We start from the raw sequence: 56,461 nt of genomic DNA on the forward strand, positions 1-56,461 counted from the left end.
ATTCGGGGTCAGCCTGGAAGTTGTCGCCGGCCTTGTCCTTGGCCTGCTTGCGCGCCTTGGAGGCAGCCTGCAGCGCGGAAATGTCCGGGCAGATCATCTTCTTGCTGGTGTCGCCGCAGGCTTTTTCGGCCCGGTCCTTCTCACCCGAGCATTGGCTGATGCCATCGGCGAAGGCCATGCGGTCCGCGTAGGTCCAGGGCATGGTGTTACCTGGCGGTGAAGCGTGGTTGTGGGTGGTCAGATCGAGGTGTCTGACCACGTTTTCCGCTTCGAATTTCACGTTCATCGACCAGGACGTGAAATACACCTTGCCCTTGATCTTGCTGGTGACAATACCCTTCTTGGGCGCGCAGCCGGCTTCGTCGCCATAGCTGGTCTTGAAGTAGCTCTTGTCCTTGAGCATGGCCTCCTTGCCGGTGATCTTGATCGTCCGGGTCCCGTTGGTGGTGTCACTGGCCATGCCGGTGTTGGGGTAGGGGATGGGGACGCCCGTTGGGGTGGGAGGCGCCTGGGGAGGCGTGAAGCACACATCCGGGAAGCAGGCGATGGATTTACCGTTCGCCGCCTTGCAGGAGACTTCCATGTTGTTGGCATAGACCTGGTTGCTCATCAGGTGGCCCTCACGTGCTGATAGGTGAGCAGTGCTACGGCGCGTTGACCGGCATCGTTGCCCAATTGGCAGCAGATGTTCGGGCCTTCGCCGTAGCCTTTGCGGCTGGCTGCAAGGGCTACGGCCAGCATGGCCGGCCCGATCGCTGCACCGCATTCACCGATGCAATCGGCAGGGTGCCAGAGGTGGAAGAACTCCTTGCGCACGCGCAGGGTCCGGCTCAATGCCAGCGAGGCTTCCTTGAAGTAGTACTGCTCGCCGGAGAGGTCGGTAAGGCGGTAGTCCATGCTCTCCAGGCCACATCCGGCCTCTGCCAGCGCAGTCTTGAGTGCCTGTGTCAGCCCATCCGCCCGCAGCTTCTTCCCCTCCGTCTCCACGGTCACTGGCTCGACGCCGAAGCCCAGGGCGATGCAGGCCAGGTGGGGCTCTTCGCTCTGCACGGGGGCGCTCAGGGTGACTGCCGCGGCGCCTTCGCCGGGGATGAAACCGTTGGAGTTCTGGCTGGTGAGCAGGCGATCACGCTTCTCGAATGCGCTCAGGGTGGCGCCATTGAGGAAGGAGTCGACCCCCGCGACCAGCACGTGGCGATGGCCCTGCTCATGAACCAGCTTGCGTGCGTTGAGCAAGGCTACGGCGCCGCTGACACGGCCACGGGGGATGAGGCTGGAGGCTTCATGAAAGTGCAGGCCCAGTTCCTGCTCGATCTCACGCAGCAGGCTGCGGTCGAGGTTGGGCAGGCGGCCTGGGCGCTCCTCCTCGGCGACGCAGAGCAGCAGCGGGGTTTTCTGAGGATCGACGCCCGGTGTGCTGGCCAGGGCCTCGGCGATGGCTCGTGCGGCCATCTTCACCAGCTTGATGCGACCTCGCCAGGGTTGCTCGAAGGGCACGCTGGCGCCCAGCAGCCATTCGCCGGCCTGATCGACGAAGCGGGTTTCCTGGAAGTTGTCGATGGCGCAGCGGATGGCTGCGCAAGTGGAGGGGGCGTCCAGGCCTACGGCGCTGACCATACCGGTGCCGACGATGCACAGTGCACTCATCGAAGGGCATCCTCACGGGCACGCTTGGCGCGGCTCAAGGCCTCCAGCGAGGTGTAGTAGTCCTTGCCCAGTTCCCTGGCCCGCCACCAGGCGCGTGGCATTTCGCCAACCAGGATCTGCAGAATCTCGAACATGTCCTTCTTGAGGATGCGGCTGGTACGCCAGGTGATTTCCACCTGCCTGGCATCGGTGTCGATGACCAGGGTGTCGATCACCGCGTGAACCCGCTCATGACGGTTCTTCTTCAGGAAGAACGTCACCGGCACCTGCATCCTCGGCACCTTGAAGCCGGCCCTTTCCTGTTGGGTGAGGTTGAGCAGCAGCACGTCCTCGCCGCCCTGCAGGTACTCGGTCTGCTGGTCCGGCGGGGCGGCCTGGTAGTAGCGGGTGTCGAAGTCCGGCGGCAGGAAGGGGAAGTGGTCCGCCAGCCAGGCGTCGTCATAGGTGCCGGCGTGGCCGATGCGCGGCGGCCAGTGGCGGCCGATGGGGCCGAGGGCCATGGGGGTGAAGTCGCCGTGGGGGCTGTCGATGGGTTGGCCGAGGGCTTCGGTGTTGGGCATGGGCATGCCGACGATGTCGGCGGTGCTGGCGCTCCTCGGGTACCAGCCGCGGCCGGCCGGGTTGGCCAGGTAGCTGTCGGCGAAGTCGGGGCGGTCGGCCATGGCGTGGCTGCCGCCGAACGCGTGGGCGTAGCCGATGTCCTGCTCGATGAAGGGCTGCGGGGCACCCGGGGCCGCACCGAGGGCGCCGGGCACCCACTGGCGGGGGCCGAGCACGCTGAAGGCCTTGCTGACCCGGCCGACGCGGATGCCGGCGGTGATCTGCGTGGCGGGGCGCCCGTTGGGTGCATGGGCCTTGCCCATCACCAGCACGTCGCAGAAGGGTTTGACCGGGGCGAAGTCCATTTCCTGGCGGGGTGCCGAGAGGCCGGGTTCGCCGACGTATTCGTCGGCCATCAGCAGCGGGCGCTGGACCTCCGCCAGGCTCGCCTCGCGGCCGTCCAGGGGCAGGTCGAAGGTGCCCTTGGCGACCACCACCAGGGATTCCCGGCCATCCGGGGCCAGGCCCTGGGTATAGGCAGCCATCAGGCGTGTGGCGTTGAGCAATTCCATGGGCGCGGCTCTGTCAGTTGATCTGCACCGAACCGCCCTTGATGCGGTTGACGCCCGAGGAGCGGCTGGAGAGGTAGGCGCCCTTGATCAGCACCTTGCCTTCACGAGTCAGGGTGATGCTGGCCTTGCCGCAGCGCAGGACGATCTCGCGCTCGGCGGAGAACTCCAGGCGTTCGCCGTCGATGTGGGCCACCGCCGGCGCCTGGCGGGCTTCCGGCAGGCGCTGGATGCGGCCGATGACCAGCGGGCGGGACGGGTCGCCGCCGACGAACATCAGCGCCACCTGGGTGCCGATGTCTTCGCGGGCGAGCACGGTGGTGGTGGTCGCGGCGATGCCGGTTTCCGATGGGCAGCCGGGGAAGGCCACCACGGGGCTGGACGCTTCGGGGACATCGAGGAGGACGCCGATCACCACGCCGTCGAGGCGGGTGGCGGCCGGGGTGTGGGTGTGGACTGTCATGTGCTACTCCCTGGCCGCAGGGCCTAGTTCTGCAGGATCTTCTGGCCTTTCACCACGACGTTCTTGCTGGCCTTGACGTTGATCGCACCGGAGCCGTCGATGGTGATGTTCTTGCCGCTGATGACGATGGTGCCGTCCTTCTTCATGGTGATGCTGGCGGAGCCGGTGACCAGGGTGATGGAGTCGCCGGCGTTCAGCGAGAAGTGCTTGCCCACGTCCAGGCTGTCGCTCTGGCCCACGCTGGTGCTGCGGTTCTGGCCGACGCTGCGGGACTCGTTCTTGCCGATGCTGGTGGTCTGGTTGGCACCGATGTCCACGCTCTCGTTGCTGCCCACGCTTTCGGTGCGGTTGCTGCCGATGGTGATGTTCTCGTTGCTGCCGACCTGCTCGGTGCGGTTGGCACCGATGGTGATGCGCTCGTCGGCGCCGACGCTCTCGGTGCGGTTGCTGCCGATGGTGATGTTCTCGTTGCTGCCGACCTGCTCGGTGCGGTTGGCGCCGATGGTGATGCTCTCGTTGCTGCCGACCTTCTCGGTGCGGTTGACGCCGATGGTGATGGTCTCGTTGTTGCCGACCTGCTCGGTGCGGTCGACACCGATGGTGATGGTTTCGTTGTTGTCCACTGTCTCGGTGCGGTCGTGCTTCACGTGCACCGTTTCGTCGTGGTCGATGGTCTTGGTGCGGTCGTGGCCGACCCAGTGGGTCTCGTCGTTCTCAACCTCGATGTCCTGGTTCTTCTCCGCGTGGATGAAGAGCTGCTCTTCGCCCTTCTTGTCCTCCATGCGGATCTCGTTGAAATTCGCCGGCGTGCCGCCCTTGCTGGAGCGGCTCTTGACCCCGCTCTGGGTGGCGTTGGCGGGCAGGTCGTAGGGCACGGTCTGCTCGGCGTTGTACACGCGGCCGGTGATGATCGGGCGGTCCGGGTCGCCTTCGAGGAAGCTGACGATCACCTCCTGGCCGATGCGCGGAATCTGGATGTGGCCCCAGTTCTTGCCGGCCCAGGCCTGGGATACGCGGATCCAGCAGGAGCTGTTCTCGTTGGACTGGTCGTGCCGGTCCCAATAGAAATGCACCTTCACCCGGCCGTACTGGTCGGTCCAGATTTCCTCGCCCTTGGGCCCCACCACCATGGCCGTCTGCGGACCCTGGACGATGGGCTTGATGGTGGTCGGCATCGGCCGGAAGGCCTGCCCGGCGTCGATGCATTCCAGGTCGCTTTCATACTGCAGGCCGCCACCGGAGCCGGTCTCGTAGGCCTCCTGGCTGACCGCGTAGCGGGCACCAATGATCAGGTACTCGCGGTTCTGGTCGTCCCGGGGGTAGCCGGTCATCTTGAACAGGTGGCCGGCTCCAAGACCACGCGCGTTGGTGCGCAGCTGCACGCGCTCGTACTGGGTCTGGATGGCCTCGATGCGGTTGCGTGCGTACTGCTCGCCATCGCTGGTCTGCACGTATTCGCCGGGGTAGTCGTAGAGCGGATGGTCGGCGTTGCTGTGGCTGCGGCTGACGCTGGAGCGCACCTCCAGGCGTGCGCTGGGACGCTTGAAGTCGTAGTCGTTGAGGGCCAGGGAGCCGGGCTGCACTTCCTGCGCCAGGTGCCAGTCGTAGACGTGGTCACGCTCGCGCATCTGGTCTTCGAGGGGGTAGAAGGGCACCGATGCGTAGCCGGGGGCCGGGCTGTGGGCCCCATAGGCATCGGAGAGCACCAGCACATGGCGCGATTGCTCGTGGCGGAAGTAGTAGTAGATCCCCTCCTGCTCCATGAGCCGGCTGACGAACTCGAAGCTGGTCTCGCGGTACTGAACGCAGTATTCCCACTCGTGGTAGCTGCGGGTGAGGGCGTCTTCGAAGTCGGAGAAGCCGAGGTCGCGGAACACCTGTTTGATGATGTCCGGCACCGTCTTGTTCTGGAAGATGCGGCAGTCGGAGGTGCGCGACAGCAGCCACAGCCAGGGCCGCAGGGTGACGCGGTAGCCCGCGAACTGGCCGGTGCCGGAGGACTGGCTGCAGCGTGCGGCGATGCCGTGGAAGTAGCGCTTGCTACCGTCGGGCAGCTCCACCGAGAGCCCCATGGGCTTGCCCAGCAACGCGTCGAGCTTGATGGCAGGGTTTTCTGAAACCAGACTCAGTTCGTAGTCGAACAGGCGACCCAGCTGTTCGTGGCCGTCCAGCCGTTCCAGCACCAGGACGTTGGCGCCCAGGGGGCTGCTGACTTTCGCCATGCGGGTCGATTGAGTGATTTGCATCGCCTTCCTTGCCTCGTATGCCACCGCCGGGGCGTGGTTCCGCGTCAGCGGCCCGTCGCCAGGAAATCGACTTGCCCGGCGAGCCGGGAGGGCGGGAAAACCCTGGGTCGAAGTTGTAGCAGACGAGGCCGTTGCCGAGCGCTTTTTCCGATATCCGCGAATCCTTGCGTAACCCCGACCGCACGGCGGCGGGCAGGGCCGGCGAACTTTTTAGAACAGTCGCCGGAGGCTGTCCATCGGTTGCCGTCAAGGCTGCGTGGCGTGTCTCAGTTCCGGCACGGCAGGTTTCAGGCTGCTAACCTCCGCGCCCTTCACAGAGGAGCCCAAGGAATGAATACCCCACTGGAAACCGCCATTGCCCTGGCTTGCCGTGTCCATGCCGGTCAACGGGACAAGGCCGGTCGGGCCTATGTGCTGCACCCCCTGCGGTTGATGCTGCGCTTCGAGGATCCCGAGGCGCAGATGGCGGCCGTGCTGCACGACGTGGTCGAGGACGGCGACGTCAAGCTCGAGGACCTGCGCATCCTCGGCATCCCCGAGTCCGTGGTGCAGGCCGTCGACTGCCTCAGTCGACGTGAAGGCGAGACCTACGAAGCCTTCATCGAGCGCATCCGGCCCAACGTCCTGGCCCGGCGGGTCAAGCGCGAGGACATCCGCGACAACCTCGATGTCACCCGCCTGCCCGAACTGGGCGAGGCCGACCTGGCCCGCGTTGCCCGCTACCACCGCGCCCTGGTCGCCCTGGAGCGCCCCGAGTGAGTTGGCGTGACGTGGTGTTCAGCCCCCGGCACCGGTTCGCCCTGGGGGTCGAAGAAGGTGGCGACCGTTACTACCTGTCCATCCCGGTGAGCAATGGCCTGGTCGATTACGAAGAGCGCTACGCCATCACCCGTGAATCCTTCGAGCGCTACCGCCGCGACCTGGAAAGCGCGCTGCCCATGGTCCGCGCCTGCCGCGCCCGTACCCTGGACCACCTGTTGCTGGAGCCTGTCGGAACGCAGCGGGGCGAGCCGACGTGAGCCTGGCAGAGTGCTGAACCAGGTGCTGGCCCGCGACGCCCTGGGTGCCTTCCTGCTTGGCGAGCCGCCGTATTTCCACGAGGCTCGCGCCGAGCATGAGGAACCACAGAACTTCGGTGCCGCGTTCGAGACGCTGCTGCTGCCGTACTGGCGCGAGACCGCTGACCCGGAACTGGGGGAGCGCCTGACGCGTGCCTGCCTGGCGCTGCTCGCTGGGCATCCCGATCACAACCGCGCGATCTATTGCGTCCACGCCTGGATCTGGGAGTACCGCTATGCCCAGGTGGGGAAGGGCCTCCCGGTGTTCGACTGGAGGCTGGAGCCCGTCGCCGTGATGCTCAAGGCGTGCATCGAGCGGGCACGCACGGCTCTGTTGGCCGATACCCGCTGGGCCGGCGCCTCCTGGAACGGCGCCGACGGGATCTGGGGAGCACTGCTGCGTGCCTCGCTGCACCTGCGTGACCGGCTGAGCGGGCCGGACCTGGTGCCCAGCGAATCGGAATGAGCGCGGCGCGGCCAATCAGGCTTTGATCGCCACTGCCTTCCAGCTGGCCGTGCGCTTCTTGCCGGCCCAGTCCGCCAGCTTCTCTGGCGTAGGCCGCCCGGTGCGGGGATAGCTCATGGGCACCAGCAGCAACAGCGTTACCTCGCCTTCGGTCGCGCCCTCGGTGGCGGGCGGAAAGCGGTAGTCCACCGCCACCATGGCATCGACACCCTCCGGCCAGGACAGGTCGTGGAAGCGTTCATCTCCGCGTTCGGCCAGCCAACCCTCTTGGATCGCCTCGCCTTCGAGGCGTACCTGCGCTGCACGCCAGAGCAGCTGGGCGGGGAATGCGCAAGGCAGGTCGGAGGTGATGGCTGCCTGGTTCAACGGCCAGTCGTAGGGCAGTGCGACCATCAGCTCGATGCGCGGCTGGGAGAGGTGTACCCCCAGAGTGAACAGCAGTTTGTGGGCCCGGCCGTTGCCGACCAGTGCCGTCCGCAGGTCGATGTCCTGCCCGCACAGCCTCTGGCTGGGGCAGGGCGTGAGGATGAAACCGACCCGCTCGAAGATGTGCTCGAAGATCCCGCTGCCACGTACTCGGGTGTAGTCCATCTGTTCTTGTGCGCAGTGCCCGCCCTGTTCAGCCAGCCACTCCGCCAGTGCCGCATGACCCCAGACCAGCGCCGTATCGCGAGCGGTCTGGTTGAAGCGCAGGTGCAGGCGGTCGAGGTCGGCACCGTGCTGCACCAGCAGCTCAGCCACCTCACTGTGGCCGCCCATGGCCGCGGCGATGAGCGGCGTGAGGATGCCCCTGCAATCGCCATCCACCGCCGCGCCGTTGTCCAGCAACCAGCGCACCGTCGCGAGGTGACCCGCGCCCGCTGCGTCGACCAGCGGCGTGCCGTAGCTGCCATCGAGAAGCCCTGTGTCGAGCCCCTTCTTCACCAGGTAATCGACGATCTCCAGGCAGCCATGGCGAGCCGCCAGGTGCAGCAGCGTCCCCTGGCTGGCCAGGCCGAAGAGGGGCACGGCCAGCCACTGTGGGTGAGCCTCCAGGGCGGCGCGCACGGCCTTCAGGTCGGCCTCTTCGACGTGCGTGTAGAGCGCGGCGAGGGCGGGTGCGTTGTCGTCGTAGAGGGTGTTTGGCGCGGTCGTCATGGGGTGTTTGTCCGAAAGCGGGTGGGGCGTTCTGCGGCAAAGGTAGAGCTGCACGCCGTGAGGTGTCCTTGAAGGTGATCCCGTTTCCACCGCTCCAGGCCAAGAAGCGAGACCAAGCGCAAGCCCTGAGCATCGCGCGGGGGGTTGTCCTTGATTGTTGGGCCCGGTTGCCGGAAGATTTTCGCCCGCCGGGCGTAGGATGATGTGCCGTGGTCAATAAGGCAGTTCCTACGCAGAGCCCATCACCTAGGGAAGGCCTTCAGTACAGTGACTCTCTACCGACTCAACGAGGCGGACCTGGACGTCCCCGATGCCTGGCAGGACCAGAGCATCAACATCTTCAAGCTGCCCGCCACCGGCAGCGCCAAGGAAGCCAGCTTCGTCATCAGCCGCGACCCCAGCCAGGGCGACATGCCCTTCGCCGACTACATCGCCCAGCAGCTCGCCAATGCGCGCCAGCAGTTGCCCGGGTTCACCCTGGTCAAGCAGTGGGACATCAACCTGAACGGTGCCCCTGCGGTGCTGCTGGACTACACCTGGCAGCGCGATGGCCGGGTGCTGATGCTTCGCCAGGTGTTCATCGAGCGCAAGCCGGCGGTGCTGATCACCACGCTGACCACCACGCCCCAGGACCTGCCGTTCCACGAGCCCGCCTGGAAGCAGGCGATGCAGACCCTCAAGCCGCTGCCTCCGGCAGTCTGACCGGGGCCGCCGACGGCCCGAGCAAGGAAGTGAAGTACCTCGATGGATGCGCAGGCAGCAGCACGGCTAGGGGATGAGATCGCCCACGGTTTCGGCCTGGCGGCCATGGTCGCCGGGGCGGTGGCGGGGGCGCTGATCGGTGCGGCGGTGATCGCCGCCACGGCCGCCACGGGTGGTGTCGCATTGGCGGTGATGGCCGGCTCCATCGCTGCCGGCGGCCTGTCCATGTTCCAGGTGGTCAAGGGACTCAGCACCATCTTCAACCTGCCGGAGCCGACAACCGGGGCGCTCATACGTGGCAGCCCCAACGTCTTCGTCAACGCCCGCAACGCGATGCGCGCGGGTGAGGACGCCGCGTCCTCCTGCAGCGGGCTGCCCTGCAACCACCCCTACTGGCCGTTCGAAGTGGTCATCGCCGAAGGCAGCGCCACGGTCTACATCAACGGCAAGCCGGCGGCCCGGCTGACCAGCAAGATGAGCTGCGGTGCGCACATCAAGACCGGCAGCGAGAACACCTTCATCGGCGGCCCGACGGAGCGCGTGGCCTTCGTGCTGGACATCGAGGGCTGGGTGCACAGCGGCCTGGAGATCCTCGGCCTGGCAGCACTGGGCGTCGGCCTGGTGATGGCGGCCATGGCAGGGCTCGCGGTGTTGGCAGCGACCGTTGTCGTGGGCGGCGCCATCTACGGCGGCATGGAGCTGCTCGGCCAACTGGGTGATCGCCTGGGGCCTGGCTACCGCGACCTCCTTCAAGGCGTCGCCGGCCTGGCGCTGCTCGGTATGGGGCCGAAGCTGGCCGGACGCAAGCCGACCGCTGCCGTGACCTCGGAGGCGGCGCAACGACGCGCGTACCTGAACAAGAAGTTCGGGCGCAGTGGTGATCTCGACCACGACATCAACTATCGCGGTAACCGCGAGGTGGCGAGCAACTTCTTCAAGTCCAAGGGGTACTCGAAGAGCGATGCCGAGTCGTACATGAACGGCCTGGATTTCAACCATCCCGTGCGCGTCGAGACCCTGGCCCCGAACAAGGCCCTCTGGCAGTACCAGTCCCCCGGGGCGCCCCAGGGCAACTGGTATACAATCAGCCCCAAAGTCCAGCCGACCGAACTGGGTATCAACCCCATGGGCACCAACCGGGCGGCGAACACCATCGAGCCGAAGGTCCTCAACTCCTACAAGACCACGCAGAAGGTGGAGGTGCTGCGTAGTACTGCAGCGCCCACCACGGACTTCTGGTCGGTCAAGGGCCAGAACTACGATGCCAAGGGTGGAGCGACGCAGTTGTTCTCCAACCAGAAGGACGCATTTGGAATTATCTCCCCAGGTGGACCATGACTCCCGTTGAATACATAGATCGCGCGCTGGCGCTGGTGATCCAGCGTGCCGCCGCGCTTCCCGGGCAAGAAGTGCTGGTGTCCGCAGAACGGCAACTGAGGTACGTCAGGGCTGTGCTGCTGGACAAGGGCCTGGATCGCTCGATGCTCCACCAGATCACCCTTGGCAGCATTGCCGTGAAGGAGTTCGACGAAACCGACCCTGATCTTGCCAGGGCCCTTAAGGACGCCCACTACGTGGCGGTGCAGACCGGGCGTGGCCTCAAGGTCGACCTGCCCTGAATACCGATTGACCGCGCCATGACCGGAGCCGCCTTGCGCGGCGCCGGTTTCCAAGTGGCCCACTACCCGAGAGAAAAAAGGGCCGTCCCTGGCCCATTAACCGGTTAGCGCAGCCTAGGCCGCACGTTTGTCGAGCGCCTGGGCGATGTATTCCGCCTGGCGGATCGCCAGGCTGACGATGGTCAGCGTGGGGTTCTCCGCCGCGCTGGTGGTGAACAGGCTGCCATCGGAGATGAACAGGTTGGGCACCTCGTGGCTTTGGCCGTAGCCGTTGCAGACGCCGTCGGCCGCCTTCTCGCTCATGCGGCAGGTGCCCAGGTTGTGGGTAGAGGGGTAGGGCGGGACGCGGTGGGTCTTCAGCGCGCCGACTGCCTCGTAGAGGGCCTGGCCCTGGCGGTAGCCGTGCTCGCGCATGGCGATGTCGTTGGGGTGGTCGTCGTAATGCACGTTCGCCACGGGGATGCCGAAGCGGTCCTTCACCGTATCGCTGAGGGTCACGCGGTTGCTCTCCCGAGGCATGTCCTCGCCCACCAGCCACATCCCCGCCAGGTGGGTGTAGCGGTCCATCACACGGGTGAAGTCCCGTCCCCAGGCACCCGGGTCGAAGAAGGCCGCCATGAAGGAGGGGCCGAGGGAGATCGTCTCCATCTCGTAGCCGCCGACGAAGCCCCGGTCCGGGTCGAAGCGTGATTCGTCACTGACGATGCCCGCCATGATGGTGCCGCGGTAGAAGTGCACCGGATCGGCGAATTCGGCGAAGACCGAGCCCGTGGTGTGGCGCATGTAGTGCTTGCCCACCATGCCGGAGCCATTGCCCAGCCCATGGGGAAACAGCGTGCTGCTGGAGTGCAGCAGCAGGCGTGGGGTCTCGATGGCGTTGCCGGCCACGGCGACCGCCCGCGCACGCTGCCGGTGGAGCTGCCCCTTGGCGTCGGCATAGACCACGGCGCTGGCGCGGCCACGGGCGTCATGCTCGATCAGCACCGCCTGGGATTGCGGGCGCAGGTCCAGCCGCCCGGTCGCCTCGGCCTGGGGAATCTCGGTGTACAGCGTCGACCACTTCGCGCCCATCTTGCAGCCCTGGAAGCAGAAGCCCAGCTGCATGCATTGCGCCCGGCCGTCCCGTGCCCGGCTGTTGATCGCCATGTGGCCGGTGGAGCACTGGGTGTAGCCCAGCTTGCGGGCGCCGTTGTACATCACCTGGAAGTTGTTGTTGCCCGGCAGGCCGGGCAGCCCGTGGGTGCGGGTCACCCCCATGCGCGCTTCCGCCTTCGCGTAATAGGGTTCAAGCGTTTCCAGGCTCAGCGGCCAGTCCAGCAGGTTGGCGCCGGGCAGGTTGCCGTAGGTCTGCCGGGCGCGGAACTCATGGGCCTGGAACCGCAGGCTGGCGCCGGCCCAGTGGGTGGTGGTGCCGCCGACGGTCTTGCAGATCCACGCGGGCAGGTCGGGGAAGTCCCGTGCCACCTGCCAACTGCCGGAGGTGGTGCGCGGGTCGCTCCAGGCGAGTTGTTCGAAGGAGGGCCATTCATCGTTGATGAAGGTCGCCGGGGATTCGCGCTTGCCCGCCTCCAGCAGCACCACGGGAAGCCCCCGCCGGCACAGCTCGTTGGCCAGCGTGCCGCCGCCGGCACCGGAACCGATGATCACGATGACCGAGTCATCATTCAGGCTGAACGTCGTCATGGGAGTACCTCGTCAGGTGGCGGAGGGGCTGGCATCGGCGGGTGCAGCGGGCAGCCAGCGCAGGTCGTTGAAGCCCCGCATCAGGTAGCCGCCCTTGCCGAAGGAGGCGCCCTCGTAGCCGAAGTGGCGGTAGGCCAGCTCGTTGCTGTACAGCGCCCGTGACGCCTGGGCGCGTACTTGTCTGAAGAACGCCGTGTGCTGGATGGCGCGCAGGAGCGCCTCCTGTTCGGCCTCGCTGCGCGAGGACCAGTCTCCCCCCGCATCCCGGTCGAGGGCGTCGAGTCCGTCCCGCAGCAGGCCGCCCAGGGCGGGGTCCTGCCCGGCCTGCCTGTCCAGCGCCTGCACGGCGAAGGCGTAGACCGCGTCCTCCATGCCGTCGTGGGGGTAGAGGCGCTTCACCACGGCCATCAGCCTGAGCGCCAGGGCACTGTCGAGGTGGTGCAGGTCCAGGGCCCAGGTGAGTGACGGGGCGACCAGGGCGATGGGGCCGGAGGTGAACAGCAGGGTGCCGAGGAGGGCACCGCTGCTGCCCTTGAGGAAGTGGCGTCGATTGAGGGGCGCGTCGAACATGCGGATCTCCTTGTTGTTGTCGTCGGATCAGCAGGGGGACGGAGCGGGAGCGGCTGGCTACTGGTAATGGCCCCCGCGCTGCAGGACTTCGATCTTGTAGCCGTCCGGGTCCTGCACGAAGAAGAAGCGGGCCAGCAGCTCGCCGTCGCGCTCGAAGGCCTTGATGGGGGCCGGCGCGTAGCCGATACCCCGCAGCCGCTCGAAGTGGGCCTCCAGGTCGTCCACCACGAAGGCCACATGGCCGTAGCCGCTGCCGTGGGTGTACTGCGCCTGGCCCTTGTTCCAGGTCAGCTCGATCTCGGCGCCGCTGTTGGCGTCGCGCAGGTAGACGAGGGTGAAATCCTCGAACTCCAGGCGGTGGCTTTCGGCCAGGTCGAAACCCTGCTGGTAGAACGCCAGGGAGGCGGCGAGATCACCGACCCGGATCATGGTGTGGATGAGCTTGGGCATTGCGTGCTCCGTGTTGGGAAGGGAGCGCGCAGCTTGGCCGCGAAGCGGCAGGCGGGGGTAATAGGGGACTACTACAGGCCCTTCGCACGGGTGGCTGTAGGCCGGCGCCGGAAGGCCGAAGGCGAGGCCGGGTGCGGGTTTGACGAGCAGGAAGGGCAAAGGCCGGCGTGGGCGCCTTCGCGCTTGCCTACGGCTGCATGGGGCTTTGCTTCGGGCCGGCGCGGCGTGTCGAGCCCGGAAAGACCGGGGCTGCCTTGCGCAGCCCCGGCGGATTTCAGCTCTTGGGTGGCGGCGGGAAGAGGGCGTTGACCTTGCCGTCGATGGCGCCCTTGTCGCCTTCGCCATTGGTGGGCACGGCGCTGGCCACGCCGGAGTTCAGGTCCAGCCGGCCGCCGGTGTCGATGGCGGTGTTGCCGGCGGTGAACAGGTTGAAGGCGGTGCCGGAGATGTTGATCACGCCGTCGGCGTTGAATTCCACCACGCTCTGCCCGCACACCAGGCGGATCTGCGCACCGGCCTCGATCAGGTAGCGGGTGCTCACGCTGTCGCTCTTCGCGCCGCCCACCACCAGGGTGTCGTGGCGCTTGGCGGCGCGCAGGCGGTCCTGGCCGATGCGGGCGGTCTCGTCGTTGCCGATGCTCTTGGTGCGGTTGTGGCCCACGGAGTGGGTCTCGTCGTTCTCCACGACGATGTCCTGGTTGCGCTCGGCATGGATGTAGAGCTGCTCGGCGCCCTTCTTGTCCTCCATGCGGATCTCGTTGAAGTTCGCCGGCGTGCCGCCCTTGCTGGAGCGGCTCTTGACCCCGCTCTGGGTGGCGTTGGCGGGCAGGTCGTAGGGCACGGTCTGCTCGGCGTTGTACACGCGGCCGGTGATGATCGGGCGGTCCGGGTCACCTTCGAGGAAGCTGACGATCACCTCCTGGCCGATGCGCGGGATCTGGATGTGGCCCCAGTTCTTGCCGGCCCAGGCCTGGGACACGCGGATCCAGCAGGAGCTGTTCTCGTTGGACTGGTCATGCCGGTCCCAATAGAAGTGCACCTTCACCCGTCCGTACTGGTCGGTCCAGATCTCCTCACCCTTGGGCCCCACTACCATGGCGGTCTGCGGGCCCTGGACGATGGGCTTGATGGTGGTCGGCATGGGACGGAACGGCTGGCGTGCCTCGATGCACTCCAGGCTGCTGTCGAACTGCAGCGTGCCGCCGGCCGAGCCGCTTTCGTAGGCTTCCTGGCTGACCGCATAGCGGGCACCGATGATCAGGTACTCGCGGTTCTGGTCGGCGCGGGGGTAGCCGGTCATCTTGAACAGGTGCCCCGAGGCCAGGCCACGGGCGTTGGTGCGCAGCTGCACGCGCTCGTACTGGGTCTGGATGGCCTCGATGCGGTTGCGCGCGTACTGCTCGCCGTCGCCGGTCTGCACGTATTCGCCGGGGTAGTCGTAGAGCGGGTGCTCGGCGTTGCTGTGGCCCCGGCTGATGGTGGAGCGCACCTCCAGGCGCGCGCTGGGGCGCTGGAAATCGTAATCGTTGAGCGCCAGGGAGCCCGGTTGCACCTCGCGGGCCATGTGCCAGTCGTAGACGTGGTCACGTTCGCGCATCTGGTCTTCGAGGGGGTAGTAGGGCACCGAACCATAGCCGGGGGCGGTGGTGTGGGCGCCGTAGGCATCGGAGAGCACCAGCACGTGGCGTGACTGCTCGTGGCGGAAGTAGTAGTAGATGCCCTCCTGCTCCATGAGCCGGCTGACGAATTCGAAGCTGGTCTCGCGGTACTGCACGCAGTACTCCCACTCGCGGTAGCTGCGGGTGAGGGCGTCTTCGAAGTCGGAGAAGCCGAGGTCGCGGAACACCTGCTTGACGATGTCCGGCACCGTCTTGTTCTGGAAGATGCGGCAGTCGGAGGTGCGCGACAGCAGCCACAGCCAGGGCCGCAGGGTGACGTGGTAGCCGGCGAACTGGCCCGTGCCGGAGGACTGGCTGCAGCGTGCGGCGATGCCGTGGAAGTGGCGCTGGCTGCCGTCCGACAGCTCCACCGAGACGCCCATGGGCTTGCCCAGCAGGGCGTCGAGTTGCAGGTTGTGGTCTTCGGAGACCAGTTCCAGTTCGTAGTCGAACAGCCGGCCCAGCTCGTCGTGGCCGTCCAGTCGGTCGAGCAGCAGCACATCGCCGCCCAGCGGGCTGCTGACCTTGGCCATGCGTGCCCGTTGCGAAATCGCCATCCCACACTTCCTTAGCGCTGTACGCGTCACTGCCGGGTTCCGACGCGCCGGAACCTTTCACATTCAGGCGGCGCACCCCGTGGCGGGGCGCGCCGCATCGCTTCACTCGAAGCGGTAGGTGAACTCGCCGTTCTCGGCGCTCACCTGCACCTTCTCCACCTTGCGGCCTTCCAGCATGCGGTTGAGGAACTCGCGGCTGAGGTCCGGCAGCATGCTGTTGGTGAGGATGGCGTCGATCTGGCGACCCCCGCTCTCGGTCTCGGTGCAACGGGAGACCACCAGGTCCACCACCTTGTCGTCGAACTCGAACGGCACCTTGTGGCCCGACTCGACGCGCTTCTTGACCCGACCCAGTTGCAGGCGGGTGATGCTCTTGAGCATCTCGTCGCTCAGCGGGTAGTAGGGGATGGTCACCAGACGGCCCAGCAGCGCCGGCGGGAAGATCTTCAGCAGCGGCTCGCGCAGCGCCTTGGCGATGCCCTCGGGTTCGGGCATCAGCTCGGGGTCGTTGCACAGGCTGGCGATCAGGTCGGTGCCGGCGTTGGTGGTGAGCAGGATCAGGGTGTTCTTGAAGTCGATCACCCGGCCTTCGCCGTCTTCCATCACGCCCTTGTCGAACACCTGGAAGAAGATCTCGTGCACGTCCGGGTGGGCTTTCTCCACCTCGTCCAGCAGCACCACGCTGTAGGGCTTGCGACGCACCGCCTCGGTGAGCACGCCGCCTTCGCCGTAGCCGATGTAGCCGGGCGGGGCACCCTTGAGGGTGGAGACGGTGTGGGCTTCCTGGAACTCGCTCATGTTGATGGTGATGACGTTCTGCTCACCGCCGTACATGGCTTCGGCCAGGGCCAGCGCGGTCTCGGTCTTGCCCACGCCGGAGGTGCCCGCGAGCATGAACACGCCGATCGGCTTGCTGGGGTTGTCGAGCCCCGCGCGGGAGGTCTGGATGCGCTTGGCGATCATCTCCAGGGCATGGTCCTGGCCGATGATGCGCTTCTTCAGGTGCTCGCCCAGGTTGAGCACGGTCTCGATCTCGTTGCGCGCCATGCGCCCGACCGGGATGCCGGTCCAGTCGGCCACCACCGAGGCCACGGCCTGGTAGTCCACGGTCGGCAGGATCAGCGGGTCCTCGCCCTGCAGCGTGCTCAGGCGCGCCTGCAGGTCGGTGAGCTGGGCACGCAGCGCGTCCAGTTCCTCGGGGGCCAGCGGCGGGGTGTCGGCGCCGCCTTCGCGGCTGGTGCCGTCCACCGGCTCGGCGGCGGCACGCAGGCGGGCGCGGGTGGCCAGCAGCTCGTCCACCAGGGCCTTCTCTTCGGCCCAGCGGGCCTCCAGTTCGCCCAGGCGGGCGCGCTCGGCCTCCAGGGCGGCCTGGGTGTCCACCTGGCGGCTGCCGATGGCCACGCCGATGGCGTGTTCGCGGCCGATGATGGCCAGCTCGGTCTCCAGCGCCTCGATGCGACGGCGGCTGTCGTCCACTTCCGCCGGCACGGCGTGCAGGCTGATGGCCACGCGGGCGCAGGCGGTGTCCAGCAGGCTCACGGACTTGTCCGGCAGCTGGCGCGCGGGGATGTAGCGGTGGGACAGCTTGACCGCCGCCTCCAGTGCCTCGTCGAGGATCTGCACCTGGTGGTGCTGCTCCATGGTCGAGGCCACGCCGCGCATCATCAGGATGGCGCGGTGCTCGGAGGGCTCGTCCACCTGCACCACCTGGAAGCGGCGGGTGAGGGCGGGGTCCTTCTCGATGTGCTTCTTGTACTCGGCCCAGGTGGTGGCCGCCACGGTGCGCAGGGTGCCGCGCGCCAGGGCCGGCTTGAGCAGGTTGGCCGCGTCACCGGTGCCGGCGGCGCCACCGGCACCGACCAGGGTGTGGGCTTCGTCGATGAACAGGATGACCGGCTTCTCGGAGCTCTGGACGTCCTCGATCACCTGGCGCAGGCGCTGTTCGAACTCGCCTTTCATGCTGGCACCGGCCTGCAGCAGGCCGACGTCCAGGGCGCGCAGCTCCACGTCCTTCAGCGAGGGCGGCACGTCGCCGGCGACGATGCGATGGGCGAAGCCCTCGACCACCGCCGTCTTGCCCACGCCGGCCTCGCCGGTGAGGATCGGGTTGTTCTGCCGGCGGCGCATGAGGATGTCCACCAGCTGGCGGATCTCGTCGTCACGGCCGACGATCGGGTCCAGCTTGCCGCTGCGGGCCTGCTCGGTGAGGTCCACGGTGAAGCGCTTCAGGGCTTCCTGCTTGCCCATGGCCGCCGGGGCCATGGCGCCGCTGGCTTCGCCCGGGGCGCCGGCGTTGAAGCCGTCGGTGGCGGTCAGGGCGTTCTCGGGGGAGGCACCGACCACTTCGTCGAAGCGCTCGGTGAGGGTGTCCACCTTCAGCTTCTCGAACTCGCGGGAGATGGACAGCAGCGCATTGCGCAGGCTCGGGGTCTTGAGGATGCCCACCACCAGGTAGCCGGTGCGCACCTGGCTCTCGCCGAACATCAGGCTGCCGTACACCCAGCCGCGCTCCACCGCTTCCTCGACGTGGGAGGACAGGTCGGTGATGGAGGTGGAGCCGCGCGGCAGGCGGTCCAAGGCCTCGGTGATGTCCTTGGCCAGGCGTGCCGGCTCGATGCTGAACTGGCGGATGATCTGGTGCAGGTCCGAGTCCTGCAGCTGCAGGATCTGGTGGAACCAGTGCACCAGCTCCACATAGGGGTTGCCCCGCAGCTTGCAGAACACCGTGGCGGCTTCGATGGCCTTGTAGGCCAGGCTGTTCAGCTTGCCGAACAGCGCGGCGCGACTGATTTCTCCCATTTTCACTCTCCTCGATCCGGGTATTGGCGCGGCGTGGCGTCGGCGTAGTGGCGTGCCAGCAGCAGGTCCTTTGCGTCCTGGTCGGGGGTGCCGAGCCAGGTGTTGAAGCCGAGTCGGTCCCCGCCGGACAGCGTCAGCGGCGGAACGTCCTCACGTTTGAGGACCAGGTTGGCGTCCCAGTCCAGTTCTTCTCCCAGGTATTCGGCCACCCAGGCGGCCAGTTCGTGGAACAGTTCGCCGCCCGGCAGGAAGCGCTGGTACTGCGACAGGTCCAGCGGGCCGATGCAGATGCGGAACTTGTGCTGGCGGTCCCACACGTGGGTGCCCAGGCACAGGTCCATCCCCAGGGTGCTGGCAGCGGCGCCCAGGCGGCTGCGCTCGGGCAGCTCCAGCCACTGGCCGACGTATTCCTCGATGGCCACCGGCACACCGAAGAACTCCGCGAGGATGGTGCGCAGGCCGTCCGGGTAGCGCGTCTGCGCCGCCAGGTGGCCGGTGTAGTAGTAGCGCGCGGCGTCGTCGATGGGCCCCTGGCCGAGCAGGCTTTCCATGCCCCGGCCGGAGAGCGCGCCCAGGCGCGGCGACCAGTAGTCCTGGTCGGGGCGGTCCATGCTCACCGTCGGCCGGGCTTCGGCCCAGGAGCGGTAGAACAGCGTCAGCAGGCGGTGCGTGAAAACGTCGAGGAAGCGCTTGAAGGTGGCGTCGGCGCTGTTGCGCTGGCGCTCCCGGGCGTACTCGGTCAAGTGCAGCGGCAACGGCCCGTTGGGCCCGGTGAGGCCGAAGAAGTACTGCTCGATGCGCGGTGTGCCGTCGGGGTTGTGCTCGACGCTGGCCAGGGTCGCGGGGGCGAAGCCGCAATCGGGCTTCTGGCCCAGGCGCAACGGGTCGTCGGCCAGGCGCAGGGAATGGCCCAGGCGCGGCCGGTCGGGGTATTCGCACTCGATGCGGCGCAGCGCCTGGAAGAAGTCGTAGTTCCAGGGCGCGGCTTCCATTTCCGCGAGGGTGTCTACAGATTCGGACGACGTCCGGGCTTCGCCCGCCATCGCATCACCTCGCCCCGTTCAGTGGTCCGCAACACCGTTTCGGTGAAGCTGTTGATCGACACGTAGCGTGTCAGGAAACGTTCCAGCACCGAGGCCAGCACGAACACGCCGGTGCCGCGGAAGGCGTTCTCGTCGAACTCCAGGTCGATCTCCAGGCCGCGCCCGAAGACGATGGGCCCCGGCATCGGCAGACGCCGGGTGCAGGGTTTGCTGGCGACCTTGCGCAGCCCTTCGATCTGCATCTGCAGGGCCTGGTCGTTGGACTCGCCGTACAGCCGCAGCATCTCGCGCAGGGCGGCAGCGCCCTGGCCGTCCTGGCTCAGCGACAGGTAGTTGAGCGACAGCTGGCTGATCAGCCGCCAGGCGCTGGCGTCATGGGCGCGGCTGGCCTTGGGCCGGCTCGGGCCCGCCAGGCAGCGCACGGCCTGCACCGGGGCGCTGTCTTCCAGGGTGAAGTCGCTGCGCCCGGTGCCCACCGGCATGAACAGCGGCAGGTCACGGTTGGTGCACAGCGCGCCGATGCCCAGCTGGCGCAGGTCGTGGCGGTGGGGCGCCTGCTTGGCGTCCACCAGGGAAATGAAGGTCTCGCTGCCGATGTAGGTGGAGCGCGGCCCCTTGCGGCGCTGGTTGCTGGAGAGCACGCGGGGTTCGCGGCGCACCGTGTACCAGGCCTGTTCACGGCCGTAGCGCGAGGGGTCGCGCACGGCATAGAAGGGCTGGAAGGGCTGCTCCGGGCCGGCGCCGTGGCCGGTCACCTCGGTGAGGCTGTGCACTTCGAAGTCCAGCGGGCGGGTGCGGTCGACGATCACGTGGTGCTCGTTGACCCGCTCGTTCACGTGGATGCGGTCCGCCCGGCGCGGGAACAGGTTCACCGCCGGGGTGCAGAACAGGCGGAACAGGTCGGCGCCGATGCTGCCTTCCAGGGTGCTGTCCAGGCGGTTGAACAGCACGATGATCTCCAGCTCCTGGCCGGCGCAGCGCTTCACGGGACGGCGCAGGTTGGCCAGGTCGACGAACAGGAAGCGGTTGGGCAGGGCGAAGTATTCCTGCAGCAGGCGGTAGCCCTGGAAGGCGCGGGGCACCACCGGCAGCACCGCGTCCTCGTCGTCGAAGCCGCGCGAGCGCAGGCTGTCCGGCGGCAGGCGCTCCACCCACTCGCCGCCGGGGGCCTGGGCGAACACCGCGCAGGCGTTGGCCATCAGCTGCTCGTAGAGGCGGAAGGGCTGCTCGTCGGCGCCGTGGAGGAAGAAGGTCAGGTCTTCCAGCGACAGGCTGTTGAACGGCAGGCCCGCCCCGGTACGCAGGCGCAGGCGCAGCCCGGCCTTGGCGGTGGGCTCGCTGGCGGCCAGGCGGCCGAGGGCGGCGGCGGGGTTACCGAAGTATTCGGCCTTGGTCACTTCCAGCGGCCACAGGCTGACCGGCTGGGCGGTGCGGTATTCGCAGGCGGTCTGCGCGTCGGCGCCCAGGCTGGCCCGCAGCGAGGCGTTGCGCGGCACCACGAAGCCGCTGGCCAGCGACCCTTCGTTGGGATCGGCCTGCAGCTGCACCACGGTCATCGACGGGGTCGGCGCCAGGTAGTGCGGGTAGGCGATCTCCAGCAGGTTGTGGGTGAAGGTCGGGTACTCGGCGTCGAGCTTGAGCTGCACGCGGGCGGTGAGGTAGGCGAAGCCTTCCAGCAGGCGCTCGACGTAGGGGTCGGCGCAGTCGATGCCGGAGAGCGTCAGGCGCCCGGCGATCTTCGGGTACTCGCTGGCGAACTCGGCGGCACTCTCGCGGATGTGCTGCAGCTCTTGGTTGTAGTACTCCAGCAGGCGCGGGTTCATTTGCGCCTCCTGACCTGTTCGGCGGGCACCACGCGGACGTGGCCGGTCTCCAGGTCGAGGTCGGTGGTGAGCAGCATGCGCAAGGGCACGGGCTCGGCCCACAGGTCGCCCTCGATCTCGAAGGACAAAGCGTTGTGGTTCATCTGGTCGGCTGCCAGCTGGGCGCGTACGCGCAGGGTGGAGCGGATGATGCGCGGCTCGTAGCCGGCGATGGTCTCGGTGAGCAGGGCCTCGATGGCCTGCACGTCGACGCTGGAGGCGGTGTGCCCGGCCAGCGGCGGCAACCCGTAGTTGACCACCGAGCTGCCGGCCTGGATCTCGCCGGAGGTGTCGCTGTCGAGCGGCGCAATGGTGTTGAACAGCCAGGCCAGGTCACGCAGGACCGAGGCCTTGAGCTGGGTGAGGGAGAGCACGCGCTTGTCGGCGCTCTCCTTCGGGTTGCCCGGATCGTCGTCGGTGAGGCGATCGAGCAGGGACGGTTGCAGGCGTTCCTGCAGCGTCAGGTCGGCCATGTTCAGGCGCTCGGCTGCTCGAAGGCGAGGGTGCGCACCTCGAACAGGGCGACGTCGCCTTCATCGGTGACGAACAGGCGCTGGCCCAGGGGCAGGCCGCTGTCCAGCCAGTCGGTCTTGCGCGCCAGGCGGATGGCGCCGTCGGCGTCGTCCTGGCTGCCCGGGTAGCGGCTGGGGATCAGGCCCACGGTGGTGCCGCCGTTGACCAGGGTGATCTCCACCGGCAGCCACACCAGGTCGCGCAGGTCGGTGGGGGCTTCGATGGCCAGGTGCTGGATGTTGTGCATCGGCAGCCACACGTAGCGGCCGTTGACGATCAGCTCCAGCACCGGGCCCAGGCGCGGGTCGGCGTCGGCCAGCCACTGGAAGGGCTGCTCGTTGACTTGCCCGGCCACCGCCGGTGCGGCGTCGAAGGCAGCATCACGCAGGGCCTGGGCGGCTTCGGGCTGGCCGTCGGCGTCGTGCTTGAGGGCCTGGATCAGCGGGGCCACCCAGTCAGCGGGCTCGCCCAGTACCACCGGGGTGAGGCGGCCGGCGAACACTTCGGCACGCAGGGCCTCGCATTCCAGGGCGGTGCGGTAGGTCTGCACCATGGCCAGGGCGCCGGCATCCAGCTCGCCGGCCACCTTCAGCTGGTTGTTGGCGCGGCTCCACTGGCCGAGCACGGCCAGCAGCTGGAACAGGAAGACGCGCAGCTCGGCATTGGCCGGCTGGGTGCGGACCTGGTCCTGGAGGGCCTTGAGGGCGTCGTCGACGCGGCCGGCGCGCAAGAGTTCTTCAGCGTTCATGGTCGTCCTGTCTGCAGCGTGGCTGCATTGAATGGGGCTCTTGGGGAATCCGGGTCACCAGTCGAAAGGTCCGGTGAACAGTTTCTGGTCCCATGGCCCGCGCGGGCAGCTGGCGTTGGTCATGGGGGCCGAGGCCTGCAGCGTGCCCTGGCGCAGGCGCACGGCCTGCAGGCGGGTCACGCAGCCCTGGCCGGGGGGCGCCTCCGGCTGGCTGTGCTGCACCAGCAGGATGGGCACCGCGCCCTGGTGTTCGATGCGCGGCGCGCCCTCGGCGTTGCGGTGGAACTCGCAGGGCGAGGGCATGGCCAGTTCAAGGCGGCCGGCGGGGTGCACCAGGGTGCAGCGGCCGGCCTGGTCTTCGAGGTGCAGGGCCTGGTCGCCCAGCATGGCCTGCTCGGGCGCGGCCGGTCCGGGCGGGGTGGCGGCGCAGGCGTTCAGGCAGGGGAGCAGGGCACAGGCGAGGAGCAGGGTGGGGCGGGTCATGCCAGCTCCCAGAACCAGACCTGGGCGGCGCGATTGGCCGGGTCGTCGTAGGTCTTGGTCAGGCCACGGTTCCACAGGTCGATGTGGTCGCCGGTGGCGCGGGTCTCGCCGCTGCGGGTGAAGCAGTCCTTGAAGAAGATGATGCCGGTGCGCTCGTTGAGCGTGCGCTTGGCGGCGGCACCGTCAGTGAAGATCTGCGGACGTCCCAGGTGGTTTCGCCACAGCCAGTTGGCCAGCGACTCGGCTCCACGGGCGTGGCCGTGTGCGCACTTGGGTTCCGGGTAGGTGTTGCGGTCGATGGTGATGGACCGTTCGGCGTTGAGCGTGAGGCTCATGCGGATCGCGCACTGGTTGTCCCAGCCGCCGTCGCACGGGTGCTGCTCGGTGGGGTAGTTGTTCCAGAGGTTGATGAACGCAGGCTTTGCCATGGGGGTTCGCCTCGCCGGGAGGAGGGTGGAGCAACAACGGTCCCGGCAGGGCCGGGACCGTTGGCGAAGACATCAGATCTTCACGTTCTCGCGGATGTTCCAGCCGTACTTGACCGGGCCGCCGTCCTTCGCGCCATCCGCTTTCTGCGGCTGGTAGTCCACCTGGACCTGGGCGAAGTTGAGGCTGATGTTCTCGGTCAGACGGTCTTCACCGCCGCTGCCACCGGTGCTCACGGAGGAAATCAGGACTTCCTTCATGGTGATGATCACGTACTCCACCGGGTTCTCGCCGCCGGCCTTGCGGATGGTCAGCTTGGCTTCCGGGAAGTGCTTGCCGTTGGAGCAGGCCATCATCAGGTTGGGGCTGGACTTGTCGATGTACTTGGTCAGGGACAGGTCCTGGACGCTCACCTTGCCGGCGCCTCCACCACCACCCTGGTGCATGTTGCCGGACTGGGACATGCCCCAGCTCCAGGCCAGTACGTCGATTTCCTTGGCGTGCACCTTATCGGCGGACTCACCCTCGATGTCCCCGATCTTGATGAACATATCAACAGCCATCTATTCCTCCTTCGTGGCTTTCGCCACCTTGTCAGACGCGCCCGCCACCTGGCAGGCGCTTAAAGTGACGCGCCTCAGGCCCCCTTGGCCGAAGGCAGCTTGGATACCAGGCGCAGCGACACGGTCAGCCCTTCGAGCTGGTAGTGCGGACGCAGGTAGAACTTGGAGCTGTAGTAGCCCGGGTTGCCTTCCACTTCCTCGACCACCACCTCGGCGGCGGCCAGCGGGTGCTGGGCCTTGGTGGTTTCGGTGGAGTGCGCCGGGTCACCGTCGACGTAGTTGAGGATCCAGTCCTGCAGCCAGCGCTGCATGTCGTCCTTCTCCTTGAACGAGCCGATCTTGTCGCGAACGATGCACTTCAGGTAATGCGCGAAGCGGCAGGTGGCGAACAGGTACGGCAGGCGCGCGGCCAGGTTGGCGTTGGCGGTGGCGTCCGGGTCGTCGTACTCGGCCGGCTTCTGCAGCGACTGGGCGCCGATGAAGGCCGCCAGGTCGGTGTTCTTCTTGTGCAGCAGGGGCATGAAGCCGTTCTTCGCCAGCTCGGCCTCGCGGCGGTCGGAGATGGCGATCTCGGTCGGGCACTTCATGTCCACGCCACCGTCGTCGGTGGGGAAGGTGTGCGCCGGCAGGTTCGGCACTTCGCCACCGGACTCCACGCCACGGATGCGCGAGCACCAGCCGTAGAGCTTGAACGAGCGGTTGATGTTCACCGCCATGGCGTAGGCCGAGTTGGCCCAGGTGTACTTGCTGCTGTCGGCGCCGGCGGTGTCTTCCTCGAAGGCGAACGCCTCCACCGGGTCGGTCTTGGCACCGTAGGGCAGGCGGGCCAGGAAGCGCGGCATGGTCAGGCCGATGTAGCGCGCATCCTCGGACTCGCGCAGCGAGCGCCAGCCGGCGTATTCCGGGGTGGTGAAGATCTTGGTCAGGTCACGCGGGTTGGACAGCTCCTGCCAGGAACCCATGCCCATCACGGTGGGGGAGGCGGCGGAGATGAACGGCGCGTGCATGGCGGCGGAGACCTTGGCGATCTCGCCCAGCAGCTCCACGTCCGGCGGGGACTGGTCGAAGTAGTAGTCGCCCACCAGGCAGCCGTAGGGCTCGCCGCCGAACTGGCCGTATTCCTCTTCGTAGAGCTTCTTGAAGATCGGGCTCTGGTCCCAGGCGGTGCCCTTGAACTTCTTCAGGGTCTTGTGCAGCTCGCCCTTGGAGATGTTCAGCACGCGGATCTTCAGCTGCTCGTCGGTCTCGGTGTTGTTCACCAGGTAGTGCAGGCCGCGCCAGGCGCTTTCCAGCTGCTGGAAATCGGCGTGGTGCATGATCAGGTTGACCTGATCGGTGAGCTTGGCGTCGATCGCGGCAATGATCGATTCGATCGACTTGATCGCGTCATTGGAAATCAGGTTGGTCTGCTGCAGCGCATGCTCGGCCAGGGTGCGCACGGCGGTTTCCACCGCCTCGCGGGCCCGGTCGGTCTTGGGCTTGAATTCCTGCAGCAGCAGCGAGGCGAACTCGCTGGTCTGCTCGGTGGTCTGGCCGGCCTGGGGCGCGGCGTCGGTCATCAACTCGGCCATCTGGTTGTCCTCTTAGGCTTGCGGCTCGTTGTCCTGCGGCTTCGGCGCGCTGGCCAGGGCCTGCAGCAGGGCCGGATCCTTGATCGCTTTCATGATCAGTTCTTCAGCGCCGGTCTTGCCGTCCATGTAGGTCAGCAGGTTGGCGAGCTGGGTGCGGGCTTCGAGCAGCTGGTTCAGGGAGTCGACCTTGCGCGCCACGGCGGCCGGGCTGAAGTCGTCCATGTTCTCGAAGGTGATGTCCACGGAGAGGTTGCCTTCGCCGGTCAGGGCGTTGGGCACGTTGAACGCGACGCGCGGCTTCATGGCCTTGAGGCGCGAGTCGAAGTTGTCGACGTCGATCTCCAGGAACTTGCGGTCGGCGACGGCGGCCTGGGGCTCGGCCGGCTTGCCGGCGAGGTCGGCCATGACGCCCATGACGAAGGGCAACTGCACCTTCTTCTCGGCGCCGTAGAGCTCCACGTCGTACTCGATCTGGACGCGGGGTGCGCGGTTGCGCGCGATGAATTTCTGACTGCTGGTGCTACCCATGGTTGCTCCTCCTTCGCTGCCTTTACGGCTGTTGGGGCGTCATCGGCCGCTAGCCGGTAACGGATGCACGGTCTGCCGGATCGGGGTTACTCGGACTCGGGGCCGCGCAAATTCTCGAATTGCGACATCCCATCGGGGATGAGGTTGCGCACGATCTCGGCGAAATCCGCCGTGACCAGCTTCCGGGCACGCTTGAGCAGCATCGGAACCGGGCTGGAGGGCTCCTGGCGCTCGTAGTAGGCGAGGATGCGGTCCAGCGTGCGCAACACGTCGTCGCGGTTGTTGATCTCGTGGGGGGCGGCGCGCGGCGCGCTGGCCACGGCGACCGGGCTCTCGCCGGCACTGCCGTCGCCGCCGTCCGTCGCGGCGTCCTCTGCCGGCGCGCTGTCGTCCAGGGGCGCGTGCTCCTTGACGATCTGCAGGGCCTGGCGGATCAGCTGCTTGAGCGGGGCGAGGTCGGCGCTCTGGGCCGAGCCGACCTGGTCGGACAGCGTCGACTCGATGGCCGCCAGTGCGGACTGGGCATCGGTGAGGGCCTGGCGGGTGCTTTCCAGCAGCGCCGGGTCGGTGTCGCGGAAGGCGCCCTGGAGCTGCTCGGCGGTCAGCGTCTCGCTGGGGAACCGCTGCAGGTCGAGGGCGTTCAGGGCAGCACGCAAAGTGACCGCTCCGAAGGCACGGGAGCTGGTCAGGTTCGCCTCGCGCACCAGGCGGATCACCGGCTCGGAGGCGAGGCCGGTGAGGGCATTGATGCGGAAGGTCGGGTCGTTGTCATCGTCGGCGTCGAGCTGCGGGTACACGCCGTCCCAGAACTGGGTCAGCAGCTCACGCACCAGTGTCAGGCTCTGGGCCAGGCCGGCGAGGCCTTCCAGGGCGATGGCGCTCTGCAGGAAGTAGTTGGCGATGCGCAGGTCCTTGCTGCGGCCCAGCAACTGGCTGGACAGCTCGCGCACGTCGCGCCACGCGGGCGGTTCGGCAGGCAGCACGGAGTCGCCCATCTGACGTTCGGGCTGGCCTTGGGCGATTCGTTCGAGTTCGAGATACGAGGCGTCGTATTCGAGATCATCACCGCACGGGGACTCGGCGGAAACGGGGGAAAGCAGGTGCGACACGTCCACCACGGTGGGTGTTCTCCTTGTCAGGGCTGGGGCGAGCATGGTTCTGGAGCAGACGTACGACTTGATCACAGTCCCTTGGATCAACGTCTTGGTGACGCCATTTTTCTGGCCTCAACCGCTGCAACTCCTATCCATTTTTCGGGTCGTATTTTGCCCTTGTCAAGACAAACGCGAACCACAACCGACAGATGTGCGCTAGTCGACGCTAGCCTCTTCGGATTGTAAAAGTTTACTTTTTTCGTTCTAAGATAAGTCGGCTAAAGCCATCAGATTTTTCTTCGCTGAGAGTGTTCGCGCGGCTTGGCGAAACAGGGGCACGTGCAGGGTCCGGACCGGCGCGCTGTTGCACGGCATCGAAGGGTTCGGTGTTCGCGCCCCTCTCCAGTGAGATGTGCAAGGAGTCGCAATGCCACTGCGTTTGACCATCACCAGTTATCACAAGCTCACCCCCGGGCAACGTCCCGACGCCGAGCTGGACCGTGGTGAACTGAGGATAGGTCGTGGTACGGAAAACGACTGGGTGCTCCCTGATCCCGAGCGCCTGGTGTCCAGCCAGCACTGCACCATTCAGAGCCGTGACGGCGTCTACTACCTCACCGACACCAGCACCAACGGCGTGATGCTCGCGCAGTCGGGCATACGCCTGCGCCGGGGCAACAGCGAGCGCCTCAATGATGGCGAAGTGCTCAAGCTCGGCGAGTACGAGATCCTCGTGCAGATCACCGCGCCGGCCACCTCGCAGCCGTTCTCCAGCGGCCCGGCCGCTGCCCCGTCGGTGGGCGGTGCGGACCCGTTCAGCAATTTCGATGCGCTGATGAGCCGACAGGTCGCCTCCAGCGCCATCCCCGAACCCTACGCCGCGCCCTCGGCCACCCAGATGCCCATGGGCGGCTCGCCGCTGGACACCAAGCCGGACCTGTTCGACTTCCTCAACCCGGCGCCACCGCCGGCGGCCGCGATTCCCGACCACGTGCCCGCCGAGCGCCATGATTTCCGCCCGCCGACACCGGTGGCTCCGCCCGCGCCGCCGCCGCTGCCCAGCGTGACGCCGCCCCCGGCCGCCGCTGCCGAGGCCCATGCGATACCGGCCGACTGGGACCCCTTTGCCGACCTCGGCCTCTCCACCCCGTCGGCGGCTCCGTCGATCCCGGTGCCGATGCCCACGGCTGCCACGCCCCAGGTCCCCGAGCCGGCGCCGATGCACGTGCCCGAGGATTTCTTCGCCGGGATCGGCACGCCTGTCAGCGATGCCCAGGCCACGTCCGTGCCGCCGCCCCAGGCCGCCGCCCAGCCGGACCCGATGGCCGTGCTGTTCGGCAGCACCCCGTTCGAGCCGAGTCCCCAGGCCGAGGCGCCGGTGGCCGTGCCCGTGCAAGCGCCTGTGGACGTGCCCGTCGCCCCGGCGCTGACGCCCACCGCCCAGGCCACCCACGCCGCCATCGCCACGCCGCCGCTCGAACCCCTGGCCGCGGCCATGCCGGTGCCGACGCCGCCTGCCGCCACGCCGCCCCAGGCGGTTCCCCCGGTTTCCGCGCCGCCCCAGGGGGCTGCCCAGGCACCCCAGGGCGAGTTGCTGGAAGCCTTCCTGCGCGGTGCCGGGTTGTCCCAGCTGCGCATCGACCGCGCCGAGGCGGCCGCGCAGATGGAGGCCATCGGGCGCAGCTACCGGCTGATGGTGGAAGGGCTGGTGGACGTGCTGCGCGCGCGCTCCAGCCTCAAGGGCGAGTTCCGCATGTCGCAGACCATGATCCGCCCGGTGGAGAACAACCCGCTCAAGTTCGCCCCCAATGTCGACGAGGCGCTGCTGCTCCTGCTGCGCCACGGCAACGCTGCCTTCATGCCGCCGGACCAGGCGGTGAAGGAGAGCTTCGATGACGTCAAGGCGCACCAGCTGGCCGTCATGGCCGGTGTGCAGGCCGCCATCAAGCACCTGCTCAAGCGCTTCGAGCCCGCCACCCTCGAAGCCCGCCTGAGCAAGCCATCGGGCCTGTCGGCCCTGCTGCCGGGTTCCCGGCAGTCGCAGTACTGGGAGCTGTTCACCGACCTCTACGCGAGCATCTCGCGGGAGGCCGAGGACGACTTCCAGGACCTGTTCGGACGCGAGTTCAGTCGCGCCTACGAGGAGCACAGCGCCAGGTTGCGCGGTGGCTAGCGCCGCCCGCCTGCCGGGGCGTGGCCAGGCCCGTCCCGCCGTCGCTTCCGTGGATCAACAGCAGTCAACGAGGACGTACCGAATGCCAAGGATTCTTCTGCTCGCCATGGCCGCGCTGCTCAGCGCCTGTGCCTCCGAGCCGGAAAAGGAAGCCCCGCCGCCGCCCACCGTGGTGCAGCTGCAGATCGAAGCCAGTGCCGACCTCAACGCGCTGCCCGGCGGTGCCGGCACGCCGGTGCGGGTGCGCCTGTACGAGCTGCGCAACGCCACCACCTTCAGCCGTGCCGATTACTTCTCCCTGGTGGACAAGGCCCAGGCGACCCTCGCCGCCGACCTGGTCGCCCAGGACGAACTGCTGGTCAAGCCGTCCGATCGCCAGATGCAGGAGCGCACCCTCGACGAGGGCACCCGGCAGTTCGGTATCGTGGTCGGCTACCGCGAACTGGATGCCGCCGTCTGGCGTGACGTCATCACCGTTCCGCTGAACCAGACCAGCGCCTACAGCCTCAAGTTCGGCGCACGCGGCGTGACCGTCGCGCCGGCGCCCATCACCGAACACTGAAAAGCGGAGACAGCACATGTCATGGAACAACCGTGTGGTCTGGTCGGAAGGGATGTTCCTGCGTCCGCAGCACTTCCAGCAGCATGACCGTTACCTCGAAGCCCTGGTGGAAGGGCGCTGCCGTTCGCTGCGCCCCGGCAGCTGGGGGTTCTCCGAGCTGAAGATCGACGAGTCGCTGCTCACCCAGGGCAAGCTGGCGATCCTCTCCGCCCGTGGCCTGCTGCCCGACGGCACCCCGTTCGACATCCCCGGCGACGACGTGGCGCCGGAGCCGTTCGACGTGGAAGAGAGCCTGCGCGACGGCATCATCTACCTGGCGCTGCCGCTCAAGCGGGCCGGTGCCCGCGACACGGTGGAGGAGGGCGAGGAGCTGGGCGGTGCCCGCTACCGCAGCCAGGTGCGCGAAGTGCGCGACGACAACGCCGCCTTCGAAAGCCGTGCCCCTGTGTCCATCGGCGGTCGTGCCCTGCGCCTGGTCACCGAGCGCGATGGCTTGGGCGAATACGCCGCCGTGGGCGTGGTGCGGGTGCTGGAGAAGCGCGCCGACCGCGCCGTGGTGCTGGACGAGTCCTACATCCCGCCGCTGCTGGACGTGGCCGTGTCCAAGCCGCTGGCGGCCTTCCGCAGCGAGCTGCTGGGCCTGCTGCACCAGCGTGGCGAGGCCCTGGCCGGCCGTGTGGTCGCCTCCGGCGCGGGCGGCGCCTCGGAAATCGCCGACTTCCTGCTGCTGCAACTGGTCAACCGTGCCGAGCCCCTGGTGGCGCACCTGGCGCGCATTGCACCGCTGCACCCCGAGGACTTCTACCGCGAGGCCGTGGCCCTGGCCGGCGAGTTCTCCACCTTCACCGCCAGTGGCCGGCGCCCGGCCGAATACCCGGCCTACGAGCACGACGACCTGGCCAACAGCTTCGCCCCGGTGATGCTGGCCCTGCGCCAGGCCCTGTCGATGGTCATCGACAGCCGCGCGGTGCCGATCCCCATCGTCGAGAAGGCCTACGGCGTGCACGTGGCGATGCTGGCCGACCGCACCCTGCTGGAGAACTCCGCGTTCATCCTCGTGGTGCGCGCCGACGTGCCCGGCGAATCCATCCGTGGCCACTTCCCGCAGCAGGCCAAGGTGGGTTCGGTGGAGCACATCCGCGACCTGGTCAACCTGCAGCTGCCGGGCATCGGCCTGCTGCCGTTGCCGGTGGCGCCGCGCCAGTTGCCGTACCACGCCGGCAGCACCTATTTCGAACTGGACCGTGGCAGCGACCACTGGAAGCAGCTGGTGCATTCCGGCGGCTTCGCCTTCCACATCGCCGGCAAGTTCCCCGGCCTCAACCTGGCCTTCTGGGCCATCCGGAGTTAACTCGCGATGCACCCGATCGACGATCCCTTCGGCGGCCCGCCCATCGGTGGCGGCAGTGGCGGCAACAACAACGACCGCACCATGATCATGCCGCGCCCGGGCGGGCGTGGCCCCGAGCCGACGGCGCCGCGCCATGACGCACCGCCGCCCGGCCCGGCCCCGGCCAGCGGGCCGATGCTCACCGCGCGCGGCCTGGGCCTGAACCCCCTGGAGAACGCCGCCGGCCCGATGCTGGCGTTGCTCACCCGGCTGCGCAACACCATCGCCCACCCGATGCCCGCCAGCCTGCGCGCGCAGCTGCTGGGCTACCTGCGCCAGTTCGAAGAGAAGGCCCGCGCCGCCGGCGTCCCCCAGGACGAGGTGATGCTCAGCCGCTACGTGCTCTGCACTGCCCTCGACGAGGCGGTCATGAGCACCCCCTGGGGCAGTGCCAGCGAGTGGGGCAAGCAGAGCCTGCTGATCACCCTGCACAACGAGGCCTGGGGTGGCGAGAAGGTGTTCCAGTTGCTCGACCACTGCCTGCAGAACCCGCGCCAGCGCCTGCACATCCTCGAACTGCTGTACCTCTGCATCAGCCTCGGCTTCGAAGGCCGCTACCGGGTCATGAACGACGGGCGCAGCCAGCTCGACGCGCTGCGCGAGCGGGTGGCCGCCACCATCCGCGCCACCCATGGCGAGATCGAGCGCGAGCTGTCGCCGCACTGGCGCGGCCTGGTGGTCGCCCGTGATCGCCTGCGCCAGTTCCTGCCGCCCTGGGTGGTGATCGCCATCGGCGCGGCGCTGCTGCTGGCCCTGCTGTTCGGCATGCGGCTGAAGCTGGCCGCCGAGGCCGAGCCGGTGTTCAAGAACCTGCATGCCCTGGGCGACATCCCGGTGCAGACCATCGACCGTCCGCCGCAGAAGCCGAAGATCGTCGAGCGCCCGCGCCTGGCCGGCTTCCTCGCCGACGAGATCCGCGCCCAGAAGGTGGCCGTGGAAGACGCCGTGGACCGCTCCGTGGTGACCATCCGTGGCGACCAGCTGTTCGCCTCCGGCAGCGCCAGCATCGACGACGACTTCCAGCCGCTGCTGCTGCGCATCGCCGAGGCGATCCGCAAGGTCAAGGGCCAGGTGCTGGTCACCGGCCACAGCGACAACCGGCCCATCGCCACGCTGCGCTACCCGTCCAACTGGAAGCTGTCCCAGGACCGCGCCCAGCAGGTCATGGACGTGCTCGCCGCCAAGACCGGCCAGCCCGAGCGCTTCCGCGCCGAAGGCCGCAGCGACACCGAGCCGGTCGCATCCAACGACACCGCCGACGGCCGTTCGCGCAACCGCCGGGTGGAGATCACTGTTTTCGCGGAGGGCGTCGAGTGAAGGCGTTTTTCAGTTTCCTGGCCCGCTGGGTCATCCCGGTGCTGGGCCTGATCGCCCTCAGCCTGGTGATCTGGTTCGTCGGTCCGCTCATCGCCATCGGCGGCTTCGAGCCCCTGGCTTCGGCCACCGTGCGCTGGGTGATCATCATCCTGCTGTTCGCCGTATGGATCGGCTGGCGCGTGCTGCGCCTGATCCAGGCCCGGCGCAACGCGGCCAAGGTCATGCAGGGCCTGGTGGCCGTCGCCCCCGACGCCGCCACCGTGGCCACCAGCGAAGAGCTGGCCACCCTCAAGCAGCGCATGGACGAGGCCCTGGCCCTGCTCAAGCGCGCCAAGCTCGGCGGCCATGAGCGGCGCAACCTCTATGAGCTGCCCTGGTACGTGATCATCGGCCCGCCGGGTTCGGGCAAGACCACCGCGCTGGTCAACTCCGGCCTCAACTTCCCCCTCGCCGAGCACATGGGCTCGGGCGCCATCCGCGGCGTCGGCGGTACCCGCAACTGCGACTGGTGGTTCACCGACGAGGCCGTGCTGCTGGACACCGCCGGCCGCTACACCACCCAGGACAGCCACGCCGAAGTGGACAAGGCCGCCTGGCTGGGCTTCCTCGACCTGCTCAAGACCCAGCGCAAGCGCCGCCCCATCGACGGTGCCTTCGTTGCCATCAGCCTGTCCGACCTGCTGCTGGGCAGCGAGACCGAGCGTGCCGCCCACGCCCGCGCCATCCGCGCCCGGGTGCAGGAGCTGTACACCCAGCTCGGCGTGCGTTTCCCAATCTACGTGATGCTCACCAAGCTCGACCTGGTGCCGGGCTTCATGGAGTTCTTCGACGCGCTGAGCAAGGAAGAGCGCGCCCAGGTCTGGGGCATGACCTTCGCCCTGGACGACGGCAAGAGCGCCGAGGGCCCACTGTCGGTGTTCGGCAGCGAGTTCGCCCTGCTCGAACAGCGCCTCAACGAGCGCCTGGTGGAGCGCCTGCAACAGGAGCGCGACCCTGCACGTCGCGACCTGATCTACGGCTTCCCGCAGCAGTTCGCGGCCCTGCGCGATGCGCTGTCGGGCTTCCTCGACGGCGTGTTCAAGCCCAACCCCTATGAAGAGCGCCCGCTGCTGCGCGGCGTGTACTTCACCAGCGGCACCCAGGAAGGCAGCCCCATCGACCGCCTGATCGGTGCCATGGCCCAGAGCATGAACCTGGACCGCCAGCACCTGGCGCGCCAGACCGGCACCGGGCGCAGCTACTTCATCGAGCGGCTGTTCCGCGAGGTGGCCTTCGGCGAACGCGGCCTGGTGGGCGCCAACCCGAAGGTGGAGCGCCAGCGCACCTGGATCGCCCGGGGCGTGCTCGCCGCCACCGTGGTGCTGGTGCTGGCCGTGCTGGGCGTGTGGATCGCCAGCTTCCGCGCCAACCAGGCCTACATCGCCGAAGTGGATGCGCGGGTGAAGCCGCTGCACGGCCAGTTGCAGGCCCTCAGCCCGGCCCAGCGCGAGGTGCTGGCGGTGCTGCCGCTGCTCAACGCCATCCGCAATGCGCCGGGTGACGCGCCGTCCTGGGCCGAGGGCTTCGGCCTCTACCAGGGCGACATGCTCGGTGCCGAGGGCGCCAGCGTGTACCGCAAGCTGCTGATCGCGGTCATGGCCCCCCGGGTCATGGCGCGCCTGGAAGAGCAGCTGCGCGGGGGCGGCAGTTCCGACTTCCTCTACGAGGGCCTCAAGGCCTACCTGATGCTGGCCGACCCGGAGCACTACGACGGCGACTTCATCAAGGCCTGGATCGCCCTGGACTGGGACCGCAGCCTGCCCCGCGACCTGGCGCCGGAACAGCGCCAGGCCCTCAACGACCACCTGGCCGCGCTGTACGACCGCGCGCCGCCGGCCGTGCGCCTGGACGACGACCTGGTGCAGGACACCCGTCGCCAGCTGCAGCAGCTGTCCGTCGCCCAGCGCGTGTACGACCGCGTCAAGCGCCAGAAGCTGCCGCAGAACGTGCCGGACTTCCGCATCAGCGAAGCCGCCGGCCGCGACGCCGCGCTGGTCTTCGCACGCAAGAGCGGCAAGCCGCTGAACGACCCGCTGCCCGGCTTCTTCACCCAGCGTGGCTACCGCGAGGTGTTCATGGTCTCCAGCCTGAGCCAGGCCGGAACCCTGGCCGAGGAGCAGTGGGTGCTCGGCCGCACCGTGGAGGACGCCCAGGACGCCGCCAGCCTGGCCCTGGAAGTGCGCCAGCTGTACTTCCAGGACTACCTGCGGCAGTGGGATGCGCTGCTGGCCGACATCGACTTCGTGCCCATCACCAGCACCGGCCAGGCGGCCGATGTGCTGCGGGTGCTGTCCGGCCCGCAATCGCCGCTGAAGAAGCTGCTGGAAGCCGTGGCCAAGGAGACCGACCTGCAGAAGGAAGAGCGCCTGGCCGCCGCCAAGCTGGCGAAGGAAGGCAACGGCGCCGTCGACAAGCTCAAGGCCCTGGTGGGGCAGGGCGGGGACGACACCCAGCAGCCGGCCCAGCCGGGTGCGGACGACCCCATCAGCCGCCACTTCGCCGAGCTGAACAGCCTGGTGGACAAGGGCGAGGGTGACACCGCCGCGCCCATCGAGGCCCTGCTGGCCGACCTCAACGCCCTCTACGTGCAGCTCAGCGCCATGAGCGGCGCCAGCGGCGACCAGCTGCTGGGCGAGGCGAAGAACCAGGCCCAGGCCGCCGCCCAGCGCGTCAGCCTCGGCGCCGAGCGCCAGCCGCCGCTGGTGCAGGGGCTGGTCAAATCGGTGGTCAGCGCCTCCACCAACACCATGATGGGCGGCATCCGCAACCAGCTGAACGCCGCCTGGACGGCCGAGGTGGTCAACGTCTACCGGCAGTCCCTGGCCGGTCGCTACCCGCTGGACCGCAACAGCACCCGCGACGCCACCCTGGACGACTTCGGCGCCTTCTTCGGCGTCGGCGGGGTGATGGACAGCTACTTCCGCAAGTACCTGCAGCCCTACGTCGACACCTCTGCCACCACCTGGCGCTGGCAGCCGGGCGCAGCGGAGAAGCTGGGCATCAGTGCCGGCGTGCTGGGTACCTTCCAGCGTGCGGCGCAGATCCGCGATGCCTTCTTCCGCTCCGGCAACACCACGCCGATGGTGCGCTTCGAGCTGAAGGCGGTGGCCATGGACGCCGCCATCGACCAGTTCCAGCTGGACCTGGACGGCCAGCAGTTCAGCTATGACCACGGCCCGAGCCGCCCGGTGGCCATGCAGTGGCCGAGCCCCAACAGCCTGGGGGTGGTGCGCCTGAGCGTGACCCCGCCCACCAGCGCCGGCCGTTCCGGCCTGACCCTGGAAGGGCCGTGGGCCTGGTTCCGCCTGCTGGACCAGTCCGACCTGACCCAGGGCAACGCGCCGGACCGCTTCACCCTGCGCATGCGCGTGGACAACCTGAGCATCTCCAGCGAGCTGCGTGCCAGCAGCGCCTTCAACCCGTTCCGCAGCCGCGTGGTGAGCGGTTTCGGCCTGCCGGAGCGGCTATGAGCGCAGCGGGTTTCTACGGCAAGCTCGCCGGCCGCGGCGACTTCATCCATCGCGGCCTGACCCCGGCTTTCATCGAGGCCTGGGACCGCTGGCTGGCCGCCGGCATGGCGGAAAGCCAGGCCGAGCTGGGCGGCGCCTGGCTCGACGCCTACCTGATCAGCCCGCTGTGGCGCTTCAGCATCGCCCCGGGCCTGCTGGTGCCCGAGGCGGTGGCCGGCGTGATGATGCCCAGCATCGACCGCGTGGGCCGCTATTTCCCCCTCACCATCGCCGTGGCGCTGGAGCCGTCGTGCAACAGCGGCGCGCTGGTGGGGGGCGCCGACGCCTGGTTCGAACAGGCCGAGGCCTTGCTGCTGTCGACCCTGGAGCCGGAGGCGGACGTCGATACCTTCGAGCGCGGGGTCCAGGCCCTGGGCGTGCCGGAGGCAAGCCCACGGGTGACGCCCCGGGTCAGCGACCTGGGCGCACTGGCCTACCCGGTGGAGGGCGAGGCGGCGCGCCGCGCGGTGCTCGGCCAACTGGCGGGCGAGGGCTGCAGCTTCTTCTGGGGGCGGGGATCACAACGGGTGGAGGCGCAACTGGTGAGGTTCCAGGGGCTGCCGCCGACCCGCTACTTCAGTCGCTTCCTGGTAGGCGAGGGCGCCGTCGGCCAGCTCCCGGCCATCGGGCAGATCGATTTCGGGAGCCTGTGATGCCGCTGCCTCCTGTCACGCAGTACCAGTCGGCCAGCCACAGCCATGTGGGGATGGTCCGCCAGGTCAACGAAGACGCCTGCCTGGACGCCTGCGAACGCGGGCTCTGGGTGGTGGCCGATGGCATGGGCGGACACGCCGCCGGTGACTACGTCAGCAACCTGATCGTCGATACGCTCCGTGGCGTGCCTTGCACCGATGCGCTGGACCTCTACGTGGAGGCCCTGCGCGCGGCGCTGGTGCACGTCAACACCCTGGTGCGGGCCGAGGCGGCCCAGCGCGGGGTGAACATGATGGGCAGCACCGTGGTGGTGCTGGCCGCGCGCGGGGGCGAAGGCACCTGCCTGTGGGCCGGCGACAGCCGCCTGTACCGGTTGCGGGAAGGGCGCCTGGAAGGCATCAGCCGCGACCACAGCTACGTCCAGGACCTGGTGGACAGCCACCTGCTCAACGAAACGGAGGCCAGGGCGCACCCCATGGCCAATATCGTGACCCGGGCCATCGGCGTGCAGGATGACCTGGAGCTGGAGGAATCGCGGTTCGTCGTGCTGCCGGGAGACAGTTTCCTGCTCTGCAGCGACGGTCTGAACAAGACCGCCGACGACCACGAACTGTGCGAAGTGCTGGGCCACGCGGACCCCTACCAGGTGGTCCGCAGCCTAGTGCATCTGGGCTTGACCCGGGGCGCGCCGGACAACATCACGGCGGTAGTCGTCAAAGCATCCTGAGAAAGAAAAAAAGACCAGCATGGACATTCAGATTCCGGGGTACGAGATCGAGCGCGAACTGGGCGATGGCGCGATGGCCGTCGTCTACCTGGCGACCCAGCGCTCGCTGGAACGCAAGGTGGCGCTGAAGGTGATGGCCGCTGCGCTGGCCAACGACGCCAGCTTCTGCGAGCGCTTCCTGCGCGAGGGCAAGACCCTGGCGCGGCTGTCGCACCCGCACACCGTGACCATCTACGACATCGGCAACGTCGGCAGCCTGTACTACATGGCCATGGAGTACCTGCCCAACGGCACCCTGAAGGAGCGTATCGCCGCCGGCCTGAGCCCCGAGCAGGGCCTGGTGTGGCTGCGCCAGATCGCCTCGGCGCTGGGCTACGCCCATGCCCAGGGCCTGGTGCACCGCGACGTCAAGCCGGCCAACATCCTGTTCCGCGCCGACGGCGGCGCGGTGCTCTCCGACTTCGGCATCGCCAAGGCGCTGGACGACCGTACCCAGTTCACCCAGGCCGGCTTCGCCGTCGGCACCCCCAGCTACATGAGCCCCGAGCAGGCCCGTGGCCAGGAGATCGACGGCCGCGCCGACCTCTACGCCCTGGGCGTGGTGCTCTACGAGATCCTCACCGGGCAGCTGCCCTACGTGGGCACCGATTCGCTGTCCACCGCCCTGGCGCACATCACCCAGCCGCTGCCGGAGCTGCCCATCACCCAGGGCCGCTACCAGGAGATCCTCACCCGGCTGCTGGCCAAGGACCCGAACGACCGCTACCCCGACGCCGCCGCGCTGATCGCCGCCCTCGACCGCCTGCCGGCCGCGCCCGTGGCGCCGGTGGCCGACGACAACGAAGCGACCCAGTTCCGCCCGCTGGACCTGCCCGGCACCTCCGCCAGTGCGGTGAACCCGCCGGCCGCCAGCGGCATGACCGGGCTGACCCCGGTCACCGTCTCCATTCCCGACGCCGCCACCCAGGTGCCGCCCGCACCGCCGGTGGCGGACAGCGGCGCCGGCCGCAAGCGCGAATCGGTGCTGGACACCGAGATGGTCGCCACGCAGAAGCCCGAAGGGCAGAGCCGCGCGCCGCTGATCGTCGCCGCCGGCCTGGCCGCCCTCGGTGTTGCCGCCCTGGGAGGCGGTGGCTACTGGTGGCTCAACCGCGGTGGCGAGAGCACGCCGCCGGTGGTGCAGGTGCGGGATGACAGCAACACGGCGCCGACCACCGGCACCCCGTCCACGCCCGATACCACCACGGCCACGGTAGCGACCCAGGCCACCCCGGCCTCCGACGTGCAGGGCGGCGACCGCCCGCTGCTGATGGCCGGCAAGAAGACCCTCTTCGAACGCGTGCTGAGCAAGCCCGGCGCACGCTTCGCCAGCCAGGCCGGTGGCCAGGGCGACGGCGAGGCGGTGCCGGCCTTCTCGGTGTTCTACGTGTATGCCCGCCAGGTGGTGAACGGCACTCCCTGGGTGGAAGTGGGCGCCTCCAGCGATGGCCACCGCGACGGCTGGCTGCCCCTGGACAAGGTCAGCGACTGGAAGCAGAGCCTGGTGCTGAAGTTCACCGAGCGCTCGGGCCGTTCGCCGGTGATGTTCCTGCGTGATGCCAATCAGGTGGAGCAGTTCCTCATGGACTCGGCCAAGGCCCGCAACGCGGTGCACCAGGCCCAGTTCGGCGACGCCACCGACCCCGAGCTGGTGGCCATCGAGCCGCCGGCCAGCGCCGTGCCCCAGGACCAGTTCTACCTGCTGCCGATCTTCGACGCGCGGGAGAGCTTCGACAGCAACGGCCAGCCGGTGCAGGTGCTCAACGTCGCCTCCATCGACCCGGGCGACACCCCGCGCAAGCAGGGGGACGGCAAGCCCGCCGCAGCGGCCTCGTCGGACGCCTTCCGCACCGGCATCGTGCTGGTGGTGGACACTTCCGTTTCCATGCAGCCCTACATCGACCGCGTGCGTGATGTGGTCCACCAGCTCCACGGCGAGATCGCCGCGCGGGGCGAGCTGGACAGCGTCAGCTTCGGCATGGTCGGGTTCCGCAACAACACCGACAAGACGCCGGGCCTGCAGTACACCGCCAAGACCCTGGTCAGCCTGGAGGAGGGCCGCGACCCGGCGCGCTTCCTGGAGCTGGCCCAGCAGGTCAAGGCCACCAACGTCTCCAGCCATGACTTCAACGAAGACGCCTTCGCCGGCGTGATGCAGGCCGTCGACGGCATGGACTGGAGCGGCTACGGCGGCCGCCTGATCCTGCTGGTCAGCGATGCCGGCGCGCTGCGCAAGAGCGACCCGCTGGGCCAGACCCACATGAACGAGGCCGAGGTGCGCGAAGCGGCGCTGCGCAAGCAGATCAAGATCTACGCCCTGCACCTGAAGACCGACGCCGGCAAGAAGAACCACAGCTTCGCCGAGCAGCAGTACCGCGTGCTCACCGCCGACGCCAACCCGCAGATCGGCGACCTGTACATCCCCGTGGGCGGCGGCGACGTGAAGAAGTTCGGCGAGAGCGTCAACGAGATCGCCAGCACCTTCGCCGACCTGGTGCACAAGGTGCGCAGCAACGCCGAGCTGGAGGCCCCCACCGGCGGCGCCAGCATCGCCGCCAAGACCGAGGCGGTGGGCTACGCCATGCACATGGACTTCCTCGGCCACCGCAACCAGGCCCGTGCCCCGCAGCTGGTCACCGCCTGGACCTCCGACCGCGACCTGACCAACCCGCAGCTGCCGGCCTTCCAGGTCTGTGCGCTGCTCACCAAGCTGCAGCTCAACGACCTGCAGCAGGCGCTCAAGGTGATCGTCGATGCCGCGCGCCGCACCCAGAGCTCGCCCAAGGACTTCTTCCAGGAAATCGCCAGCGCCAGCGCCTACATGAGCCGCGACCCGGCCAAGCTGACCCAGGGCGGCAACCTGGCCGAGAGCGGCCTGCTGGGCGAGTACCTGGACGGCCTGCCGTACCGCAGCAAGGCGCTGAACATGAGCCAGGACCTGTGGCTGTCGCTGTCGGTGGCCGAGCAGGAAGACTTCATCGACGAGCTGGAATCGAAGATCCGCCTCTACGAGACCTTCCACAACGACACCGCCAACTGGGTGCGCTTCGGCGACGCCGCCCCCGGTGACGCCCTCTACCGCGTGCCGCTGTCGACGCTGCCCTGATGCTGCGCATCCGCGACCTGCGCAAGACGCGCGGGCAGGGCAGCCAGCGCTACAGCCTGGAGATCCCCCGGCTGGATCTGCGCGGCGGCCAGCGCCTGGCCCTGGTCGGCCCCAGCGGCAGCGGCAAGAGCACTGTGCTCGACCTGCTGGCCCTGGTGCTGTCGCCGGACCCGGGCGCGCTGATGGAGTTCGACGACGCCGGCAGCCAGCACGACCTCGCCGCGCTCTGGCGTGACAGCCGGCAGGACGCCCTGGCGGCCCTGCGCGGTCGCGCCATCGGCTACGTGCTGCAGACCGGTGGGCTGCTCGGCTACCTCGACGTGGCCGGCAACATCGGCTTGCCCCGGCGTCTGCTGGGCCTGCCGGAGAACGGCAGCGTCGAGCGCCTGGCCAAGCAGCTGGAGATCGCCGACCAGCTGCACAAGCGCCCGGCGGCACTCTCCGTCGGCCAGCGCCAGCGGGTCGGCATCGCCCGTGCCCTGGCGCACCAGCCGCGCCTGCTGCTGGCCGACGAGCCCACCGCCTCGCTGGACCCGCTCAATGCCGAGCGGGTCATGCACCTGTTGGTGGAGCAGGCCGAGTACCGCGAGCTGTGCCTGGTGGTGGCCACCCACGACCACGCCCTGGCCGAACGCGCGGGGCTGGTGCCGCTGCCCATCGGCCTGCAGCGCGGCGCCGATGGCGGCGTCACCGCGACCCTGGCGGAGGCCCGCTGATGCGCGGCGCGCTGCTGGCCGGTCTGGCCTGGGACGACTACCGCGACGAGGCACGCCTGTCGCTGTGCGCGGTGCTGGCGCTGGTGGCTGTGGTGGCGCCCTTGCTGGTGCTGTTCGGCCTCAAGCACGGCCTGGTCAGCACCCTCACCGAGCGCCTGGAGCGTGACCCGGCCGTGCGCGAGGTGATCCCCCTTGGCGGTGCGCGGTTCAGCCTGGCGGGCATCGCCGAGCTGGCGGCCCGGCCCGACGTGGCCTTCGTGGTGCCCCGCACCCGGCAGATCGCCGCCACTGCCGACCTGTACGCCGACGACAGCGCACAGCCGCTCACCGTGGAGATGGTCCCCAGCGCCGAGGGCGACCCGCTGGTGAATGCCGCGCAATTGCCCGGCGCCGACGAGGTGGTGCTCAGCCAGCGCGCCGCCGAGCGCCTCGGGGTGCAGGCCGGTGCGCTGCTCACCGCCGCCTTCGGCCGCGCCAGCAACGGCCAGCCGGAATTCCAGCGCACGCGCCTGCGGGTCAAGGCGGTGCTGCCCCTGGAGGCCTACCCACGCCCGGCACTGTTCGCCCGGCTCGACCTGCTGGAAGCGGTGGAGGACTACCGCGACGGCCTGGCCGTGCCGCGCTTCGGCTGGCCGGGCGTCGAGGCCGGCGCCACGCGGGCGCGGGTCTACCCCGGCTTCCGCCTCTACGCCCGCGACCTGGATGCGGTGGAGCCGCTGCGGCTGTACTTCGCCGAGCGCGGCCTGGAGGTTTCCACCCAGGCCCAGGCCATCGCCCAGGTGCGCGCCCTGAGCCGCAACCTGACCCTGGTGTTCTGGGTCATCGCCGCGCTCGCCCTGGCCGGCGCCTTCGCCGCCATGGCGGCGAGTACCCTGGCGGCGGTGGAACGCAAGCGCCGCGACCTCTCGGTGCTGCGCCTGCTGGGCTTCCCGACCTTCGGCCTGGTGCTGTTCGTGGTGCTCCAGGCGCTCTATACGGGGCTGATCGCCCTGGTGCTCGCCGGCCTGCTGTACCTGGCGGCCGAGAGTGGCTTGAATCAGCTGTTCCAGTCGGCCGAGGGCGAACAGGCCTGCCGGCTGGAACTCTCCCATTACCTGCTGGCGCTGCTGGCGACCCTCGGCTGCAGCGCCCTGGCCGCTGCCACCGGTGGGTGGCGCGCGGCCCGCATCGAAGCCTCGGAAGGACTACGTGATGTCTAAGCTGCTGACAGTCGCATTTTCACTGTCCCTGGTCGCCGCCGTGGCCCAGGCCGACCCGGACCCGCTCTACAACCCCAAGCCGATGGACGACGACGTGCTGCTGCCGTTGCCCTGCGAGGGGCAGATGGCCTTCCGCTACGTCTACGTGCTGGCCAAGGGGGCGCTGGACGACCGCGAGGTGAGCCTCGGCTACCCCTTCAGCGAAGGCGAGACGGGCTACCAGCAGTCGTTCATCTCCGGCTACCGGCGCGACTACATCAACGGCCAGTTCACCCTCAACGACCTGCCCAAGCCCTGGCAGGCGAAGGTCGGCCCCGGCCTGCCCAAGCCGGAGAAGGGCACGCTGCTCAAGCCCATGCTGTATTTCGTCGGCAAGTACGAGGTGACCCAGCGCCAGTACGACCTGGTGATGGCCCAGGCGCCGTCCCTGGCCGGCCAGGGCGAGCCGCCGGCGTGCGAGCCGGCCCAGCCGGGCATGGCGGCGCGGCTGCCGAAGGTCAACCTGTCGCACTTCGACGCCGAGCGCTTCGCCGCCGTCTACAGCGCCTGGCTGCTGAAGAACCACCGCGACCTGCTGCCGGTCAGCGGCCGGGGCACCAAAGCGGAAGAGGGCGGCGTCGCCTTCGTGCGCCTGCCCACCGAAGTGGAATGGGAATATGCCGCCCGTGGCGCCCATGCCGTCAGCCGCCAGGAACTGGAAGCCCGGCTGTTCCCGCGCAAGCAGGAAGGTGCCGAGGGGGACGGCCCGCTGGCCGACTGGGCGGTGTTCAACCAGGTGGCCGGCGGTACCGGCCAGGCGGCGCGGCTGCTGCCGGTGGGCCTGAAGAAGCCCAACCCGATCGGCCTGTTCGATGTGATCGGCAACGCCGCGGAGATGGTCCAGGAGTCCTTCCAGCTGGTGCATGCGGGACGTCGCCAGGGAACCTACGGCGGCTTCGTGGTCAAAGGCGGCAACTACCTGGAAGGTGAAATGACGCTGTTCACCGGCATGCGCCGCGAGTACCCCCTGTTCGCCGCCGACGGCACCGAGCAGCGCAACGAGACCACGGGCTTTCGCGTGGCCATCGGCGCACTCTCGGCCCCGCGTTCGCGCTACAAGGAGCTGTTCGAGCAATGGAAGGCCGAAGGCCGCTCCTCGTCCCTCACCGACGAGATCAGCGAAGACCAGGACCCCACCCGACTGCTCGACAGCGTGATCGCCAGCAGCACCGACCCGGAGCTGCAGGGGCGCCTGGCGCTGGTCAACGAGGAGCTCAAGCGCAACATCTCGCTGATCGCGAAACAGCGCGAGGAGGCCGCGGGCAACCTGATACAGTCCGCCGCCCTGGTGGCCGAGACCATCAACAACTACAACATCCGCCTGACCAACCTGAAGAAGAGCCGCGACCAGGCCCAGGCGGCCAAGGACGAGAACGCCGCCAAGCTCTACGAGAGCGCGATGACCAACGGACGTACGGCGCTCGACGGCGCCCTGGCGATCTATATTGACAACCTGGCCACCGGCACCCGCTATACCGACGCGGTGATCCAGGCGCAGTTCCAGCGAACCAAGGAGGAACTCAACCGAAACCCGGTATTGGGCAAGAGCCTCGTGAACCGGGCCACGCTTTTCGTCAAGCATGTCGGCCAATATCGGCAACAGCGCAAGGCGGACAAGGACGTGATTCTGAAGGAACTGCTCGGACCCTGAGCGTCGGTCGGCAACGATCCGGTACCCAGGCAGGGCACAGGGATGAAGATCAGGCGGACGACCGTGCGTCCGCATGAACCAGGACAACTCATAGAACGAGAGCAATGACCATGGCTATGGCTACTCCACGCAACATTCCGGCTTTCTCTTCGGTGCGCACTGCGCTGATCACCGCCGTCACCTGCACCAGCGTCCTGCTCACCGGCTGTGCCGGCATGGGCTCGCCCAGCTCCAAGGTCGCCGCCACCACCAAGGCGGAGTACTACCCGCAGTGCTACCAGCCGGTGAGCCAGCTGCGCGCCTCCGACCAGGCTGTGACCCAGTCCGTGGCCACCGGTGCCATCGCCGGCGGCGTGCTTGGTGCCCTGGCCGGCGGCCTGTCCAGCGACGAGCACGCCGGTCGCAATGCCCTGATCGGTGCCGCCGGTGGCGCACTGGTGGGCGGTGCAGCCGGTTACTACACCGCGCGCCAGCAGCAGATCGCCGACGACAATGCGCGCATCGCCTCCTACGCCGCCGACATCGACAGCAGCAGCGGCGAACTGGACCGCAGCATCCGCTACGCCAGCGCGGCCCAGAGCTGCTACCAGCGCGAATTCAACAACCTGATGAGCGCCCGCAAGTCGAAGAGCATCAGCGACAGCGAAGGTCGCCTGCGCATGGCCGAGATCGTGGCCGGCCTGCAGGAAACCAACGCCCTGATGGCTGCCGTGGACGGCCGTGCCGGCGAGAACATCAACACCTACACCCAGGCCTACGAGCGTGACCTGCAGACCGTGGGCGTCGAGCGTCAGACCGTGACCCAGGTGGTCGCCGCCGAGAACCCGGTGAGCGTCGCCAGCCAGGGCGGCAAGGCCACCGGCACCAAGGCGTCCGGCAGCAAAACTTCCACCAGCAAGGCGTCCACCACCAAGACCGGCACCAAGGCGACCACCGCCGCTGCGAAGAAGGTGCCGAAGGAAGCCGTGGCCACCGAGCGCACCCTGCAGAAGGCCGAGGCCAAGCGTGCCGAAAGCCAGAAGGTCGCCAGCCAGGGCGCGACCATGGTCAGCGACGTGTGCAACAGCCCCGACATGGGTGACTGGGCGCCGGCCAGCTGCTCCAAGGCCTGAGTGTGAGTGGCGGGCCTTGGGTGGCCCGCCCTTTGGCCGCTGCCTGCGTGCAGGAGGTTTGCATGCAGGCAGCGGGATAGGCGGGTTGGGGTGAGTGTCAGGGTGTTTGTTGCGAGTGCTGCTTGAGAATCTCGTACAGCTCTTCTTTCAGTTTGAGTTTCTGTTTTTTCAGGTCTCTTACTTCGTTGCTGTAATCACTGGCATTGTGTTTTTCCAGTTTCGTTATCTCCTCATCCAACGCATTGTGCTGGTCGAACTTCTTCTGGAAGTGAGCATCGGTGTGTTTGAGTTTCGTGATCAGCGTTCTGTATTCGGGAAACATGGACGGCGAATCTCCTGGGTTCGTTTGAGGGCAGCTGTTACCACGCTATGCCTTCGCCACCGAGGATTTGCTGACCCTTGTCAACGTGCCCATTTCCAATGAGGCTGTATTCGTCACTCTTAGTGGGTTCTGCTCGGGTTGGTGCGGCTGTGCCGGTCCTGTAGGGTTGCGCACGGAGAATGGCTCCTCCTGAGTCCATCGCCTGATTTCTTTTGGTAAAGCCATGGCATTGCTCGACTTCCTCTTCAACCGCAAGCCCTCGCCGGATGCCTTCGCCGCGCTGTTCGAGTCCGCGGCCCGCAAGGCCGGCTTCAAGGGCGAGATGCACTACAGCCCCCGCGACTTCCGCCTCAACTACGGCGAGAGCGCCTTCTTCAACCTGCACAACGCCTACCGCGAGTACTGCAACGCTCGGGGGCCGGGCCGGCGCAATGCGCTGCAGGGCTACATCGCCGCCTTGTGCGACAACCAGCGTTCCCTGGTCATGCCGCTGGACGAGGCACGCCCGCTGCTGCTGCCGGTGGTGCGCAGCCTCGGCACCCTGGAAGAGGTGCGCCTGCACCACGTGCGCACCGACGGCCACGACAATGACTTCCACCCGGCCTACCTGCCCCTGGGCATGGACGCTGCCGTGCTGCTGGCCATCGACCACCCCGAGTCCACCGCCACCCTGGTGAAAGGGCCGGACCGCAGCTGGGACATCCGCCTGGAGGAGGGCATCGCCATCGCCCTCACCAACCTGCGCGACACCACCGCAGACAGCTTCATCCAGCCGGCACCGGGGGTCTTCCAGGGCGCCTGGGGCGACGGCTACGACACCAGCCGCATCCTCCTGCCCGACGTGCTCGAGCGGCTGCCGCTCAAGGGCCGCCCGGTGTTCATGATCCCCACCCGCGACGTGCTGCTGGTCACCGGCGACCGCGACGGGCATGGTCTGGCCAGCCTGGTGACGCTCAGCCTGGAGGCGATGGAGAAGGGCCGGATCCTCTCGGCGGGCCTGTACTGCTACGAAAACGCCAAGGTAGTGCCCCACAGCGTGCACAACCCATTGCTCCAGGCCAGCCTGGAGCGGCTGCGCAAGCTCTACACCAAGAGCGAGTACGACGCCCAGAAGCAGTCACTGGACCTGATCAACGAAGACAACGCCGTGGACATCTTCGTCGCCAGCTACCTGCTGTTCGCCAGCCAGCAGGACCCGGAGCAGTTGTTCTCCCTCAGCACCTGGACCCGTGGCGTCGACACGCTGCTCCCGGTCACCGAGCGCCTCATGCTGGTCCGCCCGGAAGGCGACACCGGCAACGCCCAGACCCGCATGGTCGCCTGGGACCAGGCCCTGGAACTCCTGGGCGAGTACCTGGAGCCCGTGCCCGGCTACTACCCACCGCGTTACCGCACCCTGGGCTTCCCCGAACCGAGCCGCGCCGAGCTGCTGGATGAGCTGAGCTGACCTACCATGCCAGCCAGGTTCCACCCGTCGCAGCCCAGGCAGCGACGGGGTCCCCAAACTAAAGATTGGCTTTACCTGAGAGGGATTTTTGCTCTTACTGAGCGCTGCGCCGGGCACTGCCTGGGCCGGCGCGGATGCCGGTTTTAGAGCGGTTTCGCCCACGTCCTGCGGGCGCGGCGCACAGTACGGAACGGCGGAAACATGGACATGTTGCACAACAATAACGAGCGGCTCATCCGCCTGCGGGACATCGACAAGCGTTACCACCACGCCGGCCAGGAGCTGAGCATCCTGCGCGGTGTCTCCCTTGAGGTGGCGCGTGGCGAGAGCTGCGCCATCCTCGGCAGCTCCGGGTCGGGCAAGAGCACCCTGCTCAACGTCCTCGGCCTGCTCGACCGGCCCAGCGCCGGCGACTACCACCTGGCCGGGCAGGACGTGCTGCGGGCCACGCCGGATCAGCTGGCGGCCCTGCGCAATCGCCTGATCGGCTTCGTCTTCCAGAGTTTCAACCTGCTGCCGCGCCTGAGCGCGCTGGACAACGTGGCGCTGCCCCTGGGCTACCGCGGCGTGCCCCTGGGCGAGTCCCGCGAGCGGGCGCGGGCGGTGCTGGAGCAGGTCGGCCTGGCCCAGCGCTCGGCCCATCGTCCGGCCGACCTGTCCGGCGGCCAGCGGCAGCGGGTGGCCATCGCCCGGGCGCTGGTGGGCGAGCCCTCGCTGATCCTGGCCGACGAGCCCACCGGCAACCTGGATACGGCCACCGCCGAGGACATCATGGCCCTGCTGCTCGCGCTCAACCGCGACCAGGGCGTGACCCTGGTGATCGTCACCCACGACCCCGGTATCGCCGAGCGCCTGGACCGCCAGGTGCGCGTGGTGCTGGGCCGCGTCAGCGAGGCGTTGCCGGCATGAGCGCCCACACCGGGTTTGCCTCGCCCTCCCTGGGCCAGTTGCTGCACGAGGCCATCGGCAGCCTGCGCAACCTGGGGCGGCGTTCGCTGCTGGCGCTGCTGGGCATCGTCATGGGCAGCTGCTCGGTGATCGCGCTGCTCAACATCGGCAGCAACGCGGCCGACCAGGCCATGAGCGTATTCAAGGAGATGGGCACCGAGACTGTGGTGGTGCAACTGCCCTCCGGTGCGCGGGGGCAGGACGGGCTGCCGCTGCGCCTCGACGTGGACGCCTTGCGCCAGGCGGTGCCCGAGGTCGCCACCGCCAGCCCGGTGGTGCTCTACAGCGCGCCGGTGGTGTTCCACGGGCGCAGCGCCAACCTCGCGCTGGTGGGGGCCGGCGATGCGCTGGCGGATACTGCCGGGCTGCGCCTGGCGGAAGGGCGCACCCTGTCCGCCTTCGACCGGCGCGAGGCCTTCGTGGTGGTCGGCAGCCGCGCCGCCCAGGTACTGGGGGAGCCGGATGACCCGCTGCGGGTCGGCGACTGGCTGCGCATCGGCCACTACCAGTTCCAGGTGATCGGCCGGCTGCGGGCCCAGGGGGAGGGCGGGATCATCCCCTTCACCAGCAACGATTCGCTGTTCCTCACCGAAAGCGGGATGGCCCGGGTGAATGCCGACCCGCGCCTCGGTGCACTGCTGGCCCGGGTGGCGCCCGGCCAGGCGGTGGCACCAGTGGGCGAGCGGGTAGCGGCCTGGGTCAACGACCGTATCGCCGGGGAGGAGAAAGGCGCCCTGCAGGTGGCTGAGCAGATGATCGAGGCCATGCAGCAGCAGACCCGCACCTTCACCTACCTGCTGGGCGGGCTGGGGGCGATCTCCCTGGCCGGCGGCGGGGTAGGGGTGATGAACGTGATGCTGATGAACGTCAGCGAGCGCCGCCGGGAGATCGGCGTACGCATGGCCCTGGGCGCGCGGCAGCGGGACATCCGCAACCTGTTCCTGCTGGAAGCGGTGACGCTGACCGCTGCCGGTGCACTCTCCGGTGCGCTGCTGGGCATCGCCGCCGCCTGGGGTTACGCCTGGCTATCCGGCTGGGCTTTCAGCTTGGCGGCCTCGGCGCTGCCGCTGGGGATGGGCAGCACGCTGCTGGTGGGGCTGTTCTTCGGCCTCTATCCGGCGGTGTCCGCTTCGCGCTTGCAGCCGGTCGAGGCCCTGCGCGATGCGTAAGGTCCTGCTGGCGTCGCTCCTGGCCATGGCGTTGCCTGCCTTGGGAGCGCCGTGGAGCGAGCGGCTCTCGCCCTCCGCACCGAGCATGGCGGGGGAGAGCCGCGGCGTACTGCTGAGCGAGCAGGAGGCCGACCTCAGCCTGCTGGATGCCGTGGCCCTGGGCCTGCGCAACAACCGCAGCATCCAGAGCAGCTACCTGCGGCGTATCGCGCAGAAGTTCGATTTGCGGGTAGCGGAGGATGCCTTCTCGCCCAAGCTCTACATCAGTGGCACCTACCGGGCCAACCGCAACCACCAGGACCGCTACCGCGACGGGCGCATCGGGCCCACCGCCGTGGTGCTCGGCGAGTACGGTACCCAGGTCGCCCTGAGCTGGAGCCATGGCTACAACGAGGCCGACGTGGCCGGGCGGCGGCGTAACGATGGCGTCGACCTGACGCTCATCCAGCCGCTGCTGCGCAACGCCGGGCGCGAGGTGAACCGGGCGCCGGTGCGCATCGCCCAGCTCGCCGAGCAGGCCAATCGACTGGCGCTGAAGTCCAGCGTCTCGCAGACCATCACCGCCATCATCAGCGCCTACCGCAACCTGCTGCGGGCCCAGGAGCAGCTACGCATCGCCCGTGCCGCGCTGGAGCGCACCCGCGAGCTGGTCAAGGTCAACCGCTCGATGATCGAGGCCGGGCGCATGGCCGAATTCGAGATCGTGCAGACCGAAGCCGACCTGGCGACCCAGGAGCTGGGTGTGGAGGAGGCCGCCAACCAGGTGGACACCTCGCGCCTGGAGCTGTTGCGCCTGCTGGCCCTGGACCTGTCCTCGCGCGTCCGCGCCAGCGACGAGCTGGGGGCCGAGCCCATGGAGGTGAACCGCGAACAGGCCCTGCGCCTGGCCGAGCAGCAGCAGCCGGATTACCTGCGCCAGCTGATCGCTCGCGAGCAGGCCGACCTCAACCTGGTGATCGCCGAGAACCAACGCTTGTGGGACGTGTCACTGGAAGTGGGGGGCAGTCAGCGCCAGGATCGCTACAGCTACCCCACCGCCAGCGGCTCCGACCGCTCCTGGGACAGCTACGCCGGCATCCGTGTGGACATCCCCATCGGCGACCTGTCGCGGCGCCAGGCGGAGGTGCAGGCGCGGGTCAACGTCGAGGACCAGGCCCTGCAGGTGGCCGATGCGCGGCAACTGCTGGAGCGCAACGTCACCGATGTGGTGCGCGACGTGGGCACCCGCTGGCGCCAGCTGGAGATCGCCAACCGCGCCCTGGCCCTGTCCCAGCGCAAGCTGGAGATCGAGCGGGAGAAGCTGGCGGCCGGGCGGTCCAGCAACTTCCAGGTGCTCAGTTTCGAGAACGACCTGCGCAATGCGGAAAATGCCCGCCTCAGCGCGATGCTGGCCTACCTGGAGGCGCAGACGCGCCTGGACCTGACCCTGGGCCTCACACTCGACCGATGGGACATTTCGCTCAATGACTACTGACCGTCGCGCCCTCATCCGCCGTGGGCTGTTCCTGATCCTGCCGCTGCTGCTGGTGGCCGGCCTGGCCTGGGGCCTGCGTGACGCCCCGGCGCGGGAGCCGGCAGGGCGCCAATGGGTAACGGTGCAGCCCGAGCCGCTGGAGCAGAGCGTGGGCCTGGTGGGGCGCATCGAGGCTGAGCGTACCCGGGTGCTGACTGCGCCCTTCGCCGGGCGGGTGTCCGAGCTGCCCGTGGCGCTCGGACAGCGGGTGAAGAGCGGCCAGTTGCTGCTGCGCATGGACACCGGCGAGACCGAGGTGCAGCAGCGCGAGGCCCTGGCCAGCCTGCTGCGTGCCCGGCGCACCCTGCAGGAGCTGGAGGACTGGGACAGCGGCGAGGAGATGACCCGCGCCCGGCGCACCCTGCGCAGTGCCGAACTGGCCCTGGCCAGCAGCGAGAAGAAGCTGGCCCAGACCCGCGCCCTCTATGAGCGCGGCATCATCCCGCGCAACGAGCTGGAAGACCTGGAGCAGCAGGCCCGCCTCCAGCGGCTCGACCGTGAGGCCGCCGAGCGCGACCTGGCCCGCTCGCGCAACCGGGGCAGCGGTGAGTACCTGCAGATCGCCCGGATGGAGCTGACCAACGCTGAAGCGCGCTACGGGGCCTTGCAGGCCTTGCTGGAAGCCCGGGAAGTACGCGCACCCTTCGCCGGCATCCTGGTCGCGCCGCCGGGCAGCGGCACGCCCGAGGATGCCACCCGAGGTCCGGTCCAGGCCGGTGCCACGGTGACCCAGGGGGCGCCGCTGTTCGGCGTGGCCGGCATCGAGCGGCTGCGCATCGTCGCGCGGGTCTCGGAGCTGGACGTGAACCAGCTGCGGGAAGGCCTGCCGGTGCGGGTGGAGGGCGACGGCTTCGAGGGCGAGGCGCTGCAGGGCACGGTCAGCGTGGTCGGTGGGCAGGCCCTGGCGGGAAACGGGCAGGGCGGGGCCCAGTTCGAGGTGGTGGTGGCCGTCGCCGATCTCGACGAGGACCAACTGGCACGCGTGCGCCTGGGCATGAGTGCGCGCTTGTCGATCCAGGTCTACAGCAACCCGTCGGCCCTGGTGCTGCCGCCCCGTGCCCTGCGCAACGAGGACGGGCGCTGGTGGGTGGACTACCGTGCCACCCCCGAGGCTGCCGTACAGCGCCTGCAGGTGCGCCCTGGGCGGGCCACCCGCGGCGGCATCGAAGTCTTCGACCTGCAACCCGGCCAGGTGGCGCTGGACGGCTGAGCCACAGCTGTCCGTAGCTGCCCCGTAGCCCGGGCTTCAGCTCGGGACATCGCGCCGCCCCTCCAACGTTCGGCTCAAACCGCGGCCTGTATCGCACCCCCTGCAGCTCAGCAGACGAGAAAGATCGCCCAATAAAGGCGGCATAAGCCCACTTTTACCTTCCTGTTCCCGCCCGTCTCGCTGCCAATCCCCTCTCGACGCATTGCCAATCCGCCGTCAGGGCCCATCTTCCAACCGCCCGGTCGTGCGCCATTCTGGTGCGGTGTCCCCAATGGAAACACGCCCCCAGCCCAGACCTGACGGGGCGGTCAGCGCGTGCTCGGGAGAAAGTGTGTAGGAAGTTCCCGTTAGCACCGCTTCGCTGGGGCGCTCTAGGTCGAGGGGGACCCATCTTTTGCTAGGTATGAATCGCAGTTCACCAACCTAATCTCAGTTCCGGCGCAACGACCTGGCAATGCCCCACACGAGTTGGGGTGTAACGCCTACGGAAAGACGCCAACAGCAACGAACCCTGGCGAATCGGTAACCACGATCGCTACGCATTGGAACGCAGCAGGGAGGTGGCAACGGATGCTCCACGTCTTCGCCCACTTGGGCCACGCACCTATCACCCGCCGGGAATCTGCCGCCCGGCTCTTTCGCGATGAAGTCTGGGCAACTGCCGGCGTCGTCGTGCTCGCACCGCCTGCGAGGCGGTATCGGCAGCACCCTGTCCAGGGCCTCGGGGCCCGGATCAATCGACAGCAGTGAACGATGGGCCGCTCGATTTCGGGCGGCACGGTCAGCGCCTCGCCGGGGCGTGTGAAGGACGACAAGCGCAGCCAGGGATCGCTGCATTCTCGAGAGCCGACCTTCGCATTCACCGACGGGCCTGTGGAGCCTGGAGCGGGCAGTGTGCCGCCGTGATGGACCCGAATACCCAGCCAGCCGCTGCGGGTCGATCACGGAAGGGTTCGCACCAGGTTTGAAAAGCGGTCATGGGATCAACAGGAAGGTCTGAGTGGTTCATTCCCAGGTGACCAAAACAACCATGCTTTGCTTATCAACCAAGGAACGAAAAACAATGAAAATGTCCAAAATCTCCGTTGCTACCGCTGCCCTGGCCCTCTGCATGGGCGCTTCCTCCGCCATGGCGGTGACCATCACCCCGACCAACACTGCCTTCTCTGCCAAGGGTGTTTCGGTGGTGAAACCGGGCTTCTTCAGCCCGGTCACCTGCAACGTGGAATTCATCGGTACGACCAACAACAACAACACCGCCACCATCAACAGCGTGAACATCACCGGCGGTGGTTTCTGCGGCGCTGCTAGTGCGTCGGGCCTGCCCTGGACCCTGACTGCCACCAGCACCACCACTGGCACCGTCAGCGGCGTCAAGTTCACCGTGGCTGGGATCAACTGCAGCTCCTCGCCGGTGACCGTGAGCGGGGCCTGGAGCAACGCAGCCAACACCCTGACCCTGACCCCGAACCAGCCGGTCGGCACCTGCACCATCCAGAGCCTGTCGGTGAGCCCGAATCCGGCCTTCACCGTGCTGCCCTGATGGCGCCGGCCCTTCCCCTGGCGGGAAGGGCCGTTTCCAGCGATCCAACCCCATAACAATTGCGCGTACCCCGTACGCCCCGAGGCGAGTGCCCCGAACGAACGCCGGCCGATGAGCGGTTGTACGTCGAATGACTCGGAAGTCCGCCATCGGATGCACCAGCGCACAACAATAAGAACCCAGGAGTTGTCATGAAGCCGTTTGTCCCGTCATCCCAGCGTAACCCCCCCGTCCTGCGCCGCTCGCTGCTCAGCCTCGCCGTGGTCGGTGCCCTGCTCGGCGTCCAGCAGGCCGAGGCCGGTGCCTTCGCCGTGCCCACCTACGGCACTCCCGGTTGGGGCCGTGCCTTCGCCGGTGGCTCCCTGTGGCACAACGATCCTGCCGCTGCCTACAACAACCCGGCGGCCATGGCCTTTATTGATCGTCCAGTTGGGCAAGTGTCGGCGATCTACGCCGACATTGACCTGAAGTACAAAGGGCAAGCCTATGACAACCAGAATCAGCCTCGTGTCGATATTACTGACCCCGTGGCAGGTACCACCCAAGAACTGGGTGATGGCGGCAATGGAGGCTTCAGCAAATGGCTACCCACTCAGTTCCTGGTGATTCCTCTGGGTGACCGCTTTGCCTTCGGCCTGAGCCAAGTGGCCCCTATGGGTATGCGCAGCACCTGGGACAAGAATTTCAAGGGCAAGGACTTTGCCATGGATACCAAGATCGAGACTGCCGCCTTGGCGGGCTCGCTCTCTTTCAAGATTGATGATCAGTGGGCCATCGGCGGTGGGGTGGTGGTCCAGCGGACCCAAGGCTTCGTCAGCCAAAACATCGACCTATACGCTGCTGCGGGTAGTCAAGCCGGGCTGACCAAGGCGCAGATGCGTGTCAAGGTCGATAACGTCTCGCCTGGCTGGTTCGCCAGTGTTGCCTGGAAACCAACAGTTCATGACACCCTTGGTCTTGCGTACCACGCCCGAATCAAGAATGAGTTAGACGGTAAATACAACTGGCACTTCAACGATGCTCCAGGCTTGGGAGGGTTCGATTCTCCTTCATTGATCGACAGTGGCGTCATCAGTTTTATCTACCCCGGACTGGACCTGAAAAGCGCCGGCGACCACGCCGAGTCCCGCATGGACATCCCGGCCATGGCGGTCCTCGACTGGGTCCATGACTTCAATGACAGCTTCAGCCTGGGCGCCAGCGTCACCTGGACCCAGTGGTCGTCGTTCGAGTCCCTCAAGCTCAAGTCCCACGGCAACCTGATCGTCGACATTCCCTACAACTACAAGGACACCTGGATGTACTCGCTGGGCGGTGACTACCGCTTCAACGACCAGTTGACCCTGCGGGCGGGCGTGGCGCTGGACCAGACGCCGACCCGCAACTCCACCCGCGATGCGCGCATCCCGGATGGCGACCGGACCTTCGTGTCCCTCGGCGGCAGCTACCGCTTCGGCTTCGACCCGAACCTCAGCGTGGACATGGCGTACTCCCGCCAGTTCGTCGACGAGGGCCGGCTGCGCACCGTCAACCAGCCGCGCCTCGGTGGCGGCCGCATGGACGGCAAGGTCGACGCCAAGGGCCAGGTCTTCAGCGTTTCGGCCACCTACCTGTTCTAAGTCGCGGTCCCCCCGCGTCATACCCCTCACGGCCCGGTTCCCGGGGCATCGGGCCGATCCGGAACAGTAAGTGGACGTTTGGGCAGGCCGATCACCCGTGTCCTCACCACGGGTGGGCCTGCCTTTTTTACGTTCCGGGCTTCCCACGCTGCAGCCGAAACCCGGCGGGGACGGACCCTCGCCCTCAGGGGCGCTGCGGATGCACCGACTGGCCAAACTGATTGCCCATGCGCACCGACGTCGCCGCTGGCGTGGCCAGGCCCATCTGGCCGGGCGCGCTGCGCTCCAGGGGTGAGCGCTGCATCGCGGCATTGCGCCGGGCGGCTTCTTCGCCCTCAGGGTTGGCCAACCTTTCGGTCAGGCATTCGTAGGACAGCGCCTTGTAGCCGTTGACTTCCACGTCCACGCAGCCGCCGTTGCGCGGGGCGTCGTCAGCCAGGGCCGGGCCGGCGACCAGCAGGGCCAGGGTGCAGAACAGGGTACGCATGTGAACCTCCGGGAAAGGGGCATGGCAGCGACTCTACGCAAATCCCCGGGCCGCGCCAGCGATGGTTTTCTTGCAGGCTCCATCACACAAATGACATGAACGGCCGTCAGCATGACCCGCTAATCGGGACGACAGTGCCCGGCTGTTCAGCGTGGGTCGTTCACCCTATGTCTAACCGGGTCATGGCCGGGTTTTGCCTGCTGGCGGCGTGCTGGATGCTGGTGGCCAGCACCCTGTGCCGGGCCGAGGCGCCGGAGCGCCAGGTGGACTTCGACATTCCGGCCCAGCCGTTGGCGGCGGCGCTGGATCGCTACGGCACCGCCACCGGCCTGGCCGTGCTGGTGGACCGGGAGCTGACACGGGGGCGTCGTTCGGCGCCGCTGAGGGGGCGCTATGGCCTTCGCCAGGGATTGGAGCGGCTGCTGGCCGGCACCGGGCTGATGGCACTGCACGCTGGGAACGAAGGGTTCACCCTGGCACCGGCCCGCCTGGCGTCGACGGCTGCGTCACGCACGGCCCAGCCCCCGCGCGGCGTGGGCAGCTTCGCCCGGGTGCTGCAGACGGCCCTGGGCCGGGCGCTGTGCACCGAGCCGCTGACCCGGCCCGGCCACTACCGCGCTGCGCTGCAGCTGTGGATCGGACGGGGCGGGCGGGTCGAGCACAGCCGCCTGCTGGCCAGCACCGGTGACCTGATGCGTGATGCGGCGCTGGTGGAGCGCCTGAGGGACATGAGGACAGACAGGGCGCCGCCCTCGTCGCTGCCGCAGCCGATCACGGTGCTGGTGGTGCCGGAGTCGGCCGCCGGCATGGAGTGCGAAACGTGGATGAACGCGGCGGGAACATGAACGACAAGGCCCCCGGCCGGCTGCTGCGGGTCTTCCTGGCCTCGTACGAGCAGTTCCGGGTGCGCCTGCGTCGCCGCCTGGGGTCCGACGACCTGGCTGGCGACGTGCTCCACGAGACCTACCTGCGGGT

General features: G+C 68.1%; 50 protein-coding genes (2 of these 50 running past the window's edge). 27 read left to right on the top strand and 23 right to left on the bottom strand.

The genetic code is table 11. The features are described 5' to 3' along the window. The 5 genes in view from FBY21_RS04105 to FBY21_RS04125 are tightly spaced (at most 23 nt apart) and all read right to left on the bottom strand, a layout consistent with a single transcriptional unit that may run on beyond the window. Window positions 1–610: the 5' portion of a PAAR-like domain-containing protein gene (locus FBY21_RS04105; protein ID WP_142008826.1), read on the bottom strand. The gene continues 554 nt to the left of window position 1, outside the view; 610 of the gene's 1,164 nt are visible here — the first part of the coding sequence; the start codon lies at window positions 608–610; its stop codon lies beyond the left edge, outside the window. Next, window positions 610–1,647, bottom strand: coding sequence for a hypothetical protein (locus FBY21_RS04110; RefSeq protein ID WP_142008828.1), 1,038 nt, complete (start codon window positions 1,645–1,647; stop codon window positions 610–612). Before FBY21_RS04110 ends, FBY21_RS04105 begins: the two co-directional genes overlap by 1 nt. Beyond that, window positions 1,644–2,759 (bottom strand): DUF2169 domain-containing protein, encoded by a 1,116-nt coding sequence (locus FBY21_RS04115; RefSeq protein WP_142008831.1) that lies wholly within the window; start codon window positions 2,757–2,759, stop codon window positions 1,644–1,646. Before FBY21_RS04115 ends, FBY21_RS04110 begins: the two co-directional genes overlap by 4 nt. Before the next feature lie 13 nt (window positions 2,760–2,772). Next, window positions 2,773–3,219: a DUF6484 domain-containing protein gene (locus FBY21_RS04120; RefSeq protein ID WP_142008833.1), complete on the bottom strand. Its 447-nt coding sequence runs from the start codon at window positions 3,217–3,219 to the stop codon at window positions 2,773–2,775. 23 nt (window positions 3,220–3,242) lie between these two features. Further along, entirely contained in the window at window positions 3,243–5,465 is a 2,223-nt protein-coding gene (locus FBY21_RS04125; protein WP_142008836.1) for a type VI secretion system Vgr family protein, read from the bottom strand. Between the two features lie 330 nt (window positions 5,466–5,795). Here FBY21_RS04125 and FBY21_RS04130 point away from each other — a divergent pair, with 330 nt between their 5' ends. The 3 genes from FBY21_RS04130 to FBY21_RS04140 are packed head-to-tail and all read left to right on the top strand — an operon-like array spanning window position 5,796 to window position 6,989. Further along, window positions 5,796–6,224, top strand: coding sequence for a GTP pyrophosphokinase (locus tag FBY21_RS04130; RefSeq protein ID WP_142008838.1), 429 nt, complete (start codon window positions 5,796–5,798; stop codon window positions 6,222–6,224). Beyond that, window positions 6,221–6,484: a hypothetical protein gene (locus FBY21_RS04135; protein ID WP_074971477.1), complete on the top strand. Its 264-nt coding sequence runs from the start codon at window positions 6,221–6,223 to the stop codon at window positions 6,482–6,484. The genes FBY21_RS04130 and FBY21_RS04135 overlap by 4 nt, the downstream gene beginning before the upstream one ends. Before the next feature lie 10 nt (window positions 6,485–6,494). Then, on the top strand, window positions 6,495–6,989 hold the full coding sequence (locus FBY21_RS04140; RefSeq protein ID WP_142008841.1) for a hypothetical protein: 495 nt from the start codon (window positions 6,495–6,497) through the stop codon (window positions 6,987–6,989). A 15-nt stretch (window positions 6,990–7,004) separates the two neighbouring features. Here FBY21_RS04140 and FBY21_RS04145 read toward each other — a convergent pair whose 3' ends face one another. Beyond that, the gene (locus tag FBY21_RS04145) at window positions 7,005–8,126 is read right to left on the bottom strand and encodes an ankyrin repeat domain-containing protein (RefSeq protein ID WP_142008844.1); all 1,122 of its coding nucleotides are present in this window, start codon (window positions 8,124–8,126) and stop codon (window positions 7,005–7,007) included. 267 nt (window positions 8,127–8,393) lie between these two features. Between FBY21_RS04145 and FBY21_RS04150 the strand changes: the two genes are divergently transcribed. From FBY21_RS04150 to FBY21_RS04160, 3 genes are read left to right on the top strand one after another with little or no spacing between them, the layout of a single operon-like run. Further along, on the top strand, window positions 8,394–8,828 hold the full coding sequence (locus FBY21_RS04150) for a DcrB-related protein (protein ID WP_142008846.1): 435 nt from the start codon (window positions 8,394–8,396) through the stop codon (window positions 8,826–8,828). Between the two features lie 42 nt (window positions 8,829–8,870). Then, the gene (locus FBY21_RS04155; RefSeq protein ID WP_074971474.1) at window positions 8,871–10,166 is read left to right on the top strand and encodes a polymorphic toxin type 46 domain-containing protein; all 1,296 of its coding nucleotides are present in this window, start codon (window positions 8,871–8,873) and stop codon (window positions 10,164–10,166) included. Continuing rightward, a complete protein-coding gene (locus FBY21_RS04160) occupies window positions 10,163–10,447 on the top strand; it encodes an immunity protein Tsi6 family protein (protein WP_069566640.1) in 285 nt (94 codons plus the stop codon). Before FBY21_RS04155 ends, FBY21_RS04160 begins: the two co-directional genes overlap by 4 nt. A gap of 114 nt (window positions 10,448–10,561) precedes the next feature. Here FBY21_RS04160 and FBY21_RS04165 read toward each other — a convergent pair whose 3' ends face one another. The 15 genes from FBY21_RS04165 to tssA form a co-directional block, all read right to left on the bottom strand. Next, complete coding sequence (locus FBY21_RS04165; protein ID WP_044407553.1) at window positions 10,562–12,130, bottom strand: GMC family oxidoreductase; 1,569 nt, start codon at window positions 12,128–12,130, stop codon at window positions 10,562–10,564. Window positions 12,131–12,142: 12 nt separating this feature from the next. Continuing rightward, the gene (locus tag FBY21_RS04170; protein WP_142008849.1) at window positions 12,143–12,700 is read right to left on the bottom strand and encodes a gluconate 2-dehydrogenase subunit 3 family protein; all 558 of its coding nucleotides are present in this window, start codon (window positions 12,698–12,700) and stop codon (window positions 12,143–12,145) included. Window positions 12,701–12,757: 57 nt separating this feature from the next. After that, window positions 12,758–13,150 carry a VOC family protein gene (locus FBY21_RS04175; protein ID WP_142008852.1) on the bottom strand — a complete coding sequence of 131 codons (393 nt, stop codon included), beginning with the start codon at window positions 13,148–13,150 and terminating at the stop codon, window positions 12,758–12,760. 274 nt (window positions 13,151–13,424) lie between these two features. Then, window positions 13,425–15,365, bottom strand: a complete 1,941-nt coding sequence (locus FBY21_RS04180) for a type VI secretion system tip protein VgrG (RefSeq protein WP_142008854.1) — start codon at window positions 15,363–15,365, stop codon at window positions 13,425–13,427. 102 nt (window positions 15,366–15,467) lie between these two features. Further along, window positions 15,468–18,164 (bottom strand): type VI secretion system ATPase TssH, encoded by a 2,697-nt coding sequence (gene tssH, locus FBY21_RS04185; protein WP_142008857.1) that lies wholly within the window; start codon window positions 18,162–18,164, stop codon window positions 15,468–15,470. A gap of 2 nt (window positions 18,165–18,166) precedes the next feature. Then, window positions 18,167–19,207 carry a type VI secretion system baseplate subunit TssG gene (tssG, locus tag FBY21_RS04190; RefSeq protein WP_142008859.1) on the bottom strand — a complete coding sequence of 347 codons (1,041 nt, stop codon included), beginning with the start codon at window positions 19,205–19,207 and terminating at the stop codon, window positions 18,167–18,169. Beyond that, window positions 19,171–21,030 (bottom strand): type VI secretion system baseplate subunit TssF, encoded by a 1,860-nt coding sequence (gene tssF / locus FBY21_RS04195; RefSeq protein ID WP_142008862.1) that lies wholly within the window; start codon window positions 21,028–21,030, stop codon window positions 19,171–19,173. Before tssF ends, tssG begins: the two co-directional genes overlap by 37 nt. Then, a complete protein-coding gene (gene tssE / locus FBY21_RS04200) occupies window positions 21,027–21,542 on the bottom strand; it encodes a type VI secretion system baseplate subunit TssE (protein ID WP_074971469.1) in 516 nt (171 codons plus the stop codon). Before tssE ends, tssF begins: the two co-directional genes overlap by 4 nt. A gap of 2 nt (window positions 21,543–21,544) precedes the next feature. Continuing rightward, a complete protein-coding gene (locus FBY21_RS04205; protein WP_074971468.1) occupies window positions 21,545–22,330 on the bottom strand; it encodes a type VI secretion system accessory protein TagJ in 786 nt (261 codons plus the stop codon). Window positions 22,331–22,384: 54 nt separating this feature from the next. Beyond that, window positions 22,385–22,813, bottom strand: a complete 429-nt coding sequence (locus tag FBY21_RS04210) for a hypothetical protein (RefSeq protein ID WP_142008865.1) — start codon at window positions 22,811–22,813, stop codon at window positions 22,385–22,387. After that, window positions 22,810–23,241, bottom strand: a complete 432-nt coding sequence (locus FBY21_RS04215) for a type VI secretion system amidase effector protein Tae4 (protein ID WP_044407525.1) — start codon at window positions 23,239–23,241, stop codon at window positions 22,810–22,812. Before FBY21_RS04215 ends, FBY21_RS04210 begins: the two co-directional genes overlap by 4 nt. Before the next feature lie 72 nt (window positions 23,242–23,313). Next, window positions 23,314–23,802, bottom strand: coding sequence for an Hcp family type VI secretion system effector (locus FBY21_RS04220; protein ID WP_044407523.1), 489 nt, complete (start codon window positions 23,800–23,802; stop codon window positions 23,314–23,316). A 74-nt stretch (window positions 23,803–23,876) separates the two neighbouring features. Next, entirely contained in the window at window positions 23,877–25,373 is a 1,497-nt protein-coding gene (gene tssC, locus FBY21_RS04225; RefSeq protein ID WP_044407522.1) for a type VI secretion system contractile sheath large subunit, read from the bottom strand. A 12-nt stretch (window positions 25,374–25,385) separates the two neighbouring features. Beyond that, a complete protein-coding gene (tssB, locus tag FBY21_RS04230; protein WP_044407521.1) occupies window positions 25,386–25,901 on the bottom strand; it encodes a type VI secretion system contractile sheath small subunit in 516 nt (171 codons plus the stop codon). Window positions 25,902–25,987: 86 nt separating this feature from the next. Beyond that, a complete protein-coding gene (gene tssA, locus FBY21_RS04235) occupies window positions 25,988–27,019 on the bottom strand; it encodes a type VI secretion system protein TssA (protein ID WP_142016247.1) in 1,032 nt (343 codons plus the stop codon). Window positions 27,020–27,422: 403 nt separating this feature from the next. On the opposite strand from tssA, the gene tagH reads away from it, so the two are divergent. The 12 genes from tagH to tagQ all read left to right on the top strand — a co-directional run bounded on the left by tagH (window position 27,423) and on the right by tagQ (window position 45,228). After that, window positions 27,423–29,168 (top strand): type VI secretion system-associated FHA domain protein TagH, encoded by a 1,746-nt coding sequence (gene tagH / locus FBY21_RS04240; RefSeq protein WP_142008867.1) that lies wholly within the window; start codon window positions 27,423–27,425, stop codon window positions 29,166–29,168. A gap of 82 nt (window positions 29,169–29,250) precedes the next feature. Continuing rightward, window positions 29,251–29,730: a type VI secretion system lipoprotein TssJ gene (gene tssJ, locus FBY21_RS04245; protein WP_074971464.1), complete on the top strand. Its 480-nt coding sequence runs from the start codon at window positions 29,251–29,253 to the stop codon at window positions 29,728–29,730. A gap of 16 nt (window positions 29,731–29,746) precedes the next feature. Beyond that, on the top strand, window positions 29,747–31,081 hold the full coding sequence (gene tssK / locus FBY21_RS04250; RefSeq protein WP_074971463.1) for a type VI secretion system baseplate subunit TssK: 1,335 nt from the start codon (window positions 29,747–29,749) through the stop codon (window positions 31,079–31,081). Window positions 31,082–31,087: 6 nt separating this feature from the next. Then, window positions 31,088–32,437, top strand: a complete 1,350-nt coding sequence (locus FBY21_RS04255; RefSeq protein ID WP_074971462.1) for a DotU family type VI secretion system protein — start codon at window positions 31,088–31,090, stop codon at window positions 32,435–32,437. Beyond that, entirely contained in the window at window positions 32,434–35,946 is a 3,513-nt protein-coding gene (gene tssM / locus FBY21_RS04260) for a type VI secretion system membrane subunit TssM (protein ID WP_142008869.1), read from the top strand. Before FBY21_RS04255 ends, tssM begins: the two co-directional genes overlap by 4 nt. After that, window positions 35,943–36,638 carry a type VI secretion system-associated protein TagF gene (tagF, locus tag FBY21_RS04265; RefSeq protein WP_142008871.1) on the top strand — a complete coding sequence of 232 codons (696 nt, stop codon included), beginning with the start codon at window positions 35,943–35,945 and terminating at the stop codon, window positions 36,636–36,638. Before tssM ends, tagF begins: the two co-directional genes overlap by 4 nt. Then, a complete protein-coding gene (locus FBY21_RS04270; RefSeq protein WP_044407498.1) occupies window positions 36,638–37,366 on the top strand; it encodes a PP2C family protein-serine/threonine phosphatase in 729 nt (242 codons plus the stop codon). Before tagF ends, FBY21_RS04270 begins: the two co-directional genes overlap by 1 nt. 19 nt (window positions 37,367–37,385) lie before the next feature. After that, window positions 37,386–40,511: a serine/threonine-protein kinase gene (locus FBY21_RS04275; RefSeq protein WP_142008874.1), complete on the top strand. Its 3,126-nt coding sequence runs from the start codon at window positions 37,386–37,388 to the stop codon at window positions 40,509–40,511. Continuing rightward, entirely contained in the window at window positions 40,511–41,227 is a 717-nt protein-coding gene (locus FBY21_RS04280) for an ABC transporter ATP-binding protein (protein ID WP_142008876.1), read from the top strand. The genes FBY21_RS04275 and FBY21_RS04280 overlap by 1 nt, the downstream gene beginning before the upstream one ends. Then, window positions 41,227–42,426: an ABC transporter permease gene (locus FBY21_RS04285; protein WP_044407489.1), complete on the top strand. Its 1,200-nt coding sequence runs from the start codon at window positions 41,227–41,229 to the stop codon at window positions 42,424–42,426. Before FBY21_RS04280 ends, FBY21_RS04285 begins: the two co-directional genes overlap by 1 nt. Then, window positions 42,419–44,116: a formylglycine-generating enzyme family protein gene (locus FBY21_RS04290; protein WP_142008878.1), complete on the top strand. Its 1,698-nt coding sequence runs from the start codon at window positions 42,419–42,421 to the stop codon at window positions 44,114–44,116. Before FBY21_RS04285 ends, FBY21_RS04290 begins: the two co-directional genes overlap by 8 nt. 116 nt (window positions 44,117–44,232) lie before the next feature. Beyond that, entirely contained in the window at window positions 44,233–45,228 is a 996-nt protein-coding gene (gene tagQ / locus FBY21_RS04295) for a type VI secretion system-associated lipoprotein TagQ (RefSeq protein WP_236214535.1), read from the top strand. Window positions 45,229–45,325: 97 nt separating this feature from the next. Here the strand turns inward: tagQ and FBY21_RS04300 are convergent, their stop codons facing one another. Continuing rightward, complete coding sequence (locus FBY21_RS04300) at window positions 45,326–45,550, bottom strand: YdcH family protein (RefSeq protein WP_044407480.1); 225 nt, start codon at window positions 45,548–45,550, stop codon at window positions 45,326–45,328. Between the two features lie 223 nt (window positions 45,551–45,773). Here FBY21_RS04300 and FBY21_RS04305 point away from each other — a divergent pair, with 223 nt between their 5' ends. The 7 genes from FBY21_RS04305 to FBY21_RS04335 all read left to right on the top strand — a co-directional run bounded on the left by FBY21_RS04305 (window position 45,774) and on the right by FBY21_RS04335 (window position 54,999). Beyond that, window positions 45,774–46,997 carry a hypothetical protein gene (locus FBY21_RS04305; RefSeq protein ID WP_142008885.1) on the top strand — a complete coding sequence of 408 codons (1,224 nt, stop codon included), beginning with the start codon at window positions 45,774–45,776 and terminating at the stop codon, window positions 46,995–46,997. Between the two features lie 207 nt (window positions 46,998–47,204). Next, window positions 47,205–47,906, top strand: coding sequence for an ABC transporter ATP-binding protein (locus FBY21_RS04310; protein ID WP_142008887.1), 702 nt, complete (start codon window positions 47,205–47,207; stop codon window positions 47,904–47,906). Continuing rightward, window positions 47,903–49,114 carry an ABC transporter permease gene (locus FBY21_RS04315; RefSeq protein WP_142008889.1) on the top strand — a complete coding sequence of 404 codons (1,212 nt, stop codon included), beginning with the start codon at window positions 47,903–47,905 and terminating at the stop codon, window positions 49,112–49,114. The genes FBY21_RS04310 and FBY21_RS04315 overlap by 4 nt, the downstream gene beginning before the upstream one ends. Beyond that, window positions 49,107–50,588, top strand: a complete 1,482-nt coding sequence (locus FBY21_RS04320) for a TolC family protein (protein WP_142008892.1) — start codon at window positions 49,107–49,109, stop codon at window positions 50,586–50,588. Before FBY21_RS04315 ends, FBY21_RS04320 begins: the two co-directional genes overlap by 8 nt. Then, entirely contained in the window at window positions 50,578–51,837 is a 1,260-nt protein-coding gene (locus tag FBY21_RS04325; protein WP_142008894.1) for an efflux RND transporter periplasmic adaptor subunit, read from the top strand. The genes FBY21_RS04320 and FBY21_RS04325 overlap by 11 nt, the downstream gene beginning before the upstream one ends. A gap of 1,063 nt (window positions 51,838–52,900) precedes the next feature. Continuing rightward, complete coding sequence (praB, locus tag FBY21_RS04330; protein ID WP_142008896.1) at window positions 52,901–53,380, top strand: alkane oxidation protein activator PraB; 480 nt, start codon at window positions 52,901–52,903, stop codon at window positions 53,378–53,380. 191 nt (window positions 53,381–53,571) lie between these two features. Beyond that, on the top strand, window positions 53,572–54,999 hold the full coding sequence (locus FBY21_RS04335) for an outer membrane protein transport protein (protein ID WP_142008898.1): 1,428 nt from the start codon (window positions 53,572–53,574) through the stop codon (window positions 54,997–54,999). Between the two features lie 184 nt (window positions 55,000–55,183). On the opposite strand, the gene FBY21_RS04340 is transcribed toward FBY21_RS04335, so the two are convergent. Then, the gene (locus tag FBY21_RS04340; protein WP_142008900.1) at window positions 55,184–55,486 is read right to left on the bottom strand and encodes a hypothetical protein; all 303 of its coding nucleotides are present in this window, start codon (window positions 55,484–55,486) and stop codon (window positions 55,184–55,186) included. 182 nt (window positions 55,487–55,668) lie between these two features. Here FBY21_RS04340 and FBY21_RS04345 point away from each other — a divergent pair, with 182 nt between their 5' ends. Both FBY21_RS04345 and FBY21_RS04350 read left to right on the top strand, forming a co-directional pair. Further along, window positions 55,669–56,331: a TonB-dependent outer membrane receptor gene (locus tag FBY21_RS04345; protein WP_253543638.1), complete on the top strand. Its 663-nt coding sequence runs from the start codon at window positions 55,669–55,671 to the stop codon at window positions 56,329–56,331. Beyond that, window positions 56,328–56,461: the start of an RNA polymerase sigma factor gene (locus tag FBY21_RS04350; protein WP_142008902.1), read on the top strand. The gene runs 412 nt beyond the window's last position; only the first 134 of its 546 coding nucleotides appear in the window; the start codon lies at window positions 56,328–56,330; its stop codon lies beyond the right edge, outside the window. Before FBY21_RS04345 ends, FBY21_RS04350 begins: the two co-directional genes overlap by 4 nt.

This window comes from Pseudomonas sp. SLBN-26 (genome assembly GCF_006715895.1).
GTDB classification, from domain to species: Bacteria; Pseudomonadota; Gammaproteobacteria; order Pseudomonadales; family Pseudomonadaceae; genus Metapseudomonas; species Metapseudomonas otitidis.

Excerpts from the sequence above, each read along its gene's own strand:
- FBY21_RS04110 (WP_142008828.1), bottom strand. The coding sequence starts at position 1,647 with ATGAGTGCACTGTGCATCGTCGGCACCGGTATGGTCAGCGCCGTAGGC.
- FBY21_RS04115 (WP_142008831.1), bottom strand. The coding sequence starts at position 2,759 with ATGGAATTGCTCAACGCCACACGCCTGATGGCTGCCTATACCCAGGGC.
- FBY21_RS04120 (WP_142008833.1), bottom strand. The coding sequence starts at position 3,219 with ATGACAGTCCACACCCACACCCCGGCCGCCACCCGCCTCGACGGCGTG.
- FBY21_RS04125 (WP_142008836.1), bottom strand. The coding sequence starts at position 5,465 with ATGCAAATCACTCAATCGACCCGCATGGCGAAAGTCAGCAGCCCCCTG.
- FBY21_RS04130 (WP_142008838.1), top strand. The coding sequence starts at position 5,796 with ATGAATACCCCACTGGAAACCGCCATTGCCCTGGCTTGCCGTGTCCAT.
- FBY21_RS04145 (WP_142008844.1), bottom strand. The coding sequence starts at position 8,126 with ATGACGACCGCGCCAAACACCCTCTACGACGACAACGCACCCGCCCTC.
- FBY21_RS04155 (WP_074971474.1), top strand. The coding sequence starts at position 8,871 with ATGGATGCGCAGGCAGCAGCACGGCTAGGGGATGAGATCGCCCACGGT.
- FBY21_RS04160 (WP_069566640.1), top strand. The coding sequence starts at position 10,163 with ATGACTCCCGTTGAATACATAGATCGCGCGCTGGCGCTGGTGATCCAG.
- FBY21_RS04165 (WP_044407553.1), bottom strand. The coding sequence starts at position 12,130 with ATGACGACGTTCAGCCTGAATGATGACTCGGTCATCGTGATCATCGGT.
- FBY21_RS04170 (WP_142008849.1), bottom strand. The coding sequence starts at position 12,700 with ATGTTCGACGCGCCCCTCAATCGACGCCACTTCCTCAAGGGCAGCAGC.
- FBY21_RS04175 (WP_142008852.1), bottom strand. The coding sequence starts at position 13,150 with ATGCCCAAGCTCATCCACACCATGATCCGGGTCGGTGATCTCGCCGCC.
- FBY21_RS04180 (WP_142008854.1), bottom strand. The coding sequence starts at position 15,365 with ATGGCGATTTCGCAACGGGCACGCATGGCCAAGGTCAGCAGCCCGCTG.
- tssH (WP_142008857.1), bottom strand. The coding sequence starts at position 18,164 with ATGGGAGAAATCAGTCGCGCCGCGCTGTTCGGCAAGCTGAACAGCCTG.
- tssG (WP_142008859.1), bottom strand. The coding sequence starts at position 19,207 with ATGGCGGGCGAAGCCCGGACGTCGTCCGAATCTGTAGACACCCTCGCG.
- tssF (WP_142008862.1), bottom strand. The coding sequence starts at position 21,030 with ATGAACCCGCGCCTGCTGGAGTACTACAACCAAGAGCTGCAGCACATC.
- tssE (WP_074971469.1), bottom strand. The coding sequence starts at position 21,542 with ATGGCCGACCTGACGCTGCAGGAACGCCTGCAACCGTCCCTGCTCGAT.
- FBY21_RS04205 (WP_074971468.1), bottom strand. The coding sequence starts at position 22,330 with ATGAACGCTGAAGAACTCTTGCGCGCCGGCCGCGTCGACGACGCCCTC.
- FBY21_RS04210 (WP_142008865.1), bottom strand. The coding sequence starts at position 22,813 with ATGACCCGCCCCACCCTGCTCCTCGCCTGTGCCCTGCTCCCCTGCCTG.
- FBY21_RS04215 (WP_044407525.1), bottom strand. The coding sequence starts at position 23,241 with ATGGCAAAGCCTGCGTTCATCAACCTCTGGAACAACTACCCCACCGAG.
- FBY21_RS04220 (WP_044407523.1), bottom strand. The coding sequence starts at position 23,802 with ATGGCTGTTGATATGTTCATCAAGATCGGGGACATCGAGGGTGAGTCC.
- tssC (WP_044407522.1), bottom strand. The coding sequence starts at position 25,373 with ATGGCCGAGTTGATGACCGACGCCGCGCCCCAGGCCGGCCAGACCACC.
- tssB (WP_044407521.1), bottom strand. The coding sequence starts at position 25,901 with ATGGGTAGCACCAGCAGTCAGAAATTCATCGCGCGCAACCGCGCACCC.
- tagH (WP_142008867.1), top strand. The coding sequence starts at position 27,423 with ATGCCACTGCGTTTGACCATCACCAGTTATCACAAGCTCACCCCCGGG.
- tssJ (WP_074971464.1), top strand. The coding sequence starts at position 29,251 with ATGCCAAGGATTCTTCTGCTCGCCATGGCCGCGCTGCTCAGCGCCTGT.
- tssK (WP_074971463.1), top strand. The coding sequence starts at position 29,747 with ATGTCATGGAACAACCGTGTGGTCTGGTCGGAAGGGATGTTCCTGCGT.
- FBY21_RS04255 (WP_074971462.1), top strand. The coding sequence starts at position 31,088 with ATGCACCCGATCGACGATCCCTTCGGCGGCCCGCCCATCGGTGGCGGC.
- tagF (WP_142008871.1), top strand. The coding sequence starts at position 35,943 with ATGAGCGCAGCGGGTTTCTACGGCAAGCTCGCCGGCCGCGGCGACTTC.
- FBY21_RS04270 (WP_044407498.1), top strand. The coding sequence starts at position 36,638 with ATGCCGCTGCCTCCTGTCACGCAGTACCAGTCGGCCAGCCACAGCCAT.
- FBY21_RS04275 (WP_142008874.1), top strand. The coding sequence starts at position 37,386 with ATGGACATTCAGATTCCGGGGTACGAGATCGAGCGCGAACTGGGCGAT.
- FBY21_RS04280 (WP_142008876.1), top strand. The coding sequence starts at position 40,511 with ATGCTGCGCATCCGCGACCTGCGCAAGACGCGCGGGCAGGGCAGCCAG.
- FBY21_RS04285 (WP_044407489.1), top strand. The coding sequence starts at position 41,227 with ATGCGCGGCGCGCTGCTGGCCGGTCTGGCCTGGGACGACTACCGCGAC.
- FBY21_RS04290 (WP_142008878.1), top strand. The coding sequence starts at position 42,419 with ATGTCTAAGCTGCTGACAGTCGCATTTTCACTGTCCCTGGTCGCCGCC.
- tagQ (WP_236214535.1), top strand. The coding sequence starts at position 44,233 with ATGGCTACTCCACGCAACATTCCGGCTTTCTCTTCGGTGCGCACTGCG.
- FBY21_RS04300 (WP_044407480.1), bottom strand. The coding sequence starts at position 45,550 with ATGTTTCCCGAATACAGAACGCTGATCACGAAACTCAAACACACCGAT.
- FBY21_RS04305 (WP_142008885.1), top strand. The coding sequence starts at position 45,774 with ATGGCATTGCTCGACTTCCTCTTCAACCGCAAGCCCTCGCCGGATGCC.
- FBY21_RS04310 (WP_142008887.1), top strand. The coding sequence starts at position 47,205 with ATGTTGCACAACAATAACGAGCGGCTCATCCGCCTGCGGGACATCGAC.
- FBY21_RS04315 (WP_142008889.1), top strand. The coding sequence starts at position 47,903 with ATGAGCGCCCACACCGGGTTTGCCTCGCCCTCCCTGGGCCAGTTGCTG.
- FBY21_RS04320 (WP_142008892.1), top strand. The coding sequence starts at position 49,107 with ATGCGTAAGGTCCTGCTGGCGTCGCTCCTGGCCATGGCGTTGCCTGCC.
- FBY21_RS04325 (WP_142008894.1), top strand. The coding sequence starts at position 50,578 with ATGACTACTGACCGTCGCGCCCTCATCCGCCGTGGGCTGTTCCTGATC.
- praB (WP_142008896.1), top strand. The coding sequence starts at position 52,901 with ATGAAAATGTCCAAAATCTCCGTTGCTACCGCTGCCCTGGCCCTCTGC.
- FBY21_RS04335 (WP_142008898.1), top strand. The coding sequence starts at position 53,572 with ATGAAGCCGTTTGTCCCGTCATCCCAGCGTAACCCCCCCGTCCTGCGC.
- FBY21_RS04340 (WP_142008900.1), bottom strand. The coding sequence starts at position 55,486 with ATGCGTACCCTGTTCTGCACCCTGGCCCTGCTGGTCGCCGGCCCGGCC.
- FBY21_RS04345 (WP_253543638.1), top strand. The coding sequence starts at position 55,669 with ATGGCCGGGTTTTGCCTGCTGGCGGCGTGCTGGATGCTGGTGGCCAGC.